At 61.1% G+C, this 54,296-nt stretch carries 60 protein-coding genes, 1 tRNA gene and 2 pseudogenes (2 of these 63 cut by a window edge); 21 read left to right on the top strand and 42 right to left on the bottom strand.

Annotation, left to right across the window (positions count from 1 at the left end; genetic code table 11):
• From thiL to nrdR, 7 genes are all read right to left on the bottom strand, one after another.
• A protein-coding gene (gene thiL / locus AC5PZ0_RS23970) for a thiamine-phosphate kinase (RefSeq protein WP_493855867.1) crosses the window boundary here: on the bottom strand, positions 1–463 show its beginning. The gene continues 506 nt to the left of window position 1, outside the view; only the first 463 of its 969 coding nucleotides appear in the window; it begins with the start codon at positions 461–463; the stop codon falls past the left edge of the window.
• A gap of 18 nt (positions 464–481) precedes the next feature.
• Positions 482–982, bottom strand: coding sequence for a transcription antitermination factor NusB (gene nusB, locus AC5PZ0_RS23975; protein WP_099428217.1), 501 nt, complete (start codon positions 980–982; stop codon positions 482–484).
• The gene (gene ribH, locus AC5PZ0_RS23980) at positions 979–1,455 is read right to left on the bottom strand and encodes a 6,7-dimethyl-8-ribityllumazine synthase (RefSeq protein WP_003255395.1); all 477 of its coding nucleotides are present in this window, start codon (positions 1,453–1,455) and stop codon (positions 979–981) included. Before ribH ends, nusB begins: the two co-directional genes overlap by 4 nt.
• 91 nt (positions 1,456–1,546) lie before the next feature.
• On the bottom strand, positions 1,547–2,638 hold the full coding sequence (gene ribBA / locus AC5PZ0_RS23985; RefSeq protein ID WP_012270288.1) for a bifunctional 3,4-dihydroxy-2-butanone-4-phosphate synthase/GTP cyclohydrolase II: 1,092 nt from the start codon (positions 2,636–2,638) through the stop codon (positions 1,547–1,549).
• Positions 2,639–2,656: 18 nt separating this feature from the next.
• Positions 2,657–3,322 carry a riboflavin synthase gene (locus tag AC5PZ0_RS23990; protein ID WP_027594907.1) on the bottom strand — a complete coding sequence of 222 codons (666 nt, stop codon included), beginning with the start codon at positions 3,320–3,322 and terminating at the stop codon, positions 2,657–2,659.
• 42 nt (positions 3,323–3,364) lie between these two features.
• Positions 3,365–4,495: a bifunctional diaminohydroxyphosphoribosylaminopyrimidine deaminase/5-amino-6-(5-phosphoribosylamino)uracil reductase RibD gene (gene ribD / locus AC5PZ0_RS23995; RefSeq protein WP_493855868.1), complete on the bottom strand. Its 1,131-nt coding sequence runs from the start codon at positions 4,493–4,495 to the stop codon at positions 3,365–3,367.
• Between the two features lie 2 nt (positions 4,496–4,497).
• Entirely contained in the window at positions 4,498–4,962 is a 465-nt protein-coding gene (nrdR, locus tag AC5PZ0_RS24000) for a transcriptional regulator NrdR (RefSeq protein ID WP_009685710.1), read from the bottom strand.
• Positions 4,963–5,067: 105 nt separating this feature from the next.
• Between nrdR and AC5PZ0_RS24005 the strand changes: the two genes are divergently transcribed.
• From AC5PZ0_RS24005 to trxA, 3 genes are read left to right on the top strand one after another with little or no spacing between them, the layout of a single operon-like run.
• Positions 5,068–5,520, top strand: coding sequence for a YbaY family lipoprotein (locus AC5PZ0_RS24005; RefSeq protein ID WP_027594905.1), 453 nt, complete (start codon positions 5,068–5,070; stop codon positions 5,518–5,520).
• Positions 5,521–6,180 (top strand): class I SAM-dependent methyltransferase, encoded by a 660-nt coding sequence (locus tag AC5PZ0_RS24010; RefSeq protein WP_493855869.1) that lies wholly within the window; start codon positions 5,521–5,523, stop codon positions 6,178–6,180. It begins immediately after the preceding gene.
• A gap of 31 nt (positions 6,181–6,211) precedes the next feature.
• Positions 6,212–7,084, top strand: coding sequence for a thioredoxin (gene trxA / locus AC5PZ0_RS24015; protein WP_099452764.1), 873 nt, complete (start codon positions 6,212–6,214; stop codon positions 7,082–7,084).
• A 130-nt stretch (positions 7,085–7,214) separates the two neighbouring features.
• Here the strand turns inward: trxA and AC5PZ0_RS24020 are convergent, their stop codons facing one another.
• Positions 7,215–7,556, bottom strand: a complete 342-nt coding sequence (locus AC5PZ0_RS24020; RefSeq protein ID WP_099428213.1) for a hypothetical protein — start codon at positions 7,554–7,556, stop codon at positions 7,215–7,217.
• A 133-nt stretch (positions 7,557–7,689) separates the two neighbouring features.
• Here AC5PZ0_RS24020 and AC5PZ0_RS24025 point away from each other — a divergent pair, with 133 nt between their 5' ends.
• The 5 genes from AC5PZ0_RS24025 to AC5PZ0_RS24045 all read left to right on the top strand — a co-directional run bounded on the left by AC5PZ0_RS24025 (position 7,690) and on the right by AC5PZ0_RS24045 (position 11,640).
• The gene (locus AC5PZ0_RS24025; protein ID WP_265969303.1) at positions 7,690–8,265 is read left to right on the top strand and encodes a DUF2796 domain-containing protein; all 576 of its coding nucleotides are present in this window, start codon (positions 7,690–7,692) and stop codon (positions 8,263–8,265) included.
• Positions 8,266–8,976: an ATP-binding cassette domain-containing protein gene (locus tag AC5PZ0_RS24030; RefSeq protein WP_493855870.1), complete on the top strand. Its 711-nt coding sequence runs from the start codon at positions 8,266–8,268 to the stop codon at positions 8,974–8,976.
• Positions 8,976–10,241 carry an ABC transporter permease gene (locus tag AC5PZ0_RS24035; RefSeq protein ID WP_493855871.1) on the top strand — a complete coding sequence of 422 codons (1,266 nt, stop codon included), beginning with the start codon at positions 8,976–8,978 and terminating at the stop codon, positions 10,239–10,241. The genes AC5PZ0_RS24030 and AC5PZ0_RS24035 overlap by 1 nt, the downstream gene beginning before the upstream one ends.
• Positions 10,242–10,334: 93 nt before the next feature.
• Positions 10,335–10,847 (top strand): DUF3299 domain-containing protein, encoded by a 513-nt coding sequence (locus AC5PZ0_RS24040; protein WP_493855872.1) that lies wholly within the window; start codon positions 10,335–10,337, stop codon positions 10,845–10,847.
• Between the two features lie 109 nt (positions 10,848–10,956).
• Positions 10,957–11,640: an OmpW/AlkL family protein gene (locus AC5PZ0_RS24045; RefSeq protein WP_493855873.1), complete on the top strand. Its 684-nt coding sequence runs from the start codon at positions 10,957–10,959 to the stop codon at positions 11,638–11,640.
• On the opposite strand, the gene AC5PZ0_RS24050 is transcribed toward AC5PZ0_RS24045, so the two are convergent.
• Positions 11,628–12,851: an MFS transporter gene (locus AC5PZ0_RS24050; protein ID WP_493855874.1), complete on the bottom strand. Its 1,224-nt coding sequence runs from the start codon at positions 12,849–12,851 to the stop codon at positions 11,628–11,630. The two genes, AC5PZ0_RS24045 and AC5PZ0_RS24050, sit on opposite strands and share 13 nt — an antisense overlap.
• Before the next feature lie 98 nt (positions 12,852–12,949).
• Between AC5PZ0_RS24050 and AC5PZ0_RS24055 the strand changes: the two genes are divergently transcribed.
• Complete coding sequence (locus tag AC5PZ0_RS24055; protein ID WP_493855875.1) at positions 12,950–13,393, top strand: winged helix-turn-helix transcriptional regulator; 444 nt, start codon at positions 12,950–12,952, stop codon at positions 13,391–13,393.
• A 157-nt stretch (positions 13,394–13,550) separates the two neighbouring features.
• On the opposite strand, the gene AC5PZ0_RS24060 is transcribed toward AC5PZ0_RS24055, so the two are convergent.
• Complete coding sequence (locus tag AC5PZ0_RS24060; protein WP_493855876.1) at positions 13,551–14,483, bottom strand: NAD-dependent epimerase/dehydratase family protein; 933 nt, start codon at positions 14,481–14,483, stop codon at positions 13,551–13,553.
• Entirely contained in the window at positions 14,476–15,360 is an 885-nt protein-coding gene (locus tag AC5PZ0_RS24065; RefSeq protein WP_033694227.1) for a sugar nucleotide-binding protein, read from the bottom strand. The genes AC5PZ0_RS24060 and AC5PZ0_RS24065 overlap by 8 nt, the downstream gene beginning before the upstream one ends.
• Positions 15,361–15,884: 524 nt before the next feature.
• Between AC5PZ0_RS24065 and AC5PZ0_RS24070 the strand changes: the two genes are divergently transcribed.
• Positions 15,885–16,730, top strand: a complete 846-nt coding sequence (locus AC5PZ0_RS24070) for an alpha/beta hydrolase (RefSeq protein WP_493855877.1) — start codon at positions 15,885–15,887, stop codon at positions 16,728–16,730.
• Between the two features lie 11 nt (positions 16,731–16,741).
• Here the strand turns inward: AC5PZ0_RS24070 and AC5PZ0_RS24075 are convergent, their stop codons facing one another.
• Entirely contained in the window at positions 16,742–17,551 is an 810-nt protein-coding gene (locus tag AC5PZ0_RS24075) for a helix-turn-helix domain-containing protein (RefSeq protein ID WP_027594892.1), read from the bottom strand.
• Positions 17,552–17,726: 175 nt separating this feature from the next.
• Here AC5PZ0_RS24075 and AC5PZ0_RS24080 point away from each other — a divergent pair, with 175 nt between their 5' ends.
• Both AC5PZ0_RS24080 and AC5PZ0_RS24085 read left to right on the top strand, forming a co-directional pair.
• On the top strand, positions 17,727–19,169 hold the full coding sequence (locus tag AC5PZ0_RS24080) for an alanine/glycine:cation symporter family protein (protein WP_493855878.1): 1,443 nt from the start codon (positions 17,727–17,729) through the stop codon (positions 19,167–19,169).
• 72 nt (positions 19,170–19,241) lie between these two features.
• Positions 19,242–20,231 carry an asparaginase gene (locus AC5PZ0_RS24085; RefSeq protein ID WP_099428205.1) on the top strand — a complete coding sequence of 330 codons (990 nt, stop codon included), beginning with the start codon at positions 19,242–19,244 and terminating at the stop codon, positions 20,229–20,231.
• Positions 20,232–20,356: 125 nt separating this feature from the next.
• On the opposite strand, the gene AC5PZ0_RS24090 is transcribed toward AC5PZ0_RS24085, so the two are convergent.
• The 10 genes from AC5PZ0_RS24090 to AC5PZ0_RS24135 all read right to left on the bottom strand — a co-directional run bounded on the left by AC5PZ0_RS24090 (position 20,357) and on the right by AC5PZ0_RS24135 (position 32,654).
• A tRNA-Sec gene (locus AC5PZ0_RS24090) sits at positions 20,357–20,452 on the bottom strand.
• 6 nt (positions 20,453–20,458) lie between these two features.
• Entirely contained in the window at positions 20,459–22,381 is a 1,923-nt protein-coding gene (selB, locus tag AC5PZ0_RS24095) for a selenocysteine-specific translation elongation factor (protein WP_493855879.1), read from the bottom strand.
• Positions 22,378–23,805 (bottom strand): L-seryl-tRNA(Sec) selenium transferase, encoded by a 1,428-nt coding sequence (gene selA, locus AC5PZ0_RS24100; RefSeq protein ID WP_454242592.1) that lies wholly within the window; start codon positions 23,803–23,805, stop codon positions 22,378–22,380. Before selA ends, selB begins: the two co-directional genes overlap by 4 nt.
• Positions 23,806–23,960: 155 nt before the next feature.
• Entirely contained in the window at positions 23,961–24,887 is a 927-nt protein-coding gene (fdhE, locus tag AC5PZ0_RS24105; RefSeq protein ID WP_493855880.1) for a formate dehydrogenase accessory protein FdhE, read from the bottom strand.
• A 4-nt stretch (positions 24,888–24,891) separates the two neighbouring features.
• Positions 24,892–25,548 (bottom strand): formate dehydrogenase subunit gamma, encoded by a 657-nt coding sequence (locus AC5PZ0_RS24110; protein ID WP_099428202.1) that lies wholly within the window; start codon positions 25,546–25,548, stop codon positions 24,892–24,894.
• Positions 25,545–26,495 (bottom strand): formate dehydrogenase subunit beta, encoded by a 951-nt coding sequence (gene fdxH, locus AC5PZ0_RS24115; RefSeq protein ID WP_493855881.1) that lies wholly within the window; start codon positions 26,493–26,495, stop codon positions 25,545–25,547. The genes AC5PZ0_RS24110 and fdxH overlap by 4 nt, the downstream gene beginning before the upstream one ends.
• Positions 26,495–29,563 carry a formate dehydrogenase-N subunit alpha gene (gene fdnG, locus AC5PZ0_RS24120; RefSeq protein ID WP_155951438.1) on the bottom strand — a complete coding sequence of 1,023 codons (3,069 nt, stop codon included), beginning with the start codon at positions 29,561–29,563 and terminating at the stop codon, positions 26,495–26,497. Before fdnG ends, fdxH begins: the two co-directional genes overlap by 1 nt.
• A gap of 452 nt (positions 29,564–30,015) precedes the next feature.
• Complete coding sequence (locus AC5PZ0_RS24125) at positions 30,016–30,789, bottom strand: SDR family NAD(P)-dependent oxidoreductase (RefSeq protein ID WP_027594882.1); 774 nt, start codon at positions 30,787–30,789, stop codon at positions 30,016–30,018.
• A 22-nt stretch (positions 30,790–30,811) separates the two neighbouring features.
• On the bottom strand, positions 30,812–31,597 hold the full coding sequence (locus AC5PZ0_RS24130) for a sulfite exporter TauE/SafE family protein (protein ID WP_099452748.1): 786 nt from the start codon (positions 31,595–31,597) through the stop codon (positions 30,812–30,814).
• A 31-nt stretch (positions 31,598–31,628) separates the two neighbouring features.
• The gene (locus tag AC5PZ0_RS24135) at positions 31,629–32,654 is read right to left on the bottom strand and encodes a TauD/TfdA family dioxygenase (protein ID WP_099452747.1); all 1,026 of its coding nucleotides are present in this window, start codon (positions 32,652–32,654) and stop codon (positions 31,629–31,631) included.
• Between the two features lie 442 nt (positions 32,655–33,096).
• Between AC5PZ0_RS24135 and AC5PZ0_RS24140 the strand changes: the two genes are divergently transcribed.
• The 8 genes and pseudogenes from AC5PZ0_RS24140 (at position 33,097) to AC5PZ0_RS24175 (ending at position 39,001) form a co-directional block, all read left to right on the top strand.
• The gene (locus AC5PZ0_RS24140; RefSeq protein WP_493855882.1) at positions 33,097–34,491 is read left to right on the top strand and encodes an aminotransferase-like domain-containing protein; all 1,395 of its coding nucleotides are present in this window, start codon (positions 33,097–33,099) and stop codon (positions 34,489–34,491) included.
• A gap of 258 nt (positions 34,492–34,749) precedes the next feature.
• Entirely contained in the window at positions 34,750–35,202 is a 453-nt protein-coding gene (locus AC5PZ0_RS24145; protein WP_493855883.1) for a hypothetical protein, read from the top strand.
• 518 nt (positions 35,203–35,720) lie between these two features.
• Entirely contained in the window at positions 35,721–35,948 is a 228-nt protein-coding gene (locus AC5PZ0_RS24150) for a hypothetical protein (protein WP_493855884.1), read from the top strand.
• A 158-nt stretch (positions 35,949–36,106) separates the two neighbouring features.
• A pseudogene (locus AC5PZ0_RS24155) lies at positions 36,107–36,505 on the top strand (RHS repeat-associated core domain-containing protein); the annotation flags it as partial.
• A gap of 312 nt (positions 36,506–36,817) precedes the next feature.
• Complete coding sequence (locus AC5PZ0_RS24160) at positions 36,818–37,195, top strand: hypothetical protein (RefSeq protein ID WP_493855885.1); 378 nt, start codon at positions 36,818–36,820, stop codon at positions 37,193–37,195.
• Between the two features lie 279 nt (positions 37,196–37,474).
• A complete protein-coding gene (locus AC5PZ0_RS24165) occupies positions 37,475–38,038 on the top strand; it encodes a hypothetical protein (RefSeq protein ID WP_493855886.1) in 564 nt (187 codons plus the stop codon).
• A 388-nt stretch (positions 38,039–38,426) separates the two neighbouring features.
• Positions 38,427–38,591, top strand: a pseudogene (locus AC5PZ0_RS24170) (RHS repeat-associated core domain-containing protein); the annotation flags it as partial.
• Between the two features lie 17 nt (positions 38,592–38,608).
• On the top strand, positions 38,609–39,001 hold the full coding sequence (locus tag AC5PZ0_RS24175; protein WP_493855887.1) for an Imm50 family immunity protein: 393 nt from the start codon (positions 38,609–38,611) through the stop codon (positions 38,999–39,001).
• An 86-nt stretch (positions 39,002–39,087) separates the two neighbouring features.
• Here the strand turns inward: AC5PZ0_RS24175 and AC5PZ0_RS24180 are convergent, their stop codons facing one another.
• A complete protein-coding gene (locus AC5PZ0_RS24180) occupies positions 39,088–39,639 on the bottom strand; it encodes a single-stranded DNA-binding protein (protein WP_027594878.1) in 552 nt (183 codons plus the stop codon).
• Positions 39,640–39,648: 9 nt separating this feature from the next.
• Positions 39,649–41,043, bottom strand: a complete 1,395-nt coding sequence (locus tag AC5PZ0_RS24185) for an MFS transporter (protein ID WP_085274033.1) — start codon at positions 41,041–41,043, stop codon at positions 39,649–39,651.
• Positions 41,044–41,172: 129 nt separating this feature from the next.
• On the opposite strand from AC5PZ0_RS24185, the gene uvrA reads away from it, so the two are divergent.
• Complete coding sequence (uvrA, locus tag AC5PZ0_RS24190) at positions 41,173–44,007, top strand: excinuclease ABC subunit UvrA (protein WP_186682789.1); 2,835 nt, start codon at positions 41,173–41,175, stop codon at positions 44,005–44,007.
• A 67-nt stretch (positions 44,008–44,074) separates the two neighbouring features.
• On the opposite strand, the gene bfr is transcribed toward uvrA, so the two are convergent.
• The 18 genes from bfr to rplX all read right to left on the bottom strand — a co-directional run.
• Complete coding sequence (gene bfr, locus AC5PZ0_RS24195) at positions 44,075–44,539, bottom strand: bacterioferritin (protein ID WP_008089766.1); 465 nt, start codon at positions 44,537–44,539, stop codon at positions 44,075–44,077.
• 162 nt (positions 44,540–44,701) lie between these two features.
• Complete coding sequence (locus AC5PZ0_RS24200; RefSeq protein WP_027594875.1) at positions 44,702–46,141, bottom strand: catalase; 1,440 nt, start codon at positions 46,139–46,141, stop codon at positions 44,702–44,704.
• A 172-nt stretch (positions 46,142–46,313) separates the two neighbouring features.
• Positions 46,314–46,700 carry a 50S ribosomal protein L17 gene (rplQ, locus tag AC5PZ0_RS24205; protein ID WP_003255451.1) on the bottom strand — a complete coding sequence of 129 codons (387 nt, stop codon included), beginning with the start codon at positions 46,698–46,700 and terminating at the stop codon, positions 46,314–46,316.
• A 42-nt stretch (positions 46,701–46,742) separates the two neighbouring features.
• Positions 46,743–47,744 carry a DNA-directed RNA polymerase subunit alpha gene (locus tag AC5PZ0_RS24210; protein WP_003255452.1) on the bottom strand — a complete coding sequence of 334 codons (1,002 nt, stop codon included), beginning with the start codon at positions 47,742–47,744 and terminating at the stop codon, positions 46,743–46,745.
• 22 nt (positions 47,745–47,766) lie between these two features.
• Positions 47,767–48,387 (bottom strand): 30S ribosomal protein S4, encoded by a 621-nt coding sequence (gene rpsD / locus AC5PZ0_RS24215; protein WP_009681977.1) that lies wholly within the window; start codon positions 48,385–48,387, stop codon positions 47,767–47,769.
• A gap of 15 nt (positions 48,388–48,402) precedes the next feature.
• Positions 48,403–48,792: a 30S ribosomal protein S11 gene (rpsK, locus tag AC5PZ0_RS24220; protein WP_003255454.1), complete on the bottom strand. Its 390-nt coding sequence runs from the start codon at positions 48,790–48,792 to the stop codon at positions 48,403–48,405.
• A gap of 18 nt (positions 48,793–48,810) precedes the next feature.
• Positions 48,811–49,167 carry a 30S ribosomal protein S13 gene (gene rpsM, locus AC5PZ0_RS24225; RefSeq protein WP_003255457.1) on the bottom strand — a complete coding sequence of 119 codons (357 nt, stop codon included), beginning with the start codon at positions 49,165–49,167 and terminating at the stop codon, positions 48,811–48,813.
• Between the two features lie 131 nt (positions 49,168–49,298).
• A complete protein-coding gene (gene rpmJ, locus AC5PZ0_RS24230; protein ID WP_002555468.1) occupies positions 49,299–49,415 on the bottom strand; it encodes a 50S ribosomal protein L36 in 117 nt (38 codons plus the stop codon).
• 28 nt (positions 49,416–49,443) lie between these two features.
• On the bottom strand, positions 49,444–50,775 hold the full coding sequence (secY, locus tag AC5PZ0_RS24235) for a preprotein translocase subunit SecY (protein WP_003257108.1): 1,332 nt from the start codon (positions 50,773–50,775) through the stop codon (positions 49,444–49,446).
• Positions 50,776–51,210, bottom strand: coding sequence for a 50S ribosomal protein L15 (gene rplO, locus AC5PZ0_RS24240; RefSeq protein WP_003255461.1), 435 nt, complete (start codon positions 51,208–51,210; stop codon positions 50,776–50,778). It lies immediately after the preceding gene.
• A gap of 3 nt (positions 51,211–51,213) precedes the next feature.
• Complete coding sequence (gene rpmD, locus AC5PZ0_RS24245) at positions 51,214–51,390, bottom strand: 50S ribosomal protein L30 (protein WP_008089798.1); 177 nt, start codon at positions 51,388–51,390, stop codon at positions 51,214–51,216.
• 2 nt (positions 51,391–51,392) lie between these two features.
• A complete protein-coding gene (gene rpsE / locus AC5PZ0_RS24250; RefSeq protein ID WP_003255465.1) occupies positions 51,393–51,893 on the bottom strand; it encodes a 30S ribosomal protein S5 in 501 nt (166 codons plus the stop codon).
• 3 nt (positions 51,894–51,896) lie between these two features.
• Positions 51,897–52,247, bottom strand: a complete 351-nt coding sequence (rplR, locus tag AC5PZ0_RS24255; protein WP_008089801.1) for a 50S ribosomal protein L18 — start codon at positions 52,245–52,247, stop codon at positions 51,897–51,899.
• 10 nt (positions 52,248–52,257) lie between these two features.
• Positions 52,258–52,791: a 50S ribosomal protein L6 gene (gene rplF, locus AC5PZ0_RS24260; RefSeq protein ID WP_027594874.1), complete on the bottom strand. Its 534-nt coding sequence runs from the start codon at positions 52,789–52,791 to the stop codon at positions 52,258–52,260.
• A gap of 12 nt (positions 52,792–52,803) precedes the next feature.
• Positions 52,804–53,196 carry a 30S ribosomal protein S8 gene (gene rpsH, locus AC5PZ0_RS24265; RefSeq protein WP_027594873.1) on the bottom strand — a complete coding sequence of 131 codons (393 nt, stop codon included), beginning with the start codon at positions 53,194–53,196 and terminating at the stop codon, positions 52,804–52,806.
• A gap of 209 nt (positions 53,197–53,405) precedes the next feature.
• The gene (rpsN, locus tag AC5PZ0_RS24270) at positions 53,406–53,711 is read right to left on the bottom strand and encodes a 30S ribosomal protein S14 (RefSeq protein ID WP_012316516.1); all 306 of its coding nucleotides are present in this window, start codon (positions 53,709–53,711) and stop codon (positions 53,406–53,408) included.
• Between the two features lie 13 nt (positions 53,712–53,724).
• Positions 53,725–54,264 (bottom strand): 50S ribosomal protein L5, encoded by a 540-nt coding sequence (rplE, locus tag AC5PZ0_RS24275; protein ID WP_003255474.1) that lies wholly within the window; start codon positions 54,262–54,264, stop codon positions 53,725–53,727.
• A 20-nt stretch (positions 54,265–54,284) separates the two neighbouring features.
• Positions 54,285–54,296 carry the 3' end of a 50S ribosomal protein L24 gene (gene rplX / locus AC5PZ0_RS24280; RefSeq protein WP_003255476.1) on the bottom strand. The gene runs 303 nt beyond the window's last position, so the window shows 12 of its 315 coding nt (coding positions 304–315); its start codon lies beyond the right edge, outside the window; the stop codon is at positions 54,285–54,287.

Raw genomic sequence — 54,296 nt, forward strand, 5'->3', positions numbered from 1 at the left:
GCAGGTCACCCGGGCGGGCACCGCCACGGCGCAACGCCTGCCCGGCCGGCACGCGGCCGAACACGGTCAGGGTGATGCTCAAGGGGCCACGGGTGGTATCACCGCCAATCAGGCTCAACTGGCACTGCCGGGCCATACGGTTGAGGCCGTCAGCGTAGGCTTGCAGCCAGTCGGCGCTGACCTCGGGCAGGGTCAGGGCAAGGGTGAAGCCGAGGGGGGTAGCGCCCATCGCCGCCAGGTCACTGGCCGCCACGGCCAGCGAGCGCTGGCCGAGCAGCATAGGGTCGCAGACCGCAGGGAAATGCACGCCGGCCACCAGGGTGTCGGTGGACACCGCCAGTTGCTCGCCTACAGGCACATCCAGCAGCGCGCAGTCATCGCCGATGCCCAGGGCCACGCCTTCACCGCCTTGCGCACAGGGCGCGGCGGCAAAGTAATGGCTGATCAGCTCGAACTCACCCATGGTCCGCCAGCGCCGGGATCAGCGCTTGTTCGCCTTGACTTCCGCTTCGCGCAGCGAAGGGGCGAGCTTGTCCAGCACGCCGTTGACGAACTTGTGGCCGTCGGTGGCACCGAAGACCTTGGCCAGCTCGACACCTTCGTTGATCACGACACGGTACGGCACATCGGCGCGCATCATCAGTTCCCAGGTGGACAACCGCAGCACAGCCAGTTCAACCGGGTCGAGCTCTTCCAGCGCGAGCGCCAGGCAAGGCTTCAGGGCCGCGTCGATCTCGTCCTTCTTGGTCGGAACCCCATGCAGGATTTCGCGGAAGTAGGCGCCATCGACATCGGTGAAATCGTTATCGACCCGGAACTGCGCTTCGATCTCGTTCACCGACTGACGCGCCATGTGCCACTGGTACAGCGCCTGAGTCGCGAGCTTGCGGGCTTCGCGGCGCTTGGCGCTCTTCGAGGGCTTGCCGGCATCCGCAGGTTTTGGATCGCGCGGGTTGAAACGATCGCTTTCGTCGCTAATCACTTGGCCTCCAACTGCGCCAGCAGACTGACCATTTCCAGAGCGGACAGGGCAGCTTCAGCACCTTTGTTGCCGGCTTTGGTGCCGGAACGCTCGATGGCCTGCTCGATGGAGTCGACGGTCAGAACGCCGAAGGCCACCGGAACACCGAACTCCATGGACACCTGGGCCAGGCCCTTGGTGCATTCGCCCGCCACGTATTCGAAGTGCGGGGTACCACCGCGGATCACGGCGCCCAGGGCGATGATCGCGTCGTACGCGCCTTGCTGGGCGACCTTCTGTGCCACCAGCGGGATTTCGAACGCGCCCGGGGCACGGATGATGGTGATGTCGCTTTCGCTGACACCGTGGCGTACCAGGGCATCAACGGCACCGCTTACCAGGCTTTCGACGACGAAGCTGTTGAAGCGGCCAACCACCAAAGCATAGCGACCTTTGGGGGCGATGAAGGTACCTTCGATGGTCTTCAGGGTCATTCCGATGTTCTCATCTTCAAGAGCGAGGCCGCTCGCTGGCGGCCTCGGGAGGGTTTGGACTCGAGCGTGAGGGCGCGCGCGCCGTCTCAAGTCACTCGGAGGGCACGTATTCTACAACTTCCAGATCGAATCCGGATATCGCATTGAACTTCATCGGCGAACTCATCAGGCGCATCTTGCGCACACCCAGGTCGCGCAGGATCTGCGAACCGGCGCCGACGGTGCTGTAGGTGGTCGGTGCCTTGGTCGGTGCATCGCCCGCGCTTTCGCGGATGTGCGCCAGCAGCACGTCGCCGTCCAGCGGGTGGCCCAGCAGCAGCACCACGCCGCTGCCGGCCTCGGCCACGGCAGCCATGGCCGCGCGCAGGCTCCAGCGGCCCGGCTGCTTGACCAGCAGCAGGTCGCGCAGCGGGTCCATGTTGTGCACGCGTACCAGGGTCGGCTCTTCAGCGCAGATTTTGCCCAGGGTCAGGGCCATGTGCACATCGCCTTCCACCGCGTCGCGGTAGGTGACCAGGTTGAACTCGCCCAATTCGCTTTCGACCGGCTGCTCGGAAACGCGCTGCACGGTACGTTCGTGGATCATGCGGTAGTGGATCAGGTCGGCGATGGTGCCGATCTTCAGGCCATGCTCGGCGGCGAACACTTCCAGCTCGGCACGGCGCGACATGGTGCCGTCATCGTTCATCACTTCGCAGATCACGCCGCTCGGCTCGAAGCCTGCCATGCGCGCCAGGTCGCAGGCGGCTTCGGTGTGGCCGGCCCGGGCCAGGGTGCCGCCGGGCTGGGCCATCAGCGGGAAGATGTGCCCCGGGCTGACGATGTCTTCGGCCTTGGCGTCCTTGGCCGCGGCCGCTTGCACGGTACGCGCGCGGTCGGCAGCGGAAATACCGGTGGTGACGCCTTCGGCGGCTTCGATCGACACGGTGAACTTGGTGCCGAAGCCGGACCCGTTGCGCGGCGCCATCAGCGGCAGCTTCAGCGTTTCGCAGCGCTCACGGGTCATCGGCATGCAGATCAGGCCGCGGGCGTGCTTGGCCATGAAGTTGATGTGCTCAGGCAGGCAGCACTCGGCTGCCATGATGATGTCGCCTTCGTTTTCGCGGTCTTCGTCATCCATGAGGATGACCATTTTGCCCTGGCGGATGTCTTCGACCAGTTCTTCGATGCTGTTGAGCGCCACTCGGCACCCCCTTCTCAATCAGGATTTCAAGAAGCCGTTGGCGGCCAGGAAGCTTTCGGTAATGCCACTGCCCTTGCTCGGTTCGGCCGCCTTGTCACCCAGCAGCAGACGCTCCAGGTAACGGGCCAGCAGGTCGACCTCAAGGTTGACCCGACGACCTGCGCGGTAGTCGGCCATGATGGTTTCGGACAGGGTGTGCGGGACAATGGTCAGCTCGAATTCGGCACCATTGACCTCATTGACCGTCAGGCTGGTGCCGTCGACGGTGATCGAACCCTTGTGGGCGATGTACTTGGCCAGCTCCTTGGGTGCACGCACGCGGAACTGGATGGCGCGGGCGTTATCGCTGCGCGAGATGATTTCGCCGACGCCGTCGACGTGGCCGCTGACCAGGTGACCGCCCAGGCGGGTGGTGGGGGTCAGGGCTTTTTCCAGGTTGACCTTGCTGCCGCTCTTGAGGTCGATGAAGGCGGTGCGCTTGAGGGTCTCGACGCTGACGTCGGCCCAGAACCCATTGCCCGGCAGTTCGACGGCGGTCAGGCACACGCCGTTGACGGCGATGCTGTCGCCAAGCTTGACGTCACCCAGGTCGAGCTTGCCGGTCTCGACGTAGACGCGCACGTCGCCGCCCTTGGGGGTCATGCTGCGAATGGTGCCGATGGATTCGATGATGCCGGTGAACATGGGGTCTTCCTCAAGAACAGGTTGCGCAGGGCAAGCCAGGCATTATACGCCGGGCGCCGGCAGGGGGATGGCCGTGACCCGCCAGTCATCGCCCACTGCGCGCATTTCGGTAATTTTCAGTCGCGGTGCTTCGCTCATCTTCGCCAGGGGCCAGTCCAGCAGCGGGCGGGCCTGGGAACCCAAGAAGGTGCCGGCGACGAACAACTGGTATTCGTCGATCAGGCCTTGCCGGGCGAACGCGCCAGCCAGGCCTGCGCCGGCTTCCAGCAGAATCTCGTTGACGCCACGCGCGGCCAGCACACCCATCAACGCAGGCAGATCGACCTGGCCATCGGTGCCTGGCAGGCTCAACAGCTCATGGCCTGCCTCGGCGTAACGCGGCGCTTCAGCGGCGGCCGTCACCACCAGGGCCGGGCCGGCCTGGAAAAACGGCGCATCAAGCGGCAGGCGCAGGCGGCCATCGATCAGCACGCGCAACGGCGTGCGGCTCAAGGCCAGGGCGCGGGTTTCGTCGTCCAGGCCCAGCTCTGCGCCACGCACCGTCATACGCGCATTGTCGGCCAGCACGCTGGCGGCACTGGTGAGCACCACACTGGCGCGCGCGCGCAGCCGCTGAACCGCAGCGCGGGCGGCAGGGCCGGTAATCCACTGGCTTTCGCCGCTGGCCATGGCCGTGCGGCCGTCCAGGCTCATGGCCAGCTTGGCCCTGACAAACGGCAGGCCATGCTCCATGCGCTTGAGAAAACCTGGGTTGAGCGCGCGGGCCTCAGTTTCAAGCACACCGCTGCTGACCTCGATACCGGCCTCTGCCAGGCGCCGCAGCCCCTGCCCCGCCACTTGCGGGTTGGGGTCTTGCATCGCGGCCACCACGCGGGCCACGCCAGCCTTGACCAGCGCTTCGGCGCACGGCGGCGTGCGGCCATGGTGGCTGCACGGTTCGAGGGTGACATAGGCGCAAGCGCCGCGGGCGCGCTCACCGGCCTGGCGCAGGGCATGCACCTCGGCATGGGGCTCACCGGCGCGCACGTGCCAGCCTTCGCCGACCACTTCGCCATCGCGCACGATCACGCACCCCACACGCGGGTTGGGGTGGGTGCTGTAAATACCCTTGCGGGCCAGCTCCAGGGCGCGGGCCATGTAGTGGGCATCGAGGATCGCGGTCTGGCTGGGCATGCTCACTCTTTAGCTGGCTCACGGGCCAGGCGGTCGATTTCTTCGCGGAATTCGTCGAGGTCCTGGAAGCGTCGGTAGACCGAGGCGAAGCGGATATAGGCCACCTCGTCGAGCTTGCGCAGCTCGGCCATCACCATTTCACCCACCACCAGTGACTTGACCTCGCGCTCGCCGGTGGCACGCAGGCGGCTCTTGATGTGCGCCAGCGCCGCTTCCAGGCGCTCGACGCTGACCGGGCGTTTTTCCAGCGCCCGCTGCATGCCTGCACGCAACTTGTCTTCGTCGAAAGGCTGGCGCGTGCCGTCCTGCTTGATCAGCCGGGGCAGCACCAGTTCGGCGGTTTCGAAGGTAGTGAAACGCTCGCCGCAGGCAACGCACTCGCGGCGGCGGCGCACTTGCTCGCCCTCGGCGACAAGACGAGAGTCGATGACCTTGGTGTCGTTGGCACCGCAAAAGGGACAGTGCATGGTGGCAGGCAACAAAAAAAGGGAGGGCCATGGTAGCGCATCCCACTGGCAAGACAAGCCAAAGGGGTTAACATCCAGGGAAATCTGCCCGTGAAGGAAGCCCCAATGCACTATCGAGCGCTCGTCGTGCTGTGCTGCGCCGCCCTGCTTGCCGCTTGCGGTAGCGACCAGCCCAAGCCCGATCAAGGCCAGGCGCCTGCGCCAGCCAAAGTGGCCAAGAAGGCCCAACCGCTTGGCCCGCTGCCCGCCTACCAGCGCGAGCTGAGCGGCACTTTGCTGGAAATCCCGGCCGGCGCCGACGTGGAGCTGGCCCTGCTGGTGATCGACGAACGCGACCGCCCGCAACGCCTGCTGGCCAGCAGCAACCTGACCGGCACCGGGCAGGCGCTGCCTTATCAGTTGCGCTTCAACCCCGAAGCCTTCCCGGCCGGTGCCCGCGTCGAACTGCGCGGCCGCGCCAGCAGCTCCGGGCAGTTGATCATGCACCTGCCCCCTGTGCGCATCGCCCAGCCGCAAACCCAGGCCACCGGCCCTCTGCGTTTCGAGAAGGCACCGTAAGTGGCGCCACTGGCACTGCAACAGGCCCTCAGTGGCCTGATCGGCGAAGCGCGCCTGGTGGTCAGCGACCTGCCTGACTGCAAGCTGAAACTGTGGCTGATCGACGACCAGAACATGGACCGCGCCTTCAGCAGCGAAGAAACCCGGCGCATTCTCGAAGAACCTCCGTACTGGAGCTTCTGCTGGGCCAGCGGCCTGGCCATGGCCCGCTACCTGGCCGCACACCCGGCATGGGTGGCGGGCAAGCGTGTGCTCGATTTTGGCGCGGGCAGCGGCATCGCCGGCATTGCCGCAGCCCGCGCAGGCGCCCTTGAAGTGGTGGCGTGCGACCTCGACCCACTGGCCCTCGACGCCTGCCGCGCCAACGCCGCGTTGAACGGCGTGGAGCTCGGCTACAGCAACGATTTTTTCGCCGAGGACGACCGCTTCGACCTGATCCTGGTCGCCGATGTGCTGTATGACCGCGCCAACCTGCCACTGCTCGATGCCTTCCTCGGCCGCGGTCGCCAGGCGCTGGTCGCCGACTCGCGGGTTCGCGACTTCAGCCACCCGCTGTACCAACAATTGGGCGTGCTCGACGCACTGACCCTGCCGGACCTGGCCGAGCCCCACGAATTCCGCCGGGTCAGCCTGTACCACGCCAGCCGCGAGCCTTTATAGTGGTGCCATTCACGAGTTTGCGAGAGTCGCGATGAGCCAAGACACGCCGTACATTTTCGACGCCACCGATGCCACCTTCCAGCAATTGGTCATCGAAAACTCCTTCCACAAACCGGTCCTGGTGGACTTCTGGGCTGAGTGGTGCGCGCCCTGCAAGGCGCTGATGCCACTGCTGGCGAAAATCGCCGAGGGTTACCAGGGCGAGCTGCTGCTGGCCAAGATCAACTGCGACGTGGAGCAGCAGGTGGTCGCCCAGTTCGGCATTCGCAGCCTGCCGACCGTTGTGCTGTTCAAAGACGGCCAGCCGGTCGACGGTTTTGCCGGGGCGCAGCCGGAGTCGGCGATCCGCGCGCTGCTCGAACCGCACGTGCAGATGCCGGCCGAGCCTGCCGCATCGCCGCTGGAGCAGGCCAAGGCGCTGTTCGCCGAAAGCCGCTTCGCCGAGACCGAAGCACTGCTCCAGGCGCTGCTGGGTGAAGACAACAGCAATGCCGAGGCGCTGATCCTGTACGCCCGTTGCCTGGCTGAGCGGGGTGAGCTGGGCGAGGCCCAGGTGGTGCTGGACGCGGTCAAGACCGACGAACACAAGGCAGCCCTGGCCGGTGCCAAGGCACAGCTGACCTTCCTGCGCCAGGCTGCCAGCCTGCCGGAAGTCGCCGACCTGAAGAGCCGCCTGGCGCAGAACCCAGAGGACGATGAAGCGGCCTACCAGTTGAGCATTCAGCAACTGGCCCGCCAGCAATACGAGGCGGCGCTGGAAGGCTTGTTGAAGCTGTTCAAGCGCAACCGCGGCTACGAGAACGGGTTGCCGCAGAAGGCGATGTTGCAGGTGTTCGAACTGCTGGGCGGTGATCATCCGCTGGTGAGCGTCTATCGCCGCAAGCTGTCTTCAGCCCTGTTCTGAGGCAGGCACGCCCTTGTAGGAGCAGCCTTGAGCTGCGAAGAGGCCGGTGAAAGCACAGTCAATCTGCGCTGCTTTCACCGGCCTCTTCGCAGCACAAGGCTGCTCCTACCCTCGAACGCGTGTGACCTTGTCAGCCGACCCAGTGATACACCGGCGCATCCGCGCCACTTTCCACCTTCACCTCGCTGCTGTGCCGCAACCGCACCAGCAGTCGCTTGCCAGCCGCCGTACTCCCCGCCAGCCCTTCCAGGCGGTCCAGCAACGCTGGCCCATTCATCTGCCCAGCCTGGCGCAGCACGTCGCGCGCTGCGGCCCACTGCCCATCATCTTGCCGCGGCGCTGCTGGCGAGGCGGCCGCCGCTTCGGCGGTAACCGGCACCTCGAGGTGCCGCCCCAACTGCGCCCACTCGGCCGGCTCCAGCTCGACAGTCAGGTCCACGGGCCAGTCACCAATCTGTCCACGAATTCTCATGATGCTTTCCTTGAACGCAGGTCAATGCAGCCATGCTACAGCAACATGAAACCTGCGCCACACAGGCTGGCGGCAGGCAGAAAAATTGTTATAACATTACCAAATCATTCCCAGCCTGCTCCTGGAGTCTTCCATGCGTCGCCTGCTGCTCGCCCTGCCCTTCGCTCTGCTGCCCCTCGCCATGGCCCATGCCCACGATGACCATGACCATGATCACGCCCATGGCACCCTCGGCGCCCATGAGCATGGCGTGGCCAAGCTCAACGCCGTGCTCGATGGCAACACCCTGGAGCTGGAACTGGACAGCCCGGCGATGAACCTGGTCGGTTTCGAGCACGCTGCCAATAGCGATGCCGACAAAGCCAAGGTCGCCGCCGTACGCCAGCAGCTCGAGCAACCCTTGCAGCTGTTCGGCCTGGCAGCAGCCGCTGGGTGCAAGGACGATGCACAGGAGCTGGAAAGCCCGCTGTTCGGCGATGCCCCGAAAGCCGACGATGATGGCGACGAGCATGAGCACGGCCATGAGCACAGCGACATTGGTGCGCATTACCAACTGACCTGCGCCAACCCGGACAGCCTCACCCAGATCGACCTTGCCCCGCTGTTCAAGGCCTTCCCGGCTACCCAGAAGATCAACGTGCAACTGATCGGCCCTAAAGGTCAGAAAGGCGTTGAAGCGACACCCGCCAAGGCCGCGGTCGCGTTCTGAATGGGCCAGCCGCTGATCGAACTGCATGACCTGATCTTTGCCTGGCCTGGCCAACCGGCCCTGCTGGATATTCCCGCCTTCCAGCTGGAGGCCGGCGAGGCGTTGTTTCTCAAAGGCCCCAGCGGCAGCGGCAAGACCACGCTGCTGGGCCTGCTGGGCGGCGTGAACCTGCCTGGCCAGGGCCGCATTCGCCTGCTCGGCCACGACCTCAGTGGCCTCGGCCAAGGCGCGCGCGATCGCTTCCGGGTCGACCACACCGGTTACATCTTCCAGCAGTTCAACTTGCTGCCGTTTCTGTCGGTGCGCGAGAACGTCGAGCTGCCTTGCCGCTTTTCGCGCAGCCGCGCCACCCGCGCGGCCCAGCGCCATGGCAGTGTCGACAAGGCCGCCGCCACGCTGCTCGCCCACCTGGGCCTGGGCGACCCCGCCCTGCTTGCCCGGCGCGCCGACAGCCTGTCGATCGGCCAGCAGCAACGGGTAGCCGCTGCACGAGCACTGATCGGCCAACCGGAATTGGTGATCGCCGACGAACCGACCTCGGCCCTCGATGCCGACACCCGCGAAGCCTTCATCCGCCTGTTGTTCGACGAGTGCCGGGCAGCCGGCGCCAGCCTGTTGTTCGTCAGCCATGACCAGAGCCTGGCATCGCTGTTCGACCGTCACCTTTCACTGGCCGAACTCAACCGCGCCGCCAAGCCCCGGGAGGCCTGATGTACCTGCTTCGTCTTGCCCTGGCCAGCCTGGCCAACCGCCGTTTCACCGCCTTCCTCACCGCGTTCGCCATTGCCTTGTCGGTGTGCCTGCTGCTGGCCGTAGAGCGCGTGCGCACCGAAGCCCGCGCCAGCTTCGCCAGCACCATCAGCGGTACCGACCTGATCGTCGGCGCCCGCTCAGGCTCGGTGAACCTGCTGCTGTATTCGGTGTTTCGTATCGGCAACGCCACTAACAACATCCGCTGGGACAGCTACCAGCATTACGCCCAGGACCCACGGGTGAAGTGGGCGATCCCTATTTCGCTGGGCGACTCGCACCGCGGCTATCGCGTGATGGGCACCACCGGCGACTACTTCAGCCACTACCAATATGGCCGCAGGCAGCACCTGGAGCTGAGCCAGGGCCGCGCCTTCGCCGACGACCCGTTCGAAGTGGTGCTCGGCGCCGAAGTGGCCGACGCCTTGCACTACACACTGGGCGACAAGCTGGTACTGGCGCATGGCGTCGCGGCGATCAGCCTGGTCAAGCATGACGACAAGCCGTTCACCGTGGTCGGCGTGCTCAAGCGTACGGGCACCCCGGTCGACCGCACCCTGCATATCAGCCTGGGTGGCATGGAGGCGATCCATATCGATTGGCACAACGGCGTGCCCGCCCGCGGTGCCGGGCGCATCAATGCCGACCAGGCACGTACCATGGACCTGCAACCTGCCGCCATCACCGCGTTCATGCTTGGCCTCAACAGCAAGATCGCCACCTTCAGCCTGCAACGGGAAATCAACGAGTACCGCAACGAACCCTTGCTAGCGATCTTGCCCGGTGTGGCCCTGCAGGAGCTCTGGAGCCTGATGGGCACCGCCGAGCAGGCGCTGTTCGTGGTTTCGCTGTTCGTGGTGCTGACCGGGTTGATCGGTATGCTGACGGCGATTCTCACCAGCCTCAACGAGCGCCGGCGGGAGATGGCGATCTTGCGCTCGGTCGGTGCCCGGCCCTGGCATATCGCCGGGTTGCTGATACTGGAGGCGCTGTCGCTGGCCGTGGTGGGGATTGTCGCCGGGCTAGGCTTGCTGTACGCCGGCATCGCCCTGGCGCAGGGCTATGTGCAGGCCAACTATGGGTTGTTCCTGCCGCTGGCCCTGCCGAGTGCCCATGAATGGACGCTGCTGGCTATTATCCTCGGGGCTGCACTGCTGATGGGCAGCGTGCCGGCCTGGCGTGCCTATCGGCAGTCGCTGGCCGATGGCTTGTCGATCCACCTCTGAGAGCCTGCAATGATCAAAAACCTCATCCCCCTCTTCGCGGGCAAACCTTGTGGAGTACCTGTGGGAGCGGGCTTGCCCGCGAAGAGGCCAGCATTGCAGACACTGCTGGTCCTGCTTCTGACCGTGGCGATGCCATTGTGGGCCGCTGAGCCCCGCGAACTGGACTGGCCCGCCCTCATTCCAGAAGGCGCCCCTGTCATCCCGCCGCAACTGGCCCCGCTGCACGACCTGTCACAGCTGAGCGACGCTCTGGCCGCCGAATCGGCGCCCGCCGCCCGCCAGCAGGCGCCGGATGCCCCGGTGGTGAAAAGCCTGGATGGCCAGCAGATCAAGCTGCCCGGCTACATCGTGCCGCTGGAGGTCAGCGAAGAAGGCCGCACCACCGAATTTCTCTTGGTGCCCTACTACGGCGCTTGCATCCACGTGCCGCCACCACCCTCGAACCAGATCGTGCACATCTTCAGCGAGATGGGCGTGCGCGTCGAAGACCTGTATCAGCCCTACTGGATCGAGGGAAAGCTGCAGGTGAGCGCCTCCAGCAGTGAACTGGCCGACGCCGGATACCAGATGGAAGCCGAGAAAATATACGCTTATGAGCTGAAGTGAGAACTGTTTCGAATTCGTTCCGACGCTTCTTTGAGCTGGGTCAAACTTTCGGTTTAGACGCATCCGTACCATTGGACTACTCAATTACTAATGTCCTCTGGGAGCTTCCATGAACAAGTCCTTGCTCGGCGCCTCGCTTGTGGCCCTTGCGCTCGCCGCCCCTGCCGCCCACGCCTATCAGGCAGGCGATATGATCCTGCGCGCCGGTGCCATCACTACCGCACCGAACGAAAGCAGCGGCGACCTCAAGTTCGACGGCAACAAGGTGTCGGGCACCAAGGCAACCCTGGACAGCGACACCCAGCTGGGCCTGACCTTTGCCTACATGCTCACCGACCACATCGGCCTGGAGCTGCTGGCGGCCACCCCGTTCAAGCACACCGTGGGCGTCAAGGGTCTGGGCGGCGGCCTGGACGGCAAGCTGGCCGACATCAAGCAACTGCCACCGACCCTGTCGCTGCAGTACTACCCGATGGAGCCGAACTCCCGCTTCCAGCCGTATGCCGGCGTGGGCATCAACTACACCCTGTTCTTCGATGAAGACCTGAGCAGCGCGCGTAAAGACCAAGGCTTCAGCAACCTGAAGCTGCAGGATTCGGTCGGCATCGCTGGCCAACTGGGCATGGACTACATGCTCACCGACAACCTGCTGGTCAACGCCTCGGTCTGGTACGTCGACATCGACACCAAGGCCAGCGTCAACGGCCCGACCGCGCTGGGCTACAGCAAGACCAAGGTCGACGTCGACGTCGACCCGTGGGTTTACATGGTTGGCCTTGGCTACAAGTTCTGATCCCTGGCAGGGAGGGCGGCCATTGCCGCGCTCCCTGTTCTCGCCCCCAGCCAGCAACCCAAGGCTGTCGCACTGATCCCTGCCCCCAGCACGCACACCGCCGCCCACCCCCATCGGGCATAGACCCAGGTCGCCAGCACCGCGCCCAATCCGCTACCTAGTGAATAGCAACACATGTAGGCGCCAATCAGGCGGCTCGCCTGTGCGCTGCGCCCGGCCAGCAACAGGCTCTGATTGGTGACATGCACGGCCTGCACCGCAAAATCGAGCAACACCACCCCCACTAGAAACGCCAGCAGCGAATGCTCGACGAACGCCGTCGGCAGCCACGACACCGTCAGTACCGCCAGGGCGAACCCGGTGGTGCGCTCGCCGCGGCCTTGATCGGCCAACCGGCCGGCCCGGGAAGCAGCAACCGCGCCCGCCACGCCGGCCAGGCCAATCAGGCCGATCTGGGTATGGCTGAGCGCCAAGGGCGAAGCGCTCAGCGGCAGCACCATCGCGCTCCACAGCACGCTGAAGGCGGCAAAGATCAACAGGCCGTATAACCCGCGTCGGCGCAGGGCAGGGTCTTCCTTGAACAAGGCCCACAGCGAGCCCGTCAATGCCAGGTAACCGAGGCGCTGCGCCGCCGGCCGGGCACCCGGCATGCCGCGCCAGAGCAGGCAGGCCATCAGCATCAGTACCCCAGCGGCGGCAAAATAGACGACACGCCAGCCCGCCATGTCGGCGACGAAGCCAGACACCAGCCGCGCCAGCAGAATACCCAGCACCACCCCGCTGGTGACCGTGCCCACCGCCTGCCCCTGCTGTGCGGGGGTGGCCAGGGTGGCGGCATGCGCCACCATCACCTGCACCATGACGGCCATCAACCCAACCAGCGCCAGCGCCATCAGCAGCACCGCCCAGTCCCAGGCCATGCCTACCGCCATCAGGGCCAGGGCCGAGACCCACAACTGGCCGACGATCAGGCGCTTGCGGTCGATCAGGTCGCCTAGCGGCACGATCAGTAGCAAGCCCAGCGCATAACCGGCCTGGGTGGCGCCGACCACCCAGCCTATGCGCTGCTGCCCTACCCCCAAGCCCCGTGCCATGGACTCGAGCAAGGGCTGGGCGATGTACACCGTGGCCACTGCAATACCGCAGGTGAGGGCCAGTAACAGGGTCATCGCGCGGGTCAGGCGGGGTTGTGTAGCGTTCGGGTTGTGCATGGCGTATCCCTTCAATCTGGTTTCAAATTAAAACCACATATGGATTTCTAGCAAATGTGGTTTTAATCTGCAACCAGAGCCCTTGAGAGAGCCGCACGATGCTCGACGAAAAGAACGGACAATGCCCGGTAGCCCGGGCCCTTGAAGTATTGGGTGATCGCTGGGCGCTGATGATCCTGCGCGACGCCTTCGATGGCTTGCGCCGCTTCAGTGAGTTTCAGAAGAACCTCGGGCTGGCCAAGAACATCCTGGCCTCGAGGCTCAAGTTACTGGTGGAGAGTGGGCTGTTGGCGTTGCAGCCGGCATCGGATGGCAGTGCCTACAAAGAGTATGTGCTGACCGAAAAAGGGCGTTCGGTGTTTCCGTTGGTGATCGCCTTGCGCCAGTGGGGGGAGCAGTTCTTGTTCGAGGCGGGAGAAACGCGATCGGCGTTGCTGGACCGCGCCACAGGGGAAACGGTCGAGACCCTGCAAGTGCGCGCTCGGGATGGGCGGGTGTTGGGGCCTGATGATTGCCAGCGCACGGTGGTGCAGCACGGTTGAGCCCGGCGCCACGTGGCTGGCAAGCCAAGACTCCTGTAGGAGCAGCCTTGTGCTGCGAAGAGGCCGGTGGCAGCAGTGAAAATCTACTGTGTTGCCACCGGCCTCTTCGCAGCGCAAGGCTGCTCCTACAGGACGGCGTGCGTTGCCGAGCCTGCGGTCAGGGCTTGCCGAGCAAGCGGGACAAGCCGTCGACCAATGGCGTTGGCGCCGGGAAATCGAAGCGTGTCAGCAAGCGCTGGTTATCCGCCCGCGAATGGCGAATGTCGCCCGAGCGGGCTGGGCCATAGCTGATCGCTGGCAAGCTGCCGATTACCTTTTCCAGGGCCGTCAACAGCTGGTTGAGCGAAGTCGCCTGGTTCAGGCCGATGTTCACCGCGCCCTCCTCGACCTGCTGCTGCTCCAGCGCCTGGATCATCACGTGCACCAGGTCCCCTACATAAAGGAAATCCCGGGTCTGCTCACCATCCCCGAACACCGTGATCGGCAGCCCTTGGGTGGCACGCTCGCTGAAGATGCTGATCACGCCCGAATACGGCGAGGAAGGGTCCTGGCGCGGGCCGAAGATATTGAAGAAGCGGAACACCACCGGCTCCAGACCATGCTGGCGGCGGTAGAAATCCAGGTACTGCTCACTGGCCAGCTTATCCACAGCGTAAGGGGTCAACGGCGCTTTCGGTGTTTCTTCAGCAATCGACTCGCCTTCGCCGTTGTTGCCATACACCGCAGCACTGGAGGCGAACAGCACCCGACGCACGCCGTGCAGGCGCATGGCTTCGCAGACATTCAGGGTGCCGATGAAATTGCTCTGGTGAGTCTTTACCGGATCCTCGACCGAAGCCTGCACCGACGCCACGGCCGCCAGGTGCACCACCGCAGCGCAACCAGCGGCCGCACGGCTGACCAGCCCAGCATCGGCGACATCGCCTTCGATCAGTTCCAACCGTGGGTGGGTAATCTGCAGGTTATCCCGCTTGCCAGTGGACAGGTCGTCGAGAATGCGTACGGCGTAACCTTTGGCCAACAGCGCATCGCACAGGTGAGAGCCGATGAAGCCGGCACCGCCGGTGATCAGGATGGGGGCATCAGCCATGGCGGTAGAAACGGTCCAGTAGGGGCGGCAGGCCGGCGCGCCAGGCGCGGGGCTTGATACCGAAGGTGTGAAGGATTTTCTTGCAGGCCAGCACGGCGTGCTGGGGCTCTTCGCTGGCGTCCGGCCGCGCGGCATGGGCCTGTGGCGTGGGCGCCTGCACCGCCAGCTGACGGTACTGGCCAGCCTCGGTCAAAATCGCCTGCCCCAGCGCCAGTGGCGTGGTCGCTTCGTTGCCGGCGTAATGGTAGGTGCCCCACAGCGGCGCGCTGCAATCGAGCTGCTTGAGCACCGACAGGATCACCCGGGCAGCGTCATCGACCGGCGTCGGGTTGCCGCGGCGGTCATCTGCCAGCAGCAATTCCTGGGGTTGTTCGGCGCGGGTCAGGAAACGGCCCAGTGCACCGTCGACGCTTTCATCGAGCAGCCAGCCAAAGCGCAGCAGCACATGTTGCGGGCACGCCGCCCGCACGCTCTGCTCGATGCGCCACAGGGCCTGGCCACGCAGGCCGAGCGGCACCGGCTCGTCTTTCTCGCTGTAGGCCGTGGCCCGCGACCCGTCGAAAACCCGGTAGCTCGAAGGCTGCACCAAGGTGATCTGGTGGTGCTGGCACAACTCTGCCAGCCGCTCCACCGCCCGCTCTTGCTGAGCCAGGCGTTGTTCGCTGACCGACTCGGCCTGGAACCAGTCGAAGTAATAGGCCAGGTTGACCAAGGCATTGGGGCGGTGATCGTCGAGCAGCTGAGTGAGGCTGGCCGGGTCCCAGCCGTTCTCCGGCGGGCGCGGTGCCAGGAATGCAATGTCCTCTTCAGCCCCGAGACGAATCAGCGCTTGCCCGAGGGCATTGCCACCACCCAACAGCATTAGGCGCATACGCATAGAGTCAGCAGATCCGGAGAGGTTGATTGAGGGAAAGGGGTCATTTTGCGGTTTCCGGGCGGGGAAGTCCAACCCAGGGCCTAGTGAATACCATCGACAGTGTTGATTTCAAATTTTCGCCACCACCCGCTTGGATGGCCCAATTGCAGCCACGTTTTGCCGACAGGTGCTTGCCTTGGGTTTTGAGGTGGTGCGCAAATCGAGCGCCGCCCGCGCGGCGCTTCGCAGCACAAGGCTGCTCCTACATCTGTTTCCGGCCAGTAACGCCTGTACCTACGCACGCGACCGCCTTGTTTGTTCCACACGATATTGAGGTGGGCGCCAAAAGGGCCGCGCGCCTCTGTCTCAGGATTCATTGGCCCGAAACAAATGTAGGAGCAGCCTTGTGCTGCGAAGCGCCGCGCGGGCGGCGCTCGATCTCATAGGCTTAAAAAAAGCCATGAGCCAGCGCACACGGCAAAAACAGCAACTAGCCTAATCTGCGTTGCGTAATACCAATCATCGGCTCTTTAAAAGAGGGCAGCATGCACGTACAAACGGACACAAATCACCGATTGAAATGGCAGTTCAACGAACCCGCACCTGGCAAAGAAGTAATCATCGAAGAAGTGTTCGGAAACTACCAACAGCAAGCCCGATTGCTGGTGCCTGATCTTGAGCAATCACCCCCGGTGTTTGTCATCGGGGGCGCGCGCTCGGACTTCACTCGGCTCAACCCGCTGCTCTATCGCCTGCAAGCCGCAGGTATCGGATCGCTAACTGGAAACCTGTCAGGGCACAGTCTCGCCAGCGAGCCAGGTGCAGATTCGCCTTCACTAGCGACCAATCTCGAAGAGGCGCGACGTTTTTTCCGACATATCGCTAATGACTGCCGAACGCTGATAGGCCATAGCCTAGGGGCTGCAATTACGCTGAAACTCGCAGCGCAGTTACCGCAAGTGAACAGGCTTGTATTGATCTGCCCAGCTGTTTATCCAGACCTCGCTCAACAGGCGCCATTCGGCCCGACCTTTACAGCAGCCATCAGCAGGCCCTACGGCTTTCTGGACTGCGACAGCTACGCCTTCCTCAGTCGGTCTCGGGGCAGAGTACTGATGGTGATTGGCGAGTATGACGGGCTCAACTCACAGCGATTCGGCAAAGGGCCCGGCACCAGTGCTGGCAACCTGTGGGTTGCCGGCACCGAGCGCTACAGCCCAATTCCTGAAGAAGTCACTCACGCGCTGATGCAGTCAGTTTCACCGGAGCGTTTGCAATGCCTGTTTCTTACGGACTGCGACCATGGCATCGCCGCCCACCTGCGCAGTACCCCGGCAATCGCGGATCAAGTTGCGGACGCGGTGCAAACGTTCATCCTCGACGATGTGTGACGCGTTGCCCCTCACTCGATTTCGAATAGCCCATTACTCAACGGCCCCACACTCAACCGCTCGCGCACGTCGTCATCGATACGCGGGTCATCCGGCCGGTACAGCTTGACCTGGCGATAGGCATTGATGCGGTTGATCTCTTCGCCCAGGTACTCCCACACCACTCGGGTGCAGGCCGGGTTGCGTCGGTCGCCGCTGGAAACGCCGGTCTTCAGGCCGTTCAGGCGGGTGATGCGGCTCTTGAAGCTGGGGATGAGGATGGTCTGGCTCATCTCGTTAAGGGTCAACGACTCGTAGTCGATCAGGAACATCCGGTCCTGCAACTGGAACGCCGCGCCCAAGTAGCGGCAACGCACCTCGGCATGCAGGTCGGTGGCACTGCTGCGCTCCTGACGCTCCTGGCGCTCGAACAGGAAGCGGCCGCGCTCTTCACGCAGGTGCACCAGCGATAGCAGGATCGACCCCGGTACCGACATGCAGTTGGAGTACTCGAAGTAATAGCCGCAGTAGCGCGACAGGTTGCCCGCGTGCTCGTGCAAGGGGCGGAACAACTCGCTGATCGGGTCGCTTGGCTGTTCCGCCACCGCCGACACACGGGCGCCGATCAGCCGAGCGAACTGCTCGGGCGGCTGGTTTAGCTCGTAATCCTCGACACCGAAGAAATCGCCGATGCGTTTGAGGTTGAAAGCCGTCGGACGGCTCTGGCCGCTGAGGTACTTGTTGAACTGCGCGCGGTTGATCGACAGCTGTCGGCAAACTTCCGAGATAGAGCGGTAGTGGCTGCAGGCCAGTTTGAGGTTGGTAGCGAAATGATCGCTCATGTTCAGAATCCAGGTGACGCGAATGGCGCAAGTTTAGCATCAAGTCGCATCAAGTCAGAGCAACCCGCGAAATTGTAACCACTCTTGTCATAGCCAAACATGCGCCCCAACGATAGCGGTGCGCCTGCCGTCCGCTGGTCATTCCACACGAAGAATAAGAATCGAGGTCATTTTAATGCTCGAAGTACTCAACGATTTCCTTTCAGGGAAACTCCTCATCGTGTTGATCGTCGGTCTCGGCGGTTACTTCACCATCCGCTCGCGGTTCGTCCAGTTCCGCCATTTTGCGCACATGTTCGGTGTGTTCAAGGAATCGCTGCGTGGCCAGGCAGGCCAGCTGAGCTCCTTCCAGGCCCTGATGCTGAGCCTCGCCGGCCGCGTTGGCGCCGGTAACATCGCCGGTGTTGGCATTGCCGTGACCCTCGGCGGCCCAGGCGCGGTCTTCTGGATGTGGGTCACCGCGCTGGTGGGCATGTCCAGCAGCTTCTTCGAATGCACGCTGGCCCAGGTCTACAAACGCGCAGACGGTGACGGCCTGTACCGTGGTGGCCCGGCCTACTACATCCAGCACGGCCTGAAGCGCAAGAACATGGCCATCGTTTTCTCGATCCTGCTGCTGGTCACCTACGGCTTCGCCTTCATTGGCCTGCAGTCGTACACCGTGACCCACTCGCTGCAGAACGCCTTTGCCTTCGATCCTAAGCACACCGGTATCGTCCTGGCCGTGCTGCTGGCCATCACCTTCCTCGGTGGCATCAAGCGCATCGCCGCCGTGTCTGACCTGTTGGTACCGGTCAAGACGCTGGCCTACATCGGCGTGACGCTGTACGTGATCGGCACCCAGATCGAGCACGTGCCAGCCATGCTGGAAACCATCTTCAAGAGCGCCTTCGGCCTCGACCCTGCGTTCGGCGGCCTGCTGGGCAGTGCCATCGTCATGGGCGTGAAGCGTGGCGTATTCGCGAACGAAGCGGGCCTGGGCAGTGCGCCCAACGTCGCTGCCGTGGCGGCCGTGAAGCACCCGGGCGCGCAAGGCGTGGTCCAGGCGTTCAGCGTATTCCTCGACACCTTCGTGATCTGTACCTGCACCGCGCTGCTGATCCTGCTGTCGGGCTTCTACACCCCAGGCTTCGAAGGTGACGGCATCGTCCTGACCCAAAACTCGCTGGCCGCCGTGGTCGGTGACTGGGGGCGCCTGTTCGTCAGCGTCGCGCTGTCGCTGTTCGTCTTCACCTGCATCCTCTACAACTACTACTTGGGCGAAAACAGCCTGCAGTTCCTGACCCGCAACCGTGCCGTGCTGATGCTGTTCCGCGGCCTGGTGCTGGCGCTGGTGGTGTGGGGTTCGATGCAGGACCTGTCGACCGTGTTCGCCTTCGCCGACATCACCATGACCTGCCTGGCCTTCGTCAACCTGATCGCCCTGGCCCTGCTGTTCAAGGTCGGCCTGCGGGTGATGCGCGACTACGATGATCAGCGCAAGGCTGGCATCAAGCAGCCAGTGTTCGATTCGGCCAAGTTTGCCGACCTGGACCTGGACCGCAATGCCTGGCCTTCCAATACGCAGGCCGAAACAGCCGCTGACAAAGCCGTGGGCCAAGCCCAGCTTCAGCGCTGATATCCTGCCCTGCCCAGCCGCCCCACCTGCGGGCGGCTTTTCTTTCTCCGCTTACCGCCTCGGATGATCTCCATGCGCGCAGTAAAGAATCTTCTCGTCCTCTACACCGGCGGCACCATCGGCATGCTCGAAACCCCAGAAGGCCTGGCGCCAGCGGGTGGTTTTGAGGCGCGGATGCGCGAGCATTTCGCCCAGATGGCCGATGCACCCCAGTTGCATTGGACGCTGCAGGAAATGAACCCGCTGCTCGACAGCGCCAACATGCAGCAGCACAACTGGCTGGCCATGCGCGATGCCATCGTCGAGGCGGTGGACGTTGCCGGCCATGATGCGGTGCTGGTCCTGCATGGCACCGACACCTTGGCTCACAGCGCCGCGGCGTTGTCGTTCCTGCTGCTTGGCTTGCCGGTGCCGGTGCTGTTGACCGGCTCGATGTTGCCGGCCGGTGCACCGGGCAGCGATGCCTGGGACAACCTGTGCGGCGCCCTGCGCCAGTTCGAACAAGGCCTGGAAGACGGCGTGCAGCTGTACTTCCACGGGCAGTTGCTGCACGGCTGCCGGGCCTCGAAACTGCGCAGCGAGGCCTTCGATGCCTTTGCCGCGCTGCCGCGCCATCGCGACGGTGAGCGTGCCACCACCCTGCCCGCCGAGCTTGGCTACCAGCACCCGCGCCAGCCGGTCAACCTGGCGGTGATGCCGGTGTTCCCTGGCTTGCAGGCCGGGCATCTGCGGGCAGTGCTCGACAGCGGCGTGCAAGGTTTGCTGCTGGAGTGCTACGGCAGCGGCACAGGGCCCTCGGATGACCAGGCATTGCTGGACGTACTGCAAGCGGCGCGTCAGCGGGGTGTTGTGCTGGTTGCGATCAGCCAGTGCCCGGAAGGGTCGGTGGTGTTCGATACCTATGCGGCGGGTAACCGCCTGCGTGGCGCTGGCCTGGTCAGTGGCGGCGGCATGACCCGTGAGGCAGCGCTGGGCAAACTGTTTGCGCTGCTGGGGGCTGGGTTGGGTGCAGAAGCTGCTGAGCAGTGGTTTGCGCTGGATCTGTGTGGAGAGCGGGCTTAAGCGTCGCGCTTTCGGGCCTCTTCGCGGGTAAACCCGCTCCTACAGGTACTGCTCACGTCTCAAGAACTGTAAAGCCCCTGTGGGAGCGGGTTTACCCGCGAAGAGGCCCTAAAGGGAGACGTTAATGGCGGAAGGCAGCGGGAGTCGAACCTGCCCGGGAACGGCTGCCGTCCCCAACCGGGTTTGAAGCCCGGCCGCGCCACCGGGCGCGATTGCCTTCCTTGAACTCAGTGCCTGGCCTGCTGCTGGGCCAGGGCGCTGTCGGCGCGGATGTAACGCTGGTCGGCCACCCGGCGGGTCAGGCCGATGCGGTCGAAATACTCAAGAATCTGCACACTGCGCTTGCGACCGATGCCCAACATATCGCGAAACGCAGCCACCTGCACTACCGGCGCTTCACTCACCTGGCCAAGCAGCAGCGCGGCCATGCGCTGTACCGTCGCTGCCGGGTAGAACAGGTCCCGCACCACCTGGTGCACCAGGCCCAGCCTGGCCAGCTTGCGCATCAGCAAGCGCACATCCGTTTCGGCGCAGCCCAATTCACTGGCCAGCGTCCGCACCCACGGCGGGTCGTACTGCCCTTCCAGCAAGCGGGGTTCCAACCGCGCCCATAGCGCGTTATCGGCCTCACTCAATTGCACCTTGTGATCGGGCAGGTGCAACCACGGGCCGCTGCTGGCAACCTGCCCCTCATCAAGCAATTCATCCAGCAGGCTGACAAACGCCGGACGCTCCAGCGGCAAGGCAGCAAAGCGCCGTAAACGGTCGCGGTCCGGGCCGAGCTGGTCGGGCTCCTGCTGATGAAACAGTGCCAGTTGCTCCAGCACCTGCTGCTTCAACACCCCCCACGTCGCACGGGCAAATAGCAGCGGCCCCTGGCGCGTGGCAATCACCAGAACATTCGCGGGCAACTGCCAGCTCGCACGCAGGCGGTTGAACTGCCGCTCCAGCCGCTGTGGGTCGAGCCCTGCGGGCGCGGCATCCAGCAAGGCGGGTAACGCTTGCTCCAGGCCCTCGGCATCACGCAGCACCTGCAACTGGCGCAGCCGCGCCTCGCTGCGACGCTGCCGACTGGGCGCAAACGGGTCAAGCACCCACCCGCCCCCCAGCGTGCGCTGGGCGCGCTGGTCGCGCAGCACCAGCCGGTCGCCATGCACGGCCTGCAGCGGCGCGTTGAGTAGCAACTGGGCAAACATGCGCTGGCCGGCCAGCAGTGCCTCACCTTCGAGCAGCGCCACGCGGGCGGTCACATCCTGAGTGCCGAGGTGGACGTGCACAGCGCTGAAGTGCTCGAACGGGCGGGTTTCTCCCGCCAGCAACGTCAGCTCGATATCGATCCGAACGCTGGGTGCGTGCAGCCATTCGGGCACCAGCCAGTCACCCCGGTGCACCTGTTCGACGGCCAACCGTTCGGCAGCGATGTTCAGCGCCACCCGCTGGCCCGCTTCGGCCATCAGCGCGGCCTGGCTCTGGGCATGCAGGCCGCGCACCCGCACGGGTTTGCCAGCCTTGCCCAACAACAGGGTGTCGCCCGCACTGACCTGGCCGGCCAATGCCGTGCCGGTGACCACCACGCCGGCGCCAGACACCGCGAAGGCGCGGTCGATGGCCAGGCGAAAACCGCCGCGCACACTGCGCTGCCGCACCCGCCCTTGCGCCTGCAGCAGTGCCTGGCGCAATGCCTCCACACCCTCGCCCGTGATGCTCGACAGGGCAAACTGCGAGGCCCCCACATACGGCCCCGGCGCCAGCAGCGCGGCGATCTGCGCGTGCACTTCGGCCAGGCGAGCCGGCGCTACCCGGTCGCATTTGCTGACCGCCACTAACGCCTGAGGAATGCCCAGCAACTCGATGATCGCCAAGTGCTCGCGGGTTTGCGGCATGACGCCGTCGTCCGCAGCCACCACCAGCAACACCAGGTCGATGCCGTGCGCCCCTGCCAGCATGTTGTGGATAAAGCGCTCATGGCCCGGCACATCGATGAAGCCCGTCAGTGGCGCACCTTCGGCCAGTGCGGCATAGCGATAGCCGAGGTCGATGGTCATGCCGCGCTCGCGTTCTTCCTGACGGTGGTCGCCAGCCTGCCCGGTCAAGGCCTGCAGCAGCGCCGTCTTGCCGTGGTCGATATGGCCAGCGGTACCGACGATCACTGCACCGGCCCCAGTTGCAGGGCAGGCAGCTGCGCCAGCCACTGGGCTTCATCGTCCAACTGGCGCAGGTCGAGCCACAGCGCATCGTCGTCGATACGCCCCAGCACCGGCACCGGTAACTCGCGCAAGGCGCGCTCCAGCACATGCAGGCTGCGCCCGCGCAGCTTCTTCGACACCTGCGGGCGCAGGCACAGCGCGGCGCTGGGCAGGCGCGCCACCGGCTGGCTGCCGCTGCCGATCATGCCCAGTGCCGGCTCCACACTGACCGCCCATTGCCCATCGAGGCGGGCTTTGAGTTCGGGCGCCAGGCGCTCGGCCTGGGCCTGGATCTCGGCCTGGCTGCGGGTCAGCAGGCGCAGGCTGGGCAGGCGCTCGGCCAGCCGGTCCGGGTTGCGGTACAGCGCCAGCACCGCTTCAAGGGCGGCGAGGGTGATCTTGTCGACGCGCAGCGCACGTTTGAGGGGGTTCTTCTTGATCTTGGCGATCAGGTCCTTGCGCCCGACGATGATCCCGGCTTGTGGCCCGCCAAGCAGCTTGTCGCCGCTGAAGGTGACGATATCGGCGCCATCTGCCAGTGCCTGGCGCACGGTCGGTTCGGCGGGCAGGCCCCAGCGGGTAAGGTCAAGCAAACTGCCGCTGCCCAGGTCTTCGAGCAGCGGCAGTTCATGGTGATGGGCAATGCGCGCCAGCTCGGCGGTAGGCACCTGGGTCGTGAAGCCCTGGATGCTGTAGTTGCTGCAGTGCACGCGCATCAGCAGGCCGGTGCGCGGGCCGATGGCGGCCTCGTAGTCGCGCGCATGGGTGCGGTTGGTGGTCCCGATCTCGTGCAGCCGTACGCCTGCACGGGCCATGATGTCGGGGATACGAAAGGCCCCGCCGATCTCGATCAGCTCGCCTCGGGAGATGATGCCCTCCTTGCGCGCCCCCAGGCTGTTCAGCGCCAACAGCACCGCTGCGGCATTGTTGTTGACCACGGTAACGGCTTCGGCACCGGTCAATTCGCGGATCAGGCCTTCGATCAGGTCGTCACGGTCGCCGCGCTTGCCGGTGGCCAGGTCGAACTCCAGGTTGAGCGGGTAACGGGCGGCGGTCTGCATGGCGTCGATGGCCTCTTCCGGCAACAGGGCGCGGCCGAGGTTGGTGTGCAGCACGGTGCCGGTGAGGTTGAACACCCGGCGGACCTGGCTGCGTTGCTGGGTAGCCAGGCGCTCGCCAGTGCGGCCGAGCAGTACCTCTGCGGCCAACTCGGCAGCGCTGAGTTGGCCCAGATGGGCGGGCTCGCGCAGGTCATCGAGCAGTTGGCGCAGGGTGGCGAGTACAGCGTCGCGGCCGTGGCGGTCGATCAGCGGGAGGCAGGCCTGGTGACGCAGGAGGGTGTCGATGGAAGGCAGGCGTGGGGTGTCGTTGGCGAGGCTTGAAGACATCAGGTACTACCTTCAGCTGATCCGTTGTCTGTTCTGGCCCTTTCGCGGGGCAAGCCCGCTCCCACAGAGAACTTGCTGGTTCCGAATACAGCGAAGTACCTGTGGGAGCGGGCTTGCCCCGCGAAGGGCGCGACTCGATCTTGCAGTGTAGACACTCACCCGCCGCCCGGCGCCAGCAGCAGGTTTGGCGCCAGGCGATGAAACCCTTCCTCATCCAGCCGGATATCCAGCGCCAGGCTGGCCAGGTCATCAGCCAGCGGCTCGGCAGCGGCATCGTTCTCCAGATAATGCTGCTTCAGGTAGGTGTTGCACCCCGGGCAACACTCGGCCTGCAACGGTGCCTTGCCCGGCGCATGGCGATCATCCTCCAAGCTGGTATAGCGCAGGTCCTTGCTCGACTCGCAGTACACACACTTGACCCGCACCACATGCCACTCGCAGGCACACAACGAGCAGGCCAGGTAACGCAGGCCGTTATGCTTGCCACGGTTACGCACCACACCGGCCAACGCCGGCGACCCGCAGGCCGGGCACTGGGCCAGGCTGCCAGCCGGCTTGAGTTCGCAAGCCGGCAGCGCCAGCAGCCAATAGGACCAGGCGGCTTGCAGCGCCGCGCCCAGAAACGGCACAAACGCGGCCGGCACGGCATCGAACTGCCCTGCCAGCAACGCGATGCCCCAGCCCTTGCGCCGGCCGTCGTCACTGTTGCGCAGTGCCTGCAGCGCTTCAGCCAACGGCCCCGTGGCCACTTCACCGAACTGATCGAGCAACGCCTGCAGCCAGACCAGCCACGGCCCTTCGCGCACCAGGCTGTCGGCTGCCAGCGGCGGCAGCCCATGACTTATGCACAGGCGCTGGCGGTCTTCGGCCACAGGCAAAGCACCAGGCGGGTTATCCACAAGCCACTGCTGGATGTGGCACAGCCGCGCGATCAGCCACAGGTAATCGCCAAGGGCATTATCTTCAGCGAGTAGCTCCAGCCGCTCGGCACGCAGGGCGAACAAGCCCTTGGGTGGCAGGTGCAAAAAGGGTGGCGCCACCGCCGAGGCCTCGATCTGCCCGGGTACGAGTATCGTACTCATGTACTCATCCTTCTTTACGTCCGTGATCACCCGGGGGCTTGTCGCCGGTCACCTCGCGGTACCACAGCTCATGATGTTTGCGGGCCCAGGCGCGGCTGACCCAGCCATGCAGCATGGCGCCAATGGAGCCCTTGATCCAGATACCGGCGTAGATGTGCACAATGATGCTAAGGATGAGCACAAAACCCGCCAGCGCATGCAGCAAGGTAGCCAGGCGAATGGAGCCGATATCGAAGAAATGGCTGAAGTACGCGCGCCAGATGACCACACCGCTCAGCAACAGCACCAGCATGCACAGCAGCAGCGTCCAGAACAGCAGCTTCTGCCCGGCGTTGTACTTGCCAATGGGCGGCACGCCGTCTTCACGGTTGACCATCACCCGGTCGATGCGGCGCAGCCACAGGCGGTCGTTGGCGGTGATGAAGTTGGCGCGCCAGAAACGCACCACCAGGCCGAGGAAGAACACGAACATGGCCACGCCCATGAACGGGTGCAGGATGCGTGTCCACGGCCCACCGCCGAACAGGTGGCTTAGCCAGAACAGGGCCGGATGGAACAGCGCCAGCCCAGACAGCCCGGCCATGAAAAACAGAATGGCGACAATCCAGTGGTTGGTCCGCTCGTTGGCGTTGTAACGCAGGATAGGCTTGTTGTGGTTCATGGCCGTTGCTCCCCTTGCCCACCGGGCTGCTTCGGATCGTACACATGCACCGCAGGGTCCACCTGGTGCACGCTGTCATCAGGCGGCGTGGGGTGCTCGTCCTCTTCGACCCGCTGCGGGCCAACCCGCACATAGTGAAAGAACCCTGCCAGCACCGCCGCGCCCATGGCCAGCAGCGCCAGCGGCTTGGTGAAGCCCTTCCACAAACCTACCAGCGGGCTGATCACCGGCTGGTCCGGCAGGCCGGCGTACAGCCGAGGGGTGTCGGCATGGTGCAGCACGTACATCACGTGGGTGCCGCCGACGCCGTCCGGGTCGTACAGCCCGGCGTTGTCGTAGCCACGTGACTTGAGGTCGACGATGCGCTCGGCGGCATGCACCTTCATCTCGTCCTTGCTGCCGAAAACGATCGCCCCGGTCGGGCAGGTTTTCACGCAGGCCGGCTCCAGCCCCACGCTGACCCGGTCGGAACACAGCGTGCACTTGTATGCCTTGTGGTCCTTCTGCGATATGCGCGGGATGTTGAACGGGCAGCCGGTGATGCAGTAGCCGCAACCGATGCAGTGGTCCTGGTTGAAATCGACGATACCGTTGGCGTGCTTGATGATCGCCCCCGGGCTCGGGCAGGCTTTCAGGCAACCGGGGTCGGCGCAGTGCATGCAGCCATCCTTGCGGATCAGCCACTCCAGGTTGCCGTCGTCGCGCTCGTGCTCGGTGAAGCGCATCAGGGTCCAGGTCTCGGCCTTGAGGTCCTGGGGGTTGTCGTAGGTGCCGTGGTTGTGGCCAACCTCGTCACGCAGCTCGTTCCACTCCGAACAGGCCACCTGGCAGGCCTTGCAGCCGATGCACTTGGTGGTATCGATCAGCTTGGCGACTTCCTCCTGCTGGCGTACCGAAGGCGGTACGGTGGTGGTGGCCGAGCGGGCGATGATGTCTTGGCTGGCCATCAGAGTTTCTCCACTTTGACGAGGAACGACTTGGACTCCGGCGTCTGGGTGTTGCCATCACCCAGGAACGGCACCAGGGTGTTGGTGAGGTAGCCGTGCCGGGTTGCCCCGGTGAAGCCCCAGTGCAACGGGATGCCGATCTGGTGCACGGTCTGGTTGTTGACCTGCAGCGGGCGAATCCGCTTGGTCACCACCGCCACCGCGTCGATATGCCCGCGCTTGCTAGACACCCGCACCCGGTCACCTGCCTTGATGCCCTTCTCGTTCGCCAGCACCTCGCCGATCTCGACGAACTGCTCGGGCTGGGCGATCGCGTTGAGCCGGCAATGCTTGCTCCAGAAGTGGAAGTGCTCGGTCAGCCGGTAGGTGGTCGCCGCGTAAGGGAATTCATCATGGGTGCCGAGGCTGTCCCACACCGAATCGAAGATGCGCCCGGCCGGGTTGCTGGTGGCCTTCTTGTTCTGCGGGTGCAGCGGGTTGATGCCGATCGGCGTTTCGAACGGCTCGTAGTGCTCGGGGAACGGGCCTTCGGCCATCTTGTCGATCGCAAAGAACCGCGCCACGCCCTCGGGGTTCATGATGAACGGGTTCATCCCGGCTTCCGGTGGCGAGTCGACCTTGAAGTCGGGCACATCGGTACCGGTCCAGGCTTTGCCGTTCCACCACACCAGGCGTTTTTTCTCTGGGTCCCATGGCTTGCCTTGCGGGTCGCTGGAGGCACGGTTGTAGAGGATGCGGCGGTTGGCCGGCCACGCCCAGGCCCAGTTCTGCACCTGGTGCATGCCGTACGGGTCGCTGTTGTCGCGGCGTGCCATCTGGTTGCCTTGCTCGGTCCAGCAGCCGGCGAAAATCCAGCAACCCGAAGCGGTACTGCCGTCGTCCTTGAGCTGGCCGAAGCCCGACAACTGTTGCCCGCCCTTGAGCACCGCGCCGGTCGGGTCGGTGACGTCGGTTACCGCCCAGCCGTTCATTTCCTTGGCCAGCTCCTCAGGGGACGGCTCTTCAGGGACCTTGTACGGCCAGCTGATGTTCATCAGCGCATCGGGGTAAGCGCCGCCCTCAGCCTGGTAGCGTTGGCGCAGGCGCAAGAACAGCTCGCTCATGATGTGCACATCGGTGCGGGTCTGGCCCGGGCCGTCGGCACCTTTCCAGTGCCATTGCAGCCAGCGGCTGCTGTTGACCAGCGAGCCGTCCTCCTCGGCAAAACAAGTGGTGGGCAGGCGGATCACTTCGGTCTGGATATTGGCCGTGTCGACGTCGTTGAACGGCCCGGCATTACGCCAGAACTCCGAGGTTTCGGTGGCCAGCGGGTCCATGATCACCAGCCACTTGAGCTTGCCTAGCGCGGCGGTGACACGGTTCTTGTCCGGCAACGCGGCAATCGGGTTGAAGCCTTGGCAGATGTAGCCGTTGACCTTGCCCTGGCCCATCATCTCGAACATGCGCAGCACGTCGTAGGCCGGCACATCGAGCTTGGGTAGCCAGTCGTAGCCCCAGTTGTTTTCCGCCGTGGCATTGGCGCCATACCAGGCCTTCATCAGGCTGACGTGGAACTTGCCGTAATTCTGCCAGTAGGACAGCTGCCCAGGGCGCAGCGGCTTGGAGGCACGCTTGTCGATGAACGCGGCGTAGTCTTGCTCGGCATCACCGGCCAGGGTCAGGTAACCCGGCAGCGAGTTGGACAGCAGGCCGAGGTCGGTCAGGCCTTGGATATTGGAGTGCCCACGCAAGGCGTTGACCCCACCACCCGGCATGCCGACGTTACCCAGCAACAGCTGCACCATCGCCGCACTGCGGATGATCTGCGCGCCGATCGAGTGCTGGGTCCAGCCCAGTGCGTAGAGAATCGTCATGGTCTTGCCCGGTACCGAGCAGGTGGCGATCTCTTCCCAGATTTTCATCATGGCGTCCTGCGGCATGCCACAGGTCATGCTGGCCAGCTCCGGGGTGTAGCGGCTGTAGTGCTGTTTCATCAGCTGGAACACGCAACGCGGGTGCTGCAAGGTCGGGTCGACATTGGCAAAGCCGTCCTCACCCAGCTCGTAGCCCCAACCGGACTTGTCGGCGTACACGCGCTTGGCCGCGTCGTAGCCGCTGAACAGCCCGTCCTCAAAGCCATAGCCTTCTTTGACGATGAACGACACGTCGGTGTAGTTGCGCACGTACTCGTGCTGGATCTTGTCGGTGCTCAGCAGGTAATTGATCAGCCCGCCCATGAAGGCGATGTCGCTGCCGGTGCGGATGGGCGCGTAGTAGTCCGCCACCGAGGCGGTACGGGTAAACCGCGGGTCGACCACAATCAGCCGCGCCTTGTTGTGCGCCTTGGCTTCGGTCACCCACTTGAAGCCGCACGGATGCGCTTCTGCTGCGTTGCCCCCCATCACCAGGACCAGATTCGCGTTGGCGATATCGGACCAGTGGTTGGTCATGGCACCACGGCCGTACGTCGGGGCAAGACTTGCCACCGTCGGGCCATGTCAGACACGTGCTTGGTTATCGAACCCCAGCATGCCTGTTGCACGAACAACCTTGTGGGTCAGGTAGCCGGCCTCGCTGGAGGCGGCTGAGGCGGCGAGAAAACCGGTGGTAAGCCAGCGGTTGACGGTTTGCCCCTGGGCGTTCTTCTCGATGAAGTTGGCATCGCGGTCCTGCTTCATCAGGTCGGCGACGCGGTCGAGCGCCTCGTCCCACTCCACCCGCACCCACTCCTTGCTGCCCGGCTTGCGCACCTCGGGGTACTGCAGGCGGCTTGGGCTGTGGATAAAGTCCAGAAGGCCCGCGCCTTTTGGGCACAGGGTGCCGCGGTTGACCGGGTGGTCGGCGTCACCTTCGATATGGATGATGTTCTGTTTGACGTTCTTGCCCGCATCACCCTGGCTGTACATGATCAGGCCGCAGCCGACTGAGCAGTAGGGGCAGGTGTTGCGGGTCTCTTTGGTGTGCGCCAGCTTGAAGTGACGCACCTGCTCGGCGAAGGCCGGCGTCGGGGCCATGCCCAACGCCGCCAGGCTCGAGCCTCCAAGGCCGACAGCGGCGACCTTGAAGAACTGCCGACGGTTGAGGTCCATCGTGCACTCCTGATCAGGTGGTGGACGCACGGAACATGGCCGGCGCCTCTTGGTAGTCACGGTGGCGGGTTTTTGATGGCCGCCGATAGGTAAGACTAGTCAAGAATCGGGAAGGTGCTATGACAGGGGGTGCTCCTCTCAACATCTTCAGCGCCTGTGAGATCGAGCGCCGCCCGCGCGGCGCTTCGCGGGGCAAGCCCGCTCCCACATCTGTTTCGGGCCAATGAGGCCTGTGGCATTTGCGCGCGACCGCCTTGTTTGTACGACGCGATATCGAGGCGGGCGCCAAGGGGCCGCGCGCCAATGCATCAGGCATAACTGGCCCGAAACAGATGTGGGAGCAGCCTTGTGCTGCGAAGCGCCGCGCGGGCGGCGCTCGATCTCATAGGCGCCGAAAATGTTGCGGCGAACGCCTTGCGCGCTTCCCTCTCACGACAAGCACAATGGGGCAATCAAGCAGCGCCCAACGGCCTGGGCAGATTACGCACCACATTCAGCGCCGCACTGCTCTGCGCCACCGGCATGATTTCGAGGGTGTTGATATTCACATGCGCGGGCTGCTCGGCGATCCACGCCACCGTAGCCGCGATATCCTCCGGCAGGATGGCTTCCACGTCGCGGTACAGCGCCTCCACCGCGTCCAGGTCGCCCTTCAGGCGCACCACCGAAAAGTCGGTGCCCGAGCACAGGCCCGGCTCGATATTGCTCACCCGCACGCGGGTACCGGCCAGGTCGGCACGCAAGTTGAGGCTGAACTGGCGCACGAATGCCTTGCTGGCGCCATACACGTTGCCGCCTGGATAGGGATAGGTGCCGGCAATCGAGCCGATGTTGATGATCATCCCGCTGTCTGCTTCCACCATCTGCGGCAGGATCTTGTGGGTGACCATGGCCAGCCCGGTGATGTTTGTATCGATCATCCGCTGCCAATTCTCGGCGCTGCTGGCCTGGGCGCGATCGACCCCAAGCGCCAGCCCGGCGTTGTTGACCAACAGATCGATTTGCAGCGAGGCATCACGAATCTGCTCGACAGCCGTTTCAAGCGACGCAGGGTCGGTGACATCCAACGCCAAGGGGATGAAGTTGACCCCCAGCTCACCCTCCAGCGCCTGCAGTTTGTCCATGCGCCGGGCGCCACCAATCACGCGGTAGCCCTTGGCAATCAACGTACGGCAGATGGCTCGGCCAAACCCCGAGGAGGCGCCGGTTACGAATGCGGTTTTCATCAGTTATCTCCGAGTAGGTAGGTCAAACCAGGTACTTCACGCCCAGGCTGGTGAACAGGCACAGCATCGAGAACACCAACACTTTGCGCACCACGTCGTTGCCTTTGCGCAAGGCCAGGGCACTGCCCATGTGGTTGCCGAGAATGTTGCAGGCCACCAGTGGCAGGGCCAGCAGGTACACAACCTTGCCGGCCATGATGAACGCCACCAGCGCGCCGATGTTGGAGGCGAAGTTGAAGGTCTTGGAGTTTGCCGAGCTGGAGACCAGGTCCATGCGCAGCAGGTAATGGAAAGCGATGATGAACATGCTGCCGGTGCCTGGGCCGAAGAAGCCGTCATAGAAGCCGATGGTCAGGCAGGTCAACGGCACCACGGTGTAGAGCGTGCGCGCAGACAGCTCGCGCTCCTCGACCGGTCGGTCTTTGGGGGTGAGGAAGATCAGGATGCCGAACGGGATCAGCGCCAGGATGATCTTGCCCACGGTCTCCTGGGAGATCGACACGATCAGGTGCGCCCCCAGATAAGCACCGAGCAACGAGAACGGCACCCCGACCAGCGCCACCTTCCAAACCATCTTGCTGTTGGCCAGAAAGTTGCGGATGGCAGCCAGCGTGCCGAGTGTGCTCACCAGTTTTTCTTGCCCGAGAGCCACCTGAGGCGGCATGCCCACTAACAGAAACCCAGGGACCAGGAACAACCCGCCGCCACCGGCAATGCTGTCGACGAAGCCTGCAATGAACGCGATCGCCCCCAGCATCAGGATCGCCAGCAGCCAGTGTTCCGCCCAGAAAGCGCCTAACAGTTCCATATCGTTACTTCCATCGAGTCGTTGAGAAAGATCAGGAGCGCACTTCGTAGAGGTGGTCCGCACGGGCGAAATGCACTCGGTTCAGGTCGTTGACCGCGAACAGGCGCAACAGCCAGCGGTCGGCACCGTCGTTCTGCGGCTCGAAGCCATCACGGGCATGCAACACACGCTGATTCTTGAAAATCATGAAGTCGCCCGGCAGCAGCAGGTGTGGCTCGTCGAAGCGGCGGGTCTCCAGCACACCGCGCAAGCTGGCCAGGGCTTGCTCAGCACGCAGGTTCAGGCCGTGGGTGTTCTCGCTGTCGAAACGGCACAACCACTCGCCGGCATTGCCATGAGCCAGCACGGGCAACTCGGCGGTGCATCGCCGATTGGCGGTAAACGAGTCGGGGCGGCGGATTTCGAACTGTGGCAGGCAAAGCTCACGCACGGTGGCCGACGGCAGCGCCGCCACAACCGCATCGAGGTTGACCAGCGTTGTGCTGATGCGCGGGTCGCAGCGCATGCCAAAGAACGACAGGTATTCCGGGCAGCAGGAGGCCGTGCCGAGTGGTTCGGATGACAGCGGCAGGTCGGGGTTGTCGACGTGGTAGGAAAAACGCAGCCGCGAACCGTGGGAGCTCTTGTGGCTGGATGAAGTGCGTGCCGGAATGACATGGCGGAACAGCCGGCCGTCGTTCTCCCCCTCATAAACGATCGGGTTGATGCCCATCAGGCTCTGCATGGTCAGGCTGACCAGGCAGGCAATCGGCGTGCTGCGCGGGCTGAGCACACCCGAGTACGGCGTAGGAGGTACGTCACGGTCGCGTGGGCAATTGCGCACGATCATGCTGGTCAGTTGCGGGTCTTCGACGAAACCACGAATCTGCTGGCACAGTGCGTTGCCCAGCACCTCCTGCGCCTGATCCTTGAGCTGAGGGTAGAGCTCTTTGCTGGTTTCAAAATCGAGGGGGGTATTGTTCAGCAAGGTTTGCCAGGCACTTGAGGTTACCCAAGGCAGGCGGATCTCCAGTGAAGTCTGAGGCTCGGCTCCTTGTTGCAGGTGTGCGCTTTCCATTTCGAGTGATATTCCATTGAGCTAGCTTGAGGCCATTCGGTGTCGTGCTTAGCCGGGCAGAGGCGGCAGACGTTGTCTTTTTTTGAAGCCGTTCACAGCTGTGCGATGAGATAAGTGGAGCCAGGGCGGCACCCCGCAAATTGCATCGACTCAATCATTGTAATTACAAAAATAGAATCGACTCAATTTATTTCAGCATGCCGTGAGAACATCGATTGCATCGATTCAATCAAGTTATTGATTTCAAAAGATTTCTGGAAAAACCACTGAATTCCCTGAAGCAGTTCGCCGAGCGCTGCCGAAGCTGAAGGACCTTCAGTCGCTCATCTGGCCGGCAAAAGCCAGCTCAATCGATGTAATTTGCCTACAAGAAAACACAATTACTCCTATCAGACCTTTCGTGCTAGGCTTCCGCGTTCTTGCAGCCTTTGGTGCCATTTCTATGTGGGTTCCTCACTACAGCGACCTGGCGCAGCCGGTCTATCTGATGATCGCCGACGCCCTTGAACAGGACATCGGCAGCGGCCGACTGACCGCTGGCGATCGCCTGCCGACCCTCAAGGACTTGGCCGAATCATTGAACGTGACGCCTGGCACCATTGGGCGCGCCTATGACGAAGCCGCCAAACGGGGCCTGGTGGTGGGCGAGGTCGGCCGCGGCACCTTTGTGTTGCAGCAACGCCCGGCGCATGCGCCAGCCTCGGCAGCACGCCCCATGCCTGCGCCAGCCGAGCGCGAGGGTGGCCAGATCGACCTTTCGATCATCAAACCCAATGACGCGCACATGACCGACTGGTTGCGCGGGGCAATAAACGAACTGGCAGCATCTCCCGACCTGGCCCAGGTGCTCGATTACGTCACCGAGGGTGGTCACGCGACGCACAAGCAGGCCGGTGCGGCCTGGATTCAACGCTGGCTACCCGAAGCGAACTGGCAGCAGGTGGTGCTGACCTCGGGCGCCCAACACGGGCTGCTGGTGGCCATCAGCAGTTTGTCCAAGAACGATGACGTCATCCTGTGCGAGTCATTCTGCTACCCGGGCATCATTTCCCTGGCGCACAGCATGGGGCGCCGCCTGCGCGGCGTGGCCATGGACGAGCACGGTTTAATTCCCGAGGCCTTGCGCGCGGCGTGCCTGGAGCACCGCCCTTCCCTGCTGGTGTGCGTGACCACCCACCAGAACCCGACCAACTCGATCATGCCCCACGCACGCCGTGAAGCCATCGCCGAGATCGCCCGCGAGTTCGACCTGTTCATCGTCGATGACGATATCTATGGCTTCCTTGAACCGGCCCCTGATTACAAACCGTTGGCGGCCTATGCCCCAGAGCGCTCGGTGTACCTGACCAGCTTGTCCAAAAGCGTGCTCCCCGCGCTGCGGATCGGTTACCTCTATGCCCCGCCCCAAACCCTTTCGCGGCTCTCGTCGATGGTGCGCAGCAGCGTCTGGATGCCCTCGCCGTTGATGGCGCAACTGGCCAGCAACCTGATCAACAGCGGCATGGCCGACCAACTGGTGCAGGTGCAGCAGGACGAAGCGGCCGCGCGCCAGCAAATGGCCCGCGAGATCCTGGGTAAGTACAAGGTCCGCAGCCAGCCCAACAGTTTCCATCTTTGGCTGGAGTTGCCCGAGCCGTGGACCAGCGACGAATTTGCCAACCTTGCGCGCAACAATGGCGTCACCGTGGTCAGTGGCAGTCAGTTCCTTCCGGAGCGCAGCGCTGCCACCTGCGGCGTGCGTATCGCACTGATGACGCCAAGCCGCGCGGAGTTGGGCTTTGCTCTGACCAAGCTGGTCAGCTTGCTGGACTCGCCGGAGCCGCGGCTTTTTTACTAGGTTTTTGTACGAAAAGTATGGTCATCCATTGTTGTGGGAGCGGGCTTGCCCCGCGATCTGCCGCAACGCGGCAGCAAAGCCTGAATTCGCGGCGACTTTGACGCTGGGTCGGTTGCCACATTGCATACTTGCAAGCAGTGAACACCGCCACAGATCACGTAAAAATCCCGCCAGGCACTCTCCCGCTGAAGCAACTCAACCTGTATATAATCCTTGTTGCAATACACACCAAGGATGGAAACAGTGCGATTTACATGGATGAAAGCAATACTGGCCGCTCTATTGGTCAGCTGTAGTGTTCTTGCGGTTGCGGGTGATAGGGAATGGAGTATTGGGAATATTGTGCCACCCAATGCATCTGCCACTGCACTTTGCCAGGCGTTTAGTACGAAACAAGAATATGAATATCTCGGCATTGGTTCGGTAAGCCGGCCGGAGCCAAAAGTCGACCTCTACATGGCGAAATGTTTATTCCGCTTCGCCAACTGTACTGCAGAAGAATGCAACCAATCCATTCTGATGAGCTGGACAGGTGAGTATTGCCCAACGGGCCAGATTTTCAATAATGCCAGCGGGCTCTGCGAAAAAGCCAAACCAGAGCCCGTCGAGCCTCCCAAAGACCCCGACCAACTCAGCCTCTCAATCCAGAAAGGCCGAATCAACGACGCTCTGAGTTGCGGGGCGCCCTCGCGCTCATGGGGCAAATCATGAATGAATATTGCGTACAAAACCCATATGACGGCCAATGCATGACCAGACCTTCAGACTGCGAGGAAATACAATGAAGATATATGGGTATGGTAAAAATTCGAGCGAATTAATAGAGCTATCTGAAGCGTCTATAGTTGCAAGCGCAGCCGAACTCAACGAGCTTGTGCGTTTGCTCCAAGAGGCTGTACGCCGAAAAAATAATGGATCTATTAGCCCTTCAGACCACTTACACTTCCGAGATTCATTCAAAGCATTTGAGGAAGGTTCTGCCGACCTAATTGTCATGATCGATTAGCGATAAAACAACAACCTCTATTGATTACCTAAAAATCCACTCTGGCTCCGTCAGGTACCAGAGTGGATAAAATTCCTAGTAAATAATGGAGCTGACACGATGCCATTATAGGTGCTGGTGAGTCGCGACATGGCGGGACCGATGTGCATGAAAGTCCAGATGGTAGAGGAGCAAGGTTTGATCAGAATGGAAAATTTACGGGCTTTCTTGAACCGAGGTAATAATGAAAAAACCTGATTGGCACACGATTGTTTTAAGCGAACCGGAATATGAGCATTTAGTAGCAGAGCTGCATATCGGTGATCAGTTTTTACTGTTGCTTGACCGGGAAGATGGGCGTGAAAACGTTTGTATTGCTTTACCTGGTAAAGACGGAAAATTAGGTTCGCGCATCCCATTAGAGGAATTTGTTGAGCAACTCAAATCGGCTGCTGAAAATCTTCGTCGCTGATAATTATGCATTGACTGATTTATGTACCGATACTCAAAAAAAATAAGTTAAGCTTCAGTAATATATGGGTTATAAGAACGTTTATGACACTGGCCTTGTGCCGGTTTTTTCTTATTCGCTACGCGCCCCCTACCGGGGCCTTGCAGCGCACGTAGTCCTACCTGTGGCTGGATTCGCTGCCACTGGCCAGCGTGAATATGCGCGGCACGGGCGCTGCGCAGCTGCTTTATCTGCACAGCGACCACCTCGACACGCTACGCCTGGCCACTTCGGCCAAGCAGCAGATCGTCTGGCAGTGGCAGTCGGATGCCTTTGGCGAGGGCAAACCTAATCAGGATCCGCAGGGTTCAGGACAACAGACGGTGCTCAACCTGCGCTTTCCTGGGCAGTACTACGACGTTGAGAGCGGGCTGCACTATAATTACTTCCGTGATTATGATCCGCAGACTGGGCGGTATGTTGAGAGTGATCCGATTGGATTGGCGGGTGGGCTGAACACCTACGGGTATGTAGGTGGTAATCCTCTTTCGTTTAGTGACCCTTTAGGGCTGCATCCAGGAGATAAGCTGTTCGGTTTACCGAGGGCCTTTTGGAAGTGGTTCCACAAACAAGGTGACATGAATGATCTGAAGGGGCCTAATGGGCAGGTTTCGAAAGATGTAGCCGATGAGTCCCACAAGGAGTGGTTGGAAAAAGGTAAGCCTAAGCCAGATAACAAGGGCGGGGCCGGGGGAATTGACGATATTCTAAACTTAGTACCTCCGCTAATACTTCCTCCTGGCTTTGAAGAGGCCTGCGAGGTGCATCCTACAATGTTCGGTTGCCCAAAGCCTAAACTTCCAATGTGCTAATTTTACAAGGTACCCAAGATGGTTTTTGAATGCAGCCTTGAGATTGTAATAAAAAATACTGACTGTTCAGAGCTTGCTGCATTGGCGATGAAACTGCCCAATAAATATATGAGTAGCGTAAGTTCAAAAACGGGTCATCTATCCATATCGATAAATGATTTCGATTTTAATGACTGGCTGGTGTTCGATAAAACTGTATGCAATTTTATCGAAGGGTTGAAGGTTCTTGGAGAAAGATTGGCGCTAGAGGATTCAGTTTTTAGGATTGCTATTTATTACGGCCTTGATGAAACCGTAGTACTTCCATTAAAGTTTTCTAAGTCTTTGGTTAAGTTGATTTCAGAACTGTCTCTTTCACTCGACATGACAGGCTATCCATGTTCAGACGAAAGCTAATTCCTACAGTCGGACCATCTAATCTCAGTCTTGTAGGGTGGGTTATTTATCCGCGAGAAAAAGAGCGCTACGACTTGCCCCCCGGTGTAGCGCTCCCCCCAATCTCCCGTCCTTCAGTCACATCTCGCAGTCTCTCAATTACCTCTTCCATCGGTGATGGCGGAATTTGTCCTATTCTTGTCCCACATCTGCCCTAAATCAGTATCAAAACTGTATCAATCCTGTCCTACCTCCCCGCAGGCAGCAGCTAATGGCACTGCAATTAAGGTTGATTAATGTATGATCATAGAAAATTTTAAAAACAGTATATGCCTTGAAAGCTACACTAGCTCACCCGGATATTATGGGTATTTTTATTACATTGGCGAAAAGATAAGGCACGGGGGTGAGACTGTAATACCCATACTTGACAACCTAGTTAGGAAAGAGATTGAGTTTGGAGTTTCCGCAATATCAAGCCTGACTCTAGGTTGTGATATAAGCGACCTGGAACCCCTGTATGAATACAGCGATTCAGATGTGAAGGAATTTATCGAGCCGCTATTAAGCTCACCCTATGGCATTGTTGACGGCAATGGATTCAGGAATGTACCAATTACAGAGGACAATATAAATCTTCTCTATAAAGCCTATTATATCCAAATGACACTAGGCGGGCTTTGCGGACATATTTTCATCTATCTTGAGAGGCTTGGATTGTTTATATACCCGCATGACGATGTGGGCCTTGGATTTATTTCCACCAAGGAGAATCCAAGTGTGAATATATTTGACCCAGTAGATCGTGAGTTATTCAATGTTCAGGTATTAGATCAACGAAATCACAATCAACAAGGCCAGTAAATCGGGGAGCGGCCTACAAGATAAGCCCCCAAGGATCTTGATGAAATACTCGAGACAATTCACCTAATCATTACGCATCTGGTTTTGAGGAAGCATGTGAAGCGAACCCATCATGTTCGGCTACCAAACACCAAAGATTCCTACGTGCTAATCAGGAACAAAATGGAAAAAGATAGCTGAGTGCACACCAGAAATTAGGACAATAAAAATATTACCTGATGAAATACGCGAATTACGGGAAAGATTATGACGCGTAAATCGCTTGGCCTATGTACAGATCAACGACCAAGTGGCGGCGCAATACCGGTACAACAGCCTTGGCCAGCGCGTCGCCAAAATTACCAGCCAAGGCTTTACCACTTACTTGTATGGCTTGAATCAGGATCCGCAGGGTTCAGGACAACAGACGTTGCTCAACCTGTGCTTTCCTGGGCAGTACTACGACGCTGAGAGCGGGCTGCACTACAATTACTTCCGTGGTCATGACCCGCAGACTTGGCGGTATGTCGAAAGTGATCCTATTGGCTTATCCGGCGGACTGAATACTAATGGGATTCTTAGCGAGGCAAAATGATTAATTGGACTGAACACCTTGTCGACCCGACAGCACTTAAGTCCCTATACGGGGAGGACTCGCCCTTACTAAAAGGTGTCAATTTGCATGGCATTGAAATTCAGCGTGATGGCCCAAAAGTTCTCCTAAGGTTTGACCTGAGGGAATTCCCCAATCACCCACCCACAAAGTGGAAAACCGCAGGATTCAACCGCATCCAGTTAAGACTGCTAGCCGTAGGCGTCAGAGAATTGCAAATTTCTGACATGCAATCAAACTGCATGCTTGACCTAAACATTACGAAAGAAAACGGTGTTATTAGACTGAATGCTGATAACGGGGCTCTAAAACTGGAGATTACCGCTGAGCACGTCATGATAGACGGCGTGAGTGCTTACTGTGATGTATAACTTCTGTCGACACACTGCAGAAACGAAAGGCCCCGCTAGCGCGGGGCCTTTCAAAGACTGTTGTACAAACTCGTCTTTATCGTTGCTTAGAACGGAATATCGTCATCAAAGCTGTCAAAGTCAGCCGCCGGCTGCGGCGCTGGCTGCTGCGGCGCTGGGCGCTGAGGAGCCTGTTGCGGGCGCTGGGCCTGCTGACGTGGTGGCGCCTGGTTGTATTGTTGCTGCTGGCCACCCTGGTTGTAGTTGTTGCCACCACCCTGGTTGTACTGGTCGCCGCCACCTTGCTGGTTCTGCGGACGGCCGCCCAGCAGCTGCATGGTGCCGTTGATGTCGACGATGATCTCGGTGGTGTAGCGCTTGATGCCGTCTTTTTCCCACTCGCGGGTCTGCAGCTTGCCTTCGATGTACACCTGCGAACCCTTGCGCAGGTATTCGCCGGCGATTTCGGCAACCTTGCCGAACAGCGACACACGGTGCCACTCGGTACGCTCCACCTTCTGGCCCGACTGCTTGTCGGTCCACTGCTCGCTGGTAGCCAGGCTCAGGTTGGTCACGGCGTTACCGTTGGGCAGGTAGCGGACTTCGGGATCCTGGCCACAAGTGCCGACCAGAATGACTTTGTTAACCCCACGGGCCATAACGTTCTCCTAGGCTTCGCACGCCGAAGAGGCTGGGTTTACCAGACGCTCGAGGGTCGTACGGTCCAAAATTTTCGTATCCAGTTTGATATAGATGGCGGCTTCTTCTGCCACCACAACGGCGTCGGTCACACCCGGCACGGCCATCAGGCGTTCGGTCAACCCGGCTTCCCGGACTGCCTCGGGCGTCAGCGGCATGCGCAAGCTGGTCACATACGGCGGCTCGTTCATGCGCAACGCGACGACCAACCATACGGCACACAGCAGCGCGCAACCGAGAAACACCATGTTCAGCCCACCGTGCTGGAACAACCAGCCACCGAGGATGCCCCCCAGGGCGGCGCCCAGGAACTGGCTGGTGGAGTACACCCCCATCGCCGTTCCCTTGCCACCCGCAGGCGACACCTTGCTCACCAACGAAGGCAGCGAGGCTTCCAGCAGGTTGAATGCGGTAAAGAATACCACGGTGCCAATCACCAGTCCGCGCAAGTTGTCAGCCCACTGCCAGAAGAACACCTCGACCAGCAGCAACACACTGACCGCTCCGGCCAGTACGCGTTTCATCTTGCGCTTTTTTTCGCCGTAGATGATGAACGGGATCATTGCAAAAAATGAGATGAACAGCGCGGTCAGGTAGACCCACCAGTGCTCTTCCTTGGGCAGGCCGCCACGCTCGACGAAGGCCAAGGGCAGTGCGACGAAGCTGGCCATGAGGATGGCGTGGAGGATGAAGATACTGATGTCCAGGCGCAGAAGGTCCGGATGGCGCAGGGTCGGGCCCAGTGCCTGGCGGGCAACGCCTGACTCACGGTGTTGCAAGGTGCTGTGAGTGCTAGGCACGACGAAGGCGATCAGCAGGGTGCCCACCAGCGCAAGCCCTGCCGTGGACAAGAACAATCCTGACAGCCCGTAGGCACGGGTCAACAGCGGGCCGACGACCATGGCGACAGCGAACGACAGGCCGATGCTCATGCCGATCATGGCCATGGCCTTGGTGCGATGCTGTTCCCGGGTCAGGTCGGACAGCAGTGCCATGACGGCGGCGGAAATCGCCCCCGCGCCCTGCAGAATGCGCCCGGCGATGACCCCCCAGATAGAGTCGGCCTGGGCCGCCAGCACGCTGCCCAGGGCGAAGATCACCAGCCCCAGGTAAATTACCGGGCGCCGGCCGATGCGGTCGGACACCATGCCGAACGGGATCTGCAGGACCGCCTGGGTCAGGCCGTAGGCGCCAATGGCCAGGCCAATCAGCGCGGGGGTGGCACCGGCCAGGTCCATGCCGTAGGTGGCCAGCACCGGCAAGACCATGAACATGCCCAGCATACGAAAGGCAAAGACCAGGGCCAGGCCGCCTGCGGCGCGGGTTTCGCTGCCACTCATGCGCTCGTTGTGGGTGTCGTGCATGGATTAACCTCGTGTGAACCGGCGGCGATTCTATCAGTCCGACAGCTTGACGGCATATACGCGACGCTTTGCCGCGTACTGGCAGCGCGCCGTATACTTCTTTGTTTATGCCCGCCGAGCGAGGCCGCAGTGGACAAGATCCTGATTCGTGGGGCACGTACCCACAACCTGAAGAACATCGACCTGACCCTGCCGCGGGACAAGCTGATCGTCATCACCGGCCTGTCCGGGTCCGGCAAGTCCTCCCTGGCATTCGACACACTGTACGCCGAAGGCCAGCGCCGTTATGTCGAATCCCTGTCGGCCTATGCCCGGCAGTTCCTGTCGATGATGGAAAAGCCCGACGTCGACACCATCGAAGGCCTCTCCCCGGCCATTTCCATCGAGCAGAAGTCGACCTCGCACAACCCCCGCTCCACCGTCGGCACCATCACCGAGATCTACGACTACCTGCGCCTGCTTTACGCCCGCGTTGGCACGCCGCGCTGCCCGGACCACGACATCCCGCTGGAGGCGCAGACCGTCAGCCAGATGGTCGACCTGGTACTGGAGCGCCCCGAAGGCAGCAAGCTGATGCTGCTGGCACCGGTGATCCGCGAGCGCAAGGGCGAGCACTTGGCCGTGTTCGACGAGCTGCGCGCCCAGGGCTTCGTCCGCGCGCGGGTCAACGGCAAGCTCTACGAGCTCGATGAGCTGCCCAAGCTGGATAAACAGAAGAAGCACAGCATCGATGTGGTGGTAGACCGCTTCAAGGTCCGCGCCGACCTGCAGCAGCGTCTGGCCGAGTCGTTCGAGACTGCACTCAAATTGGCCGACGGTATCGCCTTGGTGGCGCCGATGGACGACGAAGAAGGTGAAGAGATGATCTTCTCCGCCCGCTTCGCCTGCCCGGTCTGTGGCCATGCGATCAGTGAGCTGGAGCCCAAGCTGTTTTCCTTCAACAACCCGGCCGGTGCTTGCCCGACCTGTGACGGCCTGGGGGTCAAGCAGTTCTTCGACACCAAACGCCTGGTCAACACCGAGCTGACCCTGGCCGAGGGCGCTATACGCGGCTGGGACCGGCGCAACGTCTATTACTTCCAGATGCTTGGCTCGCTGGCCGCGCACTACGGGTTCAGCCTTGAGGCGCCGTTCGGCGAGCTGTCGGCCGAGCACCAGAAGGTGATCCTGCAAGGCAGCGGCAAGCAGAGCGTCGACTTCAAATACCTCAATGACCGCGGCGACATCGTCAAACGCTCGCACCCGTTCGAAGGCATCGTGCCGAACCTGGAGCGGCGCTACCGCGAGACCGAGTCGGCCACCGTGCGTGAAGAGCTGGCCAAACTGCTCGGCACCCAACCCTGCCCTGACTGCCGCGGCACCCGTCTGCGGCGCGAAGCTCGGCACGTGTGGGTGGGCGAAAAAACCCTACCGGCCGTCACCAACCTGCCGATCGGTGAAGCCAGCAGCTACTTCGGCGAGCTGACCCTGACCGGGCGCCGTGGCGAAATTGCAGCGAAAATTCTCAAGGAAATCTGCGAGCGCCTGCAGTTTCTGGTCAACGTCGGCCTGGACTACCTCACCCTGGACCGCAGCGCCGACACACTGTCGGGTGGTGAGGCCCAGCGCATCCGCCTGGCCAGCCAGATCGGTGCGGGCCTGGTCGGGGTGATGTACATCCTCGATGAACCGTCCATCGGTCTTCATCAACGCGACAACGACCGCTTGCTGGCCACCCTCAACCACCTGCGCGACCTGGGCAATACGGTCATCGTGGTGGAACACGACGAAGACGCTATTCGTTTAGCCGACTATGTGGTGGACATCGGCCCGGGTGCCGGGGTGCATGGTGGCCAGATCGTCGCCGAGGGCACGCCCGAGGAGGTCATGGCGCATCCTGACTCGCTGACTGGCAAATACCTGTCCGGGCGCAAGAAAATCGTCGTCCCAGCCAAACGCACGCCACGCGACAAAAAACTCTCGCTGAAGCTCAAGGGCGCGCGCGGTAACAACCTGCAGAACGTCGACCTGGAAATCCCGATCGGCCTGCTGACCTGCGTAACGGGCGTGTCGGGTTCGGGCAAATCGACCCTGATCAACAACACCCTGTACCCGCTCGCCGCTACCGCGCTCAACGGCGCGAGCAGTCTGGAAGCCGCGCCGCACAGCAGCATGGATGGCATGCAGCACCTGGACAAAGTGGTGGATATCGACCAGAGCCCGATTGGCCGCACACCGCGCTCGAACCCGGCAACCTACACCGGCATTTTCACGCCGATTCGCGAGCTGTTCTCGGGTGTTCCCGAATCGCGCTCACGCGGCTACGGCCCAGGGCGCTTCTCGTTCAACGTCAAGGGCGGCCGTTGCGAGGCCTGCCAGGGCGATGGCCTGATCAAGGTTGAGATGCACTTCCTGCCCGACATCTACGTGCCGTGCGACGTGTGCAAGAGCAAGCGCTACAACCGCGAAACCCTGGAGATCAAGTACAAGGGCAAGAACATCCACGAGGTGCTGGAAATGACCATCGAGGACGCCCGCGAGTTCTTCGACGCGGTCCCGGCGTTAGCGCGCAAGCTGCAAACCCTGATGGACGTAGGCCTGTCCTACATCAAGCTGGGCCAGTCGGCGACTACCTTGTCGGGCGGTGAGGCTCAGCGGGTGAAGCTGTCCCGCGAGCTGTCCAAGCGCGATACCGGCAAGACCCTGTATATCCTCGACGAGCCAACCACGGGCCTGCACTTTGCCGATATCCAGCAGTTGCTCGATGTGCTGCACCGCCTGCGCGACCACGGCAACACCGTGGTGGTGATCGAGCACAACCTGGACGTGATCAAGACCGCCGACTGGCTGGTGGACTTGGGGCCGGAAGGTGGCTCCAAAGGCGGGCAGATCATTGCCAGCGGTACACCGGAAGAACTGGCCAAGATGAAGCAGTCCTACACCGGGCATTACCTCAAGCCGCTGTTGGAGCGTGACCGGGCCTGATCCGCCTGTGCATAAAAAAGCCCCTGGCACCGTAAGTGCCAGGGGCTTTTTATTGACTGTGGATAACTTACATCTGCGACTGCAGGTAGTTCTCCAGGCCGATAACCTTGATCAGGCCCTGCTGCTTCTCCAGCCAGTAGGTGTGATCTTCTTCGGTATCAGCCAACTGCGCGCGCAAGATGTCGCGGCTGATGTAGTCCTTGTGCAGCTCGCACAGCTCGATGCCTTTGCACAGCGCGGCGCGGACCTTGTATTCCAGCTTAAGGTCGGCTTCGATCATCTCCGGCACAGTGCTGCCCACTTCGAGGTCATCCGCGCGCATGTCGGGGGTGCCTTCGAGCATGAGGATGCGGCGCATCAGCGCGTCGGCGTGCTGCGTTTCTTCTTCCATCTCGTGGTTGATGCGCTCGTAGAGCTTGGACAGGCCCCAGTCTTCATACATACGCGAGTGAATGAAGTACTGGTCGCGTGCTGCCAGTTCGCCCTTCAGCAACGTGACGAGGTAGTTGATTACGTCCGGGTGACCTTGCATCGCCCTGCTTCTCCATGTGAAAACATCAATGGACATAGTGTGAACCACGTTTTGCTCGCGGTCACTGAAAAACGCGCAATTAGATGCAAAAAATCGGTTAAACAGTAGTGATATTCATTGAAAAACCGCCCAAATGAGGGCGGTTCTTCTTATCACTTCGACTTAGGCGAGATTCACACCCAGCGCCTTGGCAATGCCCTCACCGTAGGCCGGGTCGGCCTTGAAGAAGTACTGCAACTGGCGTTGGATGACATCGTCGCTCACGCCTGCCATGGCGCCCGCGATGTTGTTGATCAGCAGGGCCTTCTGCTGTTCGTTCATCAAGCGGAACAGTGCACCGGCGTGGCTGTAGTAGTCATTGTCCTCACGGTGATCGTAGCGATCAGCCGAGCCATTCAGGGCCAGGGCAGGCTCAGCATGGCGTGGCGACTGCTTGGGTGCATCGCCGTAGCTATTGGGCTCGTAGTTCGGCGCGCTGCCGTAGCTGCCAATGGCCATCGAACCATCACGCTGGTAGCTGTTGACCGCAGAGCGCGGCGCGTTGACCGGCAACTGCTGGTGGTTGGTGCCCACGCGGTAGCGATGCGCATCGGCGTAGGCGAACACCCGGCCCTGCAGCATACGGTCAGGCGACAGCCCGACACCTGGGACCATGTTGCTCGGGCCAAACGCCGCTTGCTCGACCTCAGCGAAGTAATTGAGCGGGTTACGGTTGAGCTCCAGTACGCCCACCTCAATCAGCGGATAGTCCTTCTGCGACCAGGTCTTGGTCACATCGAACGGGTTCTCGTCACGGCTGGCGGCCTCGGCCTCAGTCATCACCTGAATGCACACGGTCCAACGCGGGTAGTCGCCGCGCTCGATGGCCTCGAACAGGTCGCGCTGGGCGTAGTCCGGGTCTGTACCTGCCAAGCGTGCAGCGTCGGCAGGGGCGAGGTTCTTGATGCCTTGCTGGGTCTTGAAGTGCCACTTCACCCAGGTACGTTCACCGGCGGCGCTGATCAGGCTATAGGTGTGGCTGCCAAAGCCGTGCATGTGACGGTAGCCGTCCGGGATACCGCGGTCAGAGAACAGGATGGTGACTTGGTGCAGCGCCTCGGGCGAGTGTGACCAGAAGTCCCACATCATTTGCGCGTTCTTCAGGTTGGACTGCGGGTGGCGCTTCTGGGTGTGGATAAAGTCCGGGAACTTGAGCGGGTCACGGATGAAGAACACCGGAGTGTTGTTGCCAACGATGTCCCAGTTGCCTTCCTCTGTATAGAACTTGACGGCGAAACCACGCGGATCACGCTCGGTGTCAGCCGAACCACGTTCGCCACCGACCGTGGAGAAGCGCAGGAAGGTTTCGGTCTGCTTGCCGACCTGTTCGAATAGCTTGGCGCTGGTGTAGCCGGTGATGTCGCGGGTAACGGTAAAGGTGCCGTACGCGCCCGAACCCTTGGCGTGAACACGACGTTCTGGGATGTTCTCGCGGTTGAAGTGGGCGAGCTTCTCGATCAGGTGGAAATCGTCGAGCAGCAGCGGGCCGCGGGGGCCGGCAGAGCGGGAATTCTGGTTGTCAGCTACGGGTGCACCGCTGGCGGTGGTGAGAATCTTGCTCATGGGCTCTCCTTATCAGTCTAGAACTGCCGGCTAATCGGCTTGGATAGGAGTATTGACGAGCGGTCGCTTCAGGACAAATTCATTACATGACTTGTATCAATAGAAATTAACAATACTTACAGGCACAAAAAACCGGGCACAAGGCCCGGTTCTTTGTAGCAGACAGAACGTCTTACTCGGCAGCTTCTACAGCACCACCGACTGGACGATCAACCAGCTCGACGTACGCCATAGGCGCGTTGTCGCCAGCGCGGAAACCGCACTTCAGGATGCGCAGGTAGCCGCCCTGACGGGTGGCGTAACGCTTGCCCAGATCGTTGAACAGTTTGCCAACAGCGGACTTCGAACGGGTACGGTCGAAGGCCAGACGACGGTTAGCAACGCTGTCTTCCTTGGCCAGGGTGATCAGCGGCTCGGCAACGCGGCGCAGTTCCTTGGCTTTCGGCAGGGTGGTTTTGATCAGCTCGTGCTCGATCAGCGACACAGCCATGTTCTGGAACATAGCTTTGCGGTGAGAGCTGGTACGGCTCAGGTGACGTCCACTTTTACGATGACGCATGATTCATTCCTTACCAAACACTACGTTCGGTGATTACGACGATCAGGCGGTCGCCTTGTCGTCTTTCTTAAGACTTGCAGGCGGCCAGTTGTCGAGGCGCATGCCGAGAGACAGACCACGAGAGGCCAGGACGTCCTTGATTTCAGTCAGGGACTTCTTGCCCAGGTTAGGAGTCTTCAACAGCTCTACTTCGGTACGCTGAATCAGGTCGCCGATGTAGTAGATGTTCTCCGCCTTGAGGCAGTTGGCCGAACGTACAGTCAGTTCCAGGTCGTCAACCGGACGCAGCAGGATCGGATCGATCTCGTCTTCCTGCTCGACTACGACAGGCTCACTGTCACCTTTGAGGTCGACGAACGCGGCCAGCTGCTGTTGCAGGATGGTCGCAGCGCGGCGGATTGCCTCTTCAGGATCCAGGGTGCCGTTGGTTTCCAGATCAATGACCAGCTTGTCCAAGTTGGTACGCTGTTCAACACGGGCGTTTTCGACCACATAGGCGATACGACGCACCGGGCTGAACGAAGCGTCCAACTGCAGACGGCCAATGCTACGGCTTTCGTCTTCGTCGGTTTGACGGGAGTCGGCCGGCTCGTAACCACGACCACGAGCTACGGTGAGCTTCATGTTCAGGGCGCCGTTCGACGCCAGGTTCGCGATTACGTGATCGGGGTTGACGATCTCGACATCGTGATCCAGCTGAATATCGGCAGCGGTAACCACCCCCGAACCCTTTTTCGACAAGGTCAGCGTAACTTCGTCACGACCGTGCAGTTTGATAGCCAGGCCTTTCAGGTTCAACAGGATTTCAATTACGTCTTCCTGAACACCTTCGATCGCGGAGTACTCATGGAGTACGCCATCGATCTCGGCCTCGACTACTGCACAGCCAGGCATGGAGGACAACAGGATGCGGCGCAGCGCGTTGCCCAGGGTATGGCCGAAGCCACGCTCGAGAGGCTCGAGCGTGATCTTGGCGCGGGTCGGACTGACTACCTGCACATCAATGTGGCGGGGAGTCAGGAACTCATTTACCGAAATCTGCATGGATGCACCTATTTTCTAGCCCTTACTTGGAGTAGAGCTCGACAATCAGGTTCTCGTTGATGTCGGCAGACAGGTCGCTGCGAGCAGGAACGTTCTTGAAAACGCCCGACTTTTTAGCAGCATCCACGTCAACCCACTCAACGCGGCCACGCTGGGCGCACAGTTCAAGGGCTTGAACAATGCGCAGCTGGCTCAGCGACTTCTCGCGAACCGCGACCACGTCACCCGGACGAACTTGGTAGGATGGAATGTTTACAGTCTTACCGTTGACGCTGATCGCTTTGTGCGAAACCAGCTGACGGGACTCGGAACGAGTCGAGCCGAAGCCCATACGGTAGACGACGTTATCCAGACGGCACTCGAGCAGTTGCAGCAGGTTCTCACCGGTTGCGCCTTTTTTCGAGGCAGCAGCTTGGTAGTAACCGCGGAACTGACGCTCCAGAACACCGTAGATACGACGGACTTTTTGTTTCTCGCGCAGCTGGGTACCGTAGTCGGACTGACGGCCACGGCGCTGGCCGTGGATACCTGGGGCTGCTTCGATGTTGCACTTCGATTCCAGAGCGCGAACGCCGCTCTTCAGGAACAGATCGGTGCCTTCACGACGAGACAGTTTGCATTTTGGACCAATGTAACGTGCCATTCTTCTGTCTCCTGATTACACGCGACGCTTCTTCGGCGGACGGCACCCGTTGTGCGGGATTGGCGTCACGTCGGTGATGCTGGCGATCTTGTAGCCGCAGCTGTTCAATGCACGAACGGCGGACTCACGACCTGGACCTGGACCCTTGACGTTAACGTCGAGGTTCTTCAGACCGTATTCCAGCGCAGCTTGACCAGCACGCTCAGCAGCGATCTGTGCTGCGAACGGGGTGGATTTGCGCGAACCACGGAAACCCGAACCACCGGAGGTCGCCCAGGACAAAGCATTGCCCTGACGGTCGGTGATGGTCACGATGGTGTTGTTGAAAGACGCATGGATGTGGGCGATGCCATCAACCACTGTCTTTTTGACTTTCTTACGAGGACGAGCAGCAGGTTTTGCCATGTCTATATTCCTGGGCGGTTACTTGCGGATCGGCTTACGCGGGCCCTTACGGGTGCGTGCGTTGGTCTTGGTGCGCTGACCGCGAACCGGCAGACCTTTACGATGACGCAGGCCGCGGTAGCAACCCAGGTCCATCAAGCGCTTGATCTTCATGTTGATGTCACGACGCAGGTCACCTTCGGTGGTGAACTTCGCGACTTCGCCACGCAGGGTTTCGATTTGCTCGTCGCTCAGATCCTTGATCTTAGCGGCTGGGTTTACACCAGCGTCTGCACAGATCTTCTGCGCAGTTGTGCGACCGACACCATAGATGTAGGTCAGCGAGATAACAGTATGCTTGTTATCTGGAATGTTGACGCCTGCAATACGGGCCATTCAGTGGGACTCCAATTGACAGCTACCTACGCCCCGGAAGCCAAGAAATAGGGCGCGAGATAATATCGCTGTAGAAACGAATAATCAACCCAGCAGCACACTAGCTGCTGGGTTTGAAGCGACGATCACACTCAGCCTTGGCGCTGTTTGTGACGCGGTTCCGCGCTGCAGATCACTCGTACGACGCCTTCGCGACGGATGATCTTGCAGTTACGGCACAGCTTTTTCACCGATGCACGAACTTTCATTACCGACTCCTCGAACCTTAGGGGCGTATCAGCGCAGCAAACCGCTGCCACCGTAGCCTTTCAGGTTGGCTTTCTTCATCAGGGATTCGTACTGGTGCGAAACGAGGTGCGATTGTACTTGGGACATGAAGTCCATCACAACCACTACCACAATCAGCAACGAGGTCCCGCCAAGGTAGAACGGCACATTTGCTGCCACCACCAGGAACTGGGGCAGAAGGCAGACGGCCATCATGTAAAGAGCACCGAACATGGTCAAACGGGTCAGAACGCCATCAATGTAGCGAGCCGACTGTTCACCAGGACGGATACCCGGAATAAAGGCACCGGACTTCTTCAGGTTTTCCGCTACGTCTTTCGGATTGAACATCAGCGCTGTGTAGAAGAAGCAGAAGAAAATGATCCCTGCACTAAACAGCAAGATGTTCAACGGCTGACCAGGAGCGATCGACTGCGAGATGTCCTGCAACCAGCCCATACCTTCGGACTGACCGAACCAGGCACCCAGCGAAGCCGGGAACAGCAAAATGCTGCTGGCGAAAATAGCCGGGATAACCCCCGCCATGTTCACCTTCAACGGCAAGTGGCTGGTCTGCGCAGCGAAGACCTTGCGGCCCTGCTGACGCTTGGCGTAGTGAACGGCGATACGACGCTGACCACGCTCAATGAACACCACGAAACCGATAATCGCTACTGCCAGCAAACCGATTGCGACCAGGGCGAAAATGTTGATATCGCCTGTACGCGCAGACTCGAAAGACTGCCCGATTGCTCTCGGAAGACCGGCAACGATACCTGCAAAGATCAACATCGAGATACCGTTGCCCACACCGCGCTCGGTGATCTGCTCGCCCAGCCACATCATGAACATCGCGCCGGCCACAAACGTGGAAACCGCGACGACATGGAAGCCCAGGCCGACAGAAAACGCCACGCCCTGGTTGGCCAAGCCAATGGACATGCCAATGGCTTGGACCAGCGCCAGGATAACGGTGCCGTAGCGGGTGTACTGGCTGATCTTGCGACGGCCAGCTTCACCTTCCTTCTTCAACTGCTCCAGTTGCGGGCTGACCGCCGTCATCAGCTGCATGATGATCGATGCCGAAATGTACGGCATGATCCCCAGTGCAAAGATGCTCATGCGCTCAAGCGCGCCACCGGAAAACATGTTGAACAAGCTAAGAATGGTCCCCTCATTCTGCCGAAACAGATCCGCCAGACGGTCCGGATTGATGCCTGGAACCGGGATATGCGCACCTATCCGATAGACGATGATCGCCATGAACAGAAAGCGCAGACGAGCCCAGAGTTCCGACATCCCGCCCTTACCGAGCGAAGAGAGAGCACCTTGCTTAGCCATTTATTCCTCGAATTTGCCGCCAGCTGCTTCGATAGCCGCACGCGCACCCTTGGTGGCTGCGATGCCCTTGATGGTGACTGCGCGAGTAACTTCGCCAGACAGCATGATTTTCACACGCTGAATGTGCTGGTTGATCACGTTGGCATCCTTCAGGGATTGCACGGAGATCACGTCGCCTTCCACTTTGGCCAGCTCGGACAGACGCACTTCTGCGCGGTCCATGGCTTTCAGGGAAACGAAGCCGAATTTCGGCAGACGACGGTGCAGCGGCTGTTGACCGCCTTCGAAGCCCGGAGCGATCGAACCACCCGAACGGGAGGTCTGACCTTTGTGGCCACGGCCGCCGGTCTTACCCAGACCGCTACCGATACCACGACCCGGACGATGCTTTTCGCGACGGGAACCCGGCGCTGGACTCAGATCATTGAGTTTCATCGATTAACCCTCGACGCGCAGCATGTAGTAAGCCTTGTTGATCATCCCGCGATTCTCGGGAGTATCCTGGACTTCTACAGTGTGACCGATGCGACGCAGACCCAGACCCTTAACGCACAGTTTGTGGTTAGGGATACGGCCCGAGACGCTCTTGATCAGCGTTACTTTAACGGTTGCCATGATCAGAAGATCTCCTCGACGCTCTTGCCGCGCTTGGCAGCAATGGATTCAGGAGATTGCATGGCTTTCAGACCCTTGAAGGTGGCGTAAACCACGTTCACTGGGTTGGTCGAACCGTAGCACTTGGCCAGAACGTTCTGAACGCCAGCAACTTCCAGGACAGCACGCATTGCACCGCCGGCGATGATACCGGTACCTTCCGAGGCAGGCTGCATGTAAACCTTCGAGGCGCCGTGGGCAGCCTTGGTGGCGTACTGCAGGGTGGTGCCCTTCAGGTCAACCTGGATCATGTTGCGACGAGCAGCTTCCATGGCTTTCTGGATCGCAGCAGGTACTTCGCGCGATTTGCCACGGCCGAAGCCGACACGACCTTTACCATCACCAACCACGGTCAACGCGGTGAAGGTGAAGATACGGCCGCCTTTTACGGTCTTGGCAACGCGGTTAACTTGAACCAGCTTCTCGATGTAGCCTTCGTCGCGCTTTTGATCGTTATTTGCCATAACTTAGAACTCCAGCCCGCCTTCACGAGCAGCATCAGCCAGCGCTTTGACGCGGCCATGGTACTTGAAGCCGGAACGGTCAAAGGCAACTTGAGATACACCGGCGGCTTTCGCACGCTCAGCTACCAGCTTGCCAACCTTAGTGGCCGCGTCGATGTTGCCAGTGGCGCCATCACGCAGGTCTTTGTCCAAGGTCGAGGCGCTTGCCAGAACCTTGCTGCCGTCGGCCGAAATGACCTGGGCGTAGATGTGCTGCGAGGAGCGGAACACGCACAGGCGCACGACTTCGAGTTCGTGCATCTTGAGGCGTGCTTTGCGAGCGCGACGCAGTCGAGTAACTTTTTTGTCGGTCATTTGCTAGGCCCTACTTCTTCTTGGCTTCTTTACGACGGACTACTTCGTCCGCGTAACGCACACCTTTACCTTTGTAAGGCTCTGGTGGACGGAAGTCGCGGATTTCAGCGGCCACCTGACCTACCAGCTGCTTGTCGATACCCTTGATCAGGATGTCGGTCTGGCTAGGCGTTTCAGCGGTGATACCGGCTGGCAGTTCGTAGTCCACTGGGTGCGAGAAGCCCAGGGCCAGGTTCAGGATAGTGCCCTTGGCCTGTGCCTTGTAACCAACACCGACCAGCTGGAGCTTGCGCTCGAAGCCTTGGCTTACGCCCTGGACCATGTTGTTGACCAGAGCGCGGGTAGTACCGGCCATGGCGCGAGCTTGCTGGTCACCATTGCGAGCGACGAAACGCAGCTCACCAGACTCTTCGGTAACTTCAACAGACGAGTGAACGTTCAGTTCGAGAGTGCCTTTGGCACCCTTCACCGAAAGCTGCTGGCCGGCGAATTTGACTTCGACACCAGATGGCAGCTTAACGGGGTTCTTAGCGACGCGAGACATGTCTATCCCCCCTTAGAACACTGTGCAGAGAACTTCGCCGCCGACACCGGCAGCGCGCGCAGCGCGATCAGTCATCACACCTTTGTTGGTGGAGACAATAGACACGCCCAAACCGCCACGTACTTTCGGCAGATCGGTAACGGCCTTGTACTGGCGCAGGCCTGGACGGCTGGAGCGCTTCAGTTCCTCGATGACCGGACGGCCTTCGAAGTACTTCAGTTCGATCGACAGGGAGGGCTTGGCTTCGCCACTGACTTGGTAGCCAGCGATGTAACCTTCATCCTTCAGAACTTTGGCAACCGCGACCTTCAACGTAGAGGAAGGCATGCTTACGACGGACTTTTCAGCCATCTGGGCATTACGGATGCGAGTTAGCATGTCCGCTAACGGGTCCTGCATACTCATGGGCTAGATGCTCCTGATACAAGAATTATTAGCCTTGCGGCTATCACAACCACCCGAGCGGATTGGGCAAAAAACCCAGGCTCAGGTGAGCCGGTCATTCTAGACACAAGGTAGAAACGAAACAAGCCCCATATAGGGGCTTGTTTGTTGGCGAGGTCACCGGCGGTCGGAAGATTGCTCCCCTTCCACCGGGATCACACCTGCAGCGATTACCAGGAGGCCTTGACCAGACCTGGTACGTCACCGCGCATTGCCGCTTGACGCAGCATGTTACGGCCCAGGCCGAACTTACGGTATACACCGTGAGGACGACCGGTCAGGCGGCAACGGTTGCGCAGACGCGCAGCGCTGGCATCACGTGGCTGCTTCTGCAGAGCGACAACGGCAGCGAAACGCTCTTCTGGAGAGGCGTTCAGGTTGACGATGGTCGCTTTCAGCTCAGCACGCTTTTTGGCGAACTTGGCTACCGTGAGCTGACGCTTCAGCTCGCGGTTTTTCATGCTCTTCTTGGCCATTTTCCTACTCCAATCAGTTGCGGAACGGGAATTTGAAAGCACGCAGCAGAGCGCGGCCTTCGTCATCCGAACGAGCAGTGGTGGTCAGGGTGATGTCCAAACCGCGCAGAGCATCGATCTTGTCGTAATCGATTTCCGGGAAGATGATCTGCTCTTTCACGCCCATGCTGTAGTTGCCACGGCCATCGAAGGACTTGGCATTCAGGCCGCGGAAGTCGCGAACCCGAGGCAGGGAGATCGCCAGCAGGCGGTCCAGGAATTCGTACATCTTGTCGCTACGCAGGGTCACCTTGACGCCGATCGGCCATCCTTCACGGACTTTGAAGCCCGCGATGGATTTACGAGCGAAAGTCACGACCGGCTTTTGACCGGTGATCTTTTCCAGGTCGGCAACAGCGTGCTCGATGACTTTTTTGTCGCCGATCGCTTCGCCCAGACCCATGTTCAGGGTGATTTTGGTAACGCGCGGAACTTCCATCACGTTCGACAGCTTAAGTTCTTCCTTAAGCTTGGGAGCGATTTCGTTCCGGTAAATCTCTTTCAGTCGTGCCATGGTCTTCTACCTAGCAGTGTTCAAGCATCAAC

Source organism: Pseudomonas sp. 5.2 (assembly GCF_059025405.1).

Excerpts from the sequence above, each read along its gene's own strand:
- AC5PZ0_RS24005 (WP_027594905.1), top strand. The coding sequence starts at position 5,068 with ATGCACTATCGAGCGCTCGTCGTGCTGTGCTGCGCCGCCCTGCTTGCC.
- rplO (WP_003255461.1), bottom strand. The coding sequence starts at position 51,210 with ATGAAACTCAATGATCTGAGTCCAGCGCCGGGTTCCCGTCGCGAAAAG.
- rplE (WP_003255474.1), bottom strand. The coding sequence starts at position 54,264 with ATGGCACGACTGAAAGAGATTTACCGGAACGAAATCGCTCCCAAGCTT.
- AC5PZ0_RS24055 (WP_493855875.1), top strand. The coding sequence starts at position 12,950 with ATGCTCGACGAAAAGAACGGACAATGCCCGGTAGCCCGGGCCCTTGAA.
- AC5PZ0_RS24045 (WP_493855873.1), top strand. The coding sequence starts at position 10,957 with ATGAACAAGTCCTTGCTCGGCGCCTCGCTTGTGGCCCTTGCGCTCGCC.
- ribD (WP_493855868.1), bottom strand. The coding sequence starts at position 4,495 with ATGCCCAGCCAGACCGCGATCCTCGATGCCCACTACATGGCCCGCGCC.
- AC5PZ0_RS24050 (WP_493855874.1), bottom strand. The coding sequence starts at position 12,851 with ATGCACAACCCGAACGCTACACAACCCCGCCTGACCCGCGCGATGACC.
- AC5PZ0_RS24060 (WP_493855876.1), bottom strand. The coding sequence starts at position 14,483 with ATGGCTGATGCCCCCATCCTGATCACCGGCGGTGCCGGCTTCATCGGC.
- rpsH (WP_027594873.1), bottom strand. The coding sequence starts at position 53,196 with ATGAGTATGCAGGACCCGTTAGCGGACATGCTAACTCGCATCCGTAAT.
- AC5PZ0_RS24125 (WP_027594882.1), bottom strand. The coding sequence starts at position 30,789 with ATGAAAACCGCATTCGTAACCGGCGCCTCCTCGGGGTTTGGCCGAGCC.
- rplR (WP_008089801.1), bottom strand. The coding sequence starts at position 52,247 with ATGACCGACAAAAAAGTTACTCGACTGCGTCGCGCTCGCAAAGCACGC.
- AC5PZ0_RS24145 (WP_493855883.1), top strand. The coding sequence starts at position 34,750 with ATGAAAGCAATACTGGCCGCTCTATTGGTCAGCTGTAGTGTTCTTGCG.
- rpsD (WP_009681977.1), bottom strand. The coding sequence starts at position 48,387 with ATGGCACGTTACATTGGTCCAAAATGCAAACTGTCTCGTCGTGAAGGC.
- rpsK (WP_003255454.1), bottom strand. The coding sequence starts at position 48,792 with ATGGCAAAACCTGCTGCTCGTCCTCGTAAGAAAGTCAAAAAGACAGTG.
- fdxH (WP_493855881.1), bottom strand. The coding sequence starts at position 26,495 with ATGGCCAGCCAAGACATCATCGCCCGCTCGGCCACCACCACCGTACCG.
- AC5PZ0_RS24200 (WP_027594875.1), bottom strand. The coding sequence starts at position 46,141 with ATGAGCAAGATTCTCACCACCGCCAGCGGTGCACCCGTAGCTGACAAC.
- fdhE (WP_493855880.1), bottom strand. The coding sequence starts at position 24,887 with ATGAGTACGATACTCGTACCCGGGCAGATCGAGGCCTCGGCGGTGGCG.
- AC5PZ0_RS24210 (WP_003255452.1), bottom strand. The coding sequence starts at position 47,744 with ATGCAGATTTCGGTAAATGAGTTCCTGACTCCCCGCCACATTGATGTG.
- AC5PZ0_RS24070 (WP_493855877.1), top strand. The coding sequence starts at position 15,885 with ATGCACGTACAAACGGACACAAATCACCGATTGAAATGGCAGTTCAAC.
- ribH (WP_003255395.1), bottom strand. The coding sequence starts at position 1,455 with ATGACCCTGAAGACCATCGAAGGTACCTTCATCGCCCCCAAAGGTCGC.
- AC5PZ0_RS24140 (WP_493855882.1), top strand. The coding sequence starts at position 33,097 with ATGTGGGTTCCTCACTACAGCGACCTGGCGCAGCCGGTCTATCTGATG.
- AC5PZ0_RS24160 (WP_493855885.1), top strand. The coding sequence starts at position 36,818 with ATGGTTTTTGAATGCAGCCTTGAGATTGTAATAAAAAATACTGACTGT.
- secY (WP_003257108.1), bottom strand. The coding sequence starts at position 50,775 with ATGGCTAAGCAAGGTGCTCTCTCTTCGCTCGGTAAGGGCGGGATGTCG.
- AC5PZ0_RS24175 (WP_493855887.1), top strand. The coding sequence starts at position 38,609 with ATGATTAATTGGACTGAACACCTTGTCGACCCGACAGCACTTAAGTCC.
- rpmJ (WP_002555468.1), bottom strand. The coding sequence starts at position 49,415 with ATGAAAGTTCGTGCATCGGTGAAAAAGCTGTGCCGTAACTGCAAGATC.
- rpmD (WP_008089798.1), bottom strand. The coding sequence starts at position 51,390 with ATGGCAACCGTTAAAGTAACGCTGATCAAGAGCGTCTCGGGCCGTATC.
- AC5PZ0_RS24065 (WP_033694227.1), bottom strand. The coding sequence starts at position 15,360 with ATGCGTATGCGCCTAATGCTGTTGGGTGGTGGCAATGCCCTCGGGCAA.
- AC5PZ0_RS24020 (WP_099428213.1), bottom strand. The coding sequence starts at position 7,556 with ATGAGAATTCGTGGACAGATTGGTGACTGGCCCGTGGACCTGACTGTC.
- selA (WP_454242592.1), bottom strand. The coding sequence starts at position 23,805 with ATGTCTTCAAGCCTCGCCAACGACACCCCACGCCTGCCTTCCATCGAC.
- bfr (WP_008089766.1), bottom strand. The coding sequence starts at position 44,539 with ATGCAAGGTCACCCGGACGTAATCAACTACCTCGTCACGTTGCTGAAG.
- AC5PZ0_RS24150 (WP_493855884.1), top strand. The coding sequence starts at position 35,721 with ATGAAAAAACCTGATTGGCACACGATTGTTTTAAGCGAACCGGAATAT.
- AC5PZ0_RS24035 (WP_493855871.1), top strand. The coding sequence starts at position 8,976 with ATGTACCTGCTTCGTCTTGCCCTGGCCAGCCTGGCCAACCGCCGTTTC.
- rpsE (WP_003255465.1), bottom strand. The coding sequence starts at position 51,893 with ATGGCAAATAACGATCAAAAGCGCGACGAAGGCTACATCGAGAAGCTG.
- rplQ (WP_003255451.1), bottom strand. The coding sequence starts at position 46,700 with ATGCGTCATCGTAAAAGTGGACGTCACCTGAGCCGTACCAGCTCTCAC.
- AC5PZ0_RS24180 (WP_027594878.1), bottom strand. The coding sequence starts at position 39,639 with ATGGCCCGTGGGGTTAACAAAGTCATTCTGGTCGGCACTTGTGGCCAG.
- rpsN (WP_012316516.1), bottom strand. The coding sequence starts at position 53,711 with ATGGCCAAGAAGAGCATGAAAAACCGCGAGCTGAAGCGTCAGCTCACG.
- AC5PZ0_RS24080 (WP_493855878.1), top strand. The coding sequence starts at position 17,727 with ATGCTCGAAGTACTCAACGATTTCCTTTCAGGGAAACTCCTCATCGTG.
- rplF (WP_027594874.1), bottom strand. The coding sequence starts at position 52,791 with ATGTCTCGCGTCGCTAAGAACCCCGTTAAGCTGCCATCTGGTGTCGAA.
- AC5PZ0_RS24185 (WP_085274033.1), bottom strand. The coding sequence starts at position 41,043 with ATGCACGACACCCACAACGAGCGCATGAGTGGCAGCGAAACCCGCGCC.
- AC5PZ0_RS24030 (WP_493855870.1), top strand. The coding sequence starts at position 8,266 with ATGGGCCAGCCGCTGATCGAACTGCATGACCTGATCTTTGCCTGGCCT.
- rpsM (WP_003255457.1), bottom strand. The coding sequence starts at position 49,167 with ATGGCCCGTATTGCAGGCGTCAACATTCCAGATAACAAGCATACTGTT.
- AC5PZ0_RS24075 (WP_027594892.1), bottom strand. The coding sequence starts at position 17,551 with ATGAGCGATCATTTCGCTACCAACCTCAAACTGGCCTGCAGCCACTAC.
- AC5PZ0_RS24135 (WP_099452747.1), bottom strand. The coding sequence starts at position 32,654 with ATGGAAAGCGCACACCTGCAACAAGGAGCCGAGCCTCAGACTTCACTG.
- trxA (WP_099452764.1), top strand. The coding sequence starts at position 6,212 with ATGAGCCAAGACACGCCGTACATTTTCGACGCCACCGATGCCACCTTC.
- AC5PZ0_RS24085 (WP_099428205.1), top strand. The coding sequence starts at position 19,242 with ATGCGCGCAGTAAAGAATCTTCTCGTCCTCTACACCGGCGGCACCATC.
- AC5PZ0_RS24165 (WP_493855886.1), top strand. The coding sequence starts at position 37,475 with ATGATCATAGAAAATTTTAAAAACAGTATATGCCTTGAAAGCTACACT.
- AC5PZ0_RS23990 (WP_027594907.1), bottom strand. The coding sequence starts at position 3,322 with ATGTTCACCGGCATCATCGAATCCATCGGCACCATTCGCAGCATGACC.
- AC5PZ0_RS24110 (WP_099428202.1), bottom strand. The coding sequence starts at position 25,548 with ATGAACCACAACAAGCCTATCCTGCGTTACAACGCCAACGAGCGGACC.
- AC5PZ0_RS24025 (WP_265969303.1), top strand. The coding sequence starts at position 7,690 with ATGCGTCGCCTGCTGCTCGCCCTGCCCTTCGCTCTGCTGCCCCTCGCC.
- nrdR (WP_009685710.1), bottom strand. The coding sequence starts at position 4,962 with ATGCACTGTCCCTTTTGCGGTGCCAACGACACCAAGGTCATCGACTCT.
- AC5PZ0_RS24130 (WP_099452748.1), bottom strand. The coding sequence starts at position 31,597 with ATGGAACTGTTAGGCGCTTTCTGGGCGGAACACTGGCTGCTGGCGATC.